At 64.8% G+C, this 57,671-nt stretch carries 46 protein-coding genes and 7 tRNA genes (2 of these 53 cut by a window edge); 21 read left to right on the top strand and 32 right to left on the bottom strand.

The features are described 5' to 3' along the window. The 3 genes from urtB to ACZ92H_RS06715 form a co-directional block, all read right to left on the bottom strand. Nucleotides 1-379: the beginning of an urea ABC transporter permease subunit UrtB gene (gene urtB, locus ACZ92H_RS06705; protein ID WP_465048765.1), read on the bottom strand. Its footprint begins 1,223 nt before the window's first position; the window shows 379 of its 1,602 coding nt (coding positions 1-379); its start codon is at nt 377-379; the stop codon falls past the left edge of the window. A 128-nt stretch (nt 380-507) separates the two neighbouring features. Continuing rightward, nucleotides 508-1,761, bottom strand: coding sequence for an urea ABC transporter substrate-binding protein (gene urtA / locus ACZ92H_RS06710; RefSeq protein WP_131372990.1), 1,254 nt, complete (start codon nt 1,759-1,761; stop codon nt 508-510). Between the two features lie 224 nt (nt 1,762-1,985). Next, the gene (locus ACZ92H_RS06715; protein ID WP_465048766.1) at nt 1,986-2,792 is read right to left on the bottom strand and encodes a DUF4349 domain-containing protein; all 807 of its coding nucleotides are present in this window, start codon (nt 2,790-2,792) and stop codon (nt 1,986-1,988) included. A 312-nt stretch (nt 2,793-3,104) separates the two neighbouring features. Here ACZ92H_RS06715 and ACZ92H_RS06720 point away from each other — a divergent pair, with 312 nt between their 5' ends. The 3 genes from ACZ92H_RS06720 to ACZ92H_RS06730 are packed head-to-tail and all read left to right on the top strand — an operon-like array spanning nt 3,105 to nt 8,367. Next, complete coding sequence (locus ACZ92H_RS06720; protein ID WP_465048767.1) at nt 3,105-3,686, top strand: DUF2760 domain-containing protein; 582 nt, start codon at nt 3,105-3,107, stop codon at nt 3,684-3,686. A gap of 5 nt (nt 3,687-3,691) precedes the next feature. Beyond that, complete coding sequence (locus ACZ92H_RS06725) at nt 3,692-5,563, top strand: Hsp70 family protein (RefSeq protein ID WP_465048768.1); 1,872 nt, start codon at nt 3,692-3,694, stop codon at nt 5,561-5,563. Between the two features lie 2 nt (nt 5,564-5,565). Further along, a complete protein-coding gene (locus ACZ92H_RS06730; RefSeq protein ID WP_465048769.1) occupies nt 5,566-8,367 on the top strand; it encodes an Hsp70 family protein in 2,802 nt (933 codons plus the stop codon). A 1-nt stretch (nt 8,368) separates the two neighbouring features. Here ACZ92H_RS06730 and ACZ92H_RS06735 read toward each other — a convergent pair whose 3' ends face one another. From ACZ92H_RS06735 to ACZ92H_RS06755, 5 genes are all read right to left on the bottom strand, one after another. Next, entirely contained in the window at nt 8,369-9,157 is a 789-nt protein-coding gene (locus tag ACZ92H_RS06735) for a PEP-CTERM sorting domain-containing protein (RefSeq protein ID WP_465048770.1), read from the bottom strand. A gap of 182 nt (nt 9,158-9,339) precedes the next feature. After that, nucleotides 9,340-10,881: a CHASE2 domain-containing protein gene (locus ACZ92H_RS06740; RefSeq protein WP_465048771.1), complete on the bottom strand. Its 1,542-nt coding sequence runs from the start codon at nt 10,879-10,881 to the stop codon at nt 9,340-9,342. Nucleotides 10,882-10,963: 82 nt separating this feature from the next. Beyond that, nucleotides 10,964-12,568, bottom strand: a complete 1,605-nt coding sequence (locus ACZ92H_RS06745) for an EAL domain-containing protein (protein WP_465048772.1) — start codon at nt 12,566-12,568, stop codon at nt 10,964-10,966. Nucleotides 12,569-12,633: 65 nt separating this feature from the next. After that, entirely contained in the window at nt 12,634-13,965 is a 1,332-nt protein-coding gene (locus ACZ92H_RS06750; RefSeq protein WP_465048861.1) for a serine hydrolase domain-containing protein, read from the bottom strand. Nucleotides 13,966-14,032: 67 nt separating this feature from the next. Further along, on the bottom strand, nt 14,033-15,529 hold the full coding sequence (locus ACZ92H_RS06755) for an alginate export family protein (protein ID WP_465048773.1): 1,497 nt from the start codon (nt 15,527-15,529) through the stop codon (nt 14,033-14,035). A 255-nt stretch (nt 15,530-15,784) separates the two neighbouring features. Between ACZ92H_RS06755 and ACZ92H_RS06760 the strand changes: the two genes are divergently transcribed. Beyond that, the gene (locus tag ACZ92H_RS06760) at nt 15,785-16,936 is read left to right on the top strand and encodes a sigma-54-dependent Fis family transcriptional regulator (protein ID WP_465048774.1); all 1,152 of its coding nucleotides are present in this window, start codon (nt 15,785-15,787) and stop codon (nt 16,934-16,936) included. A gap of 154 nt (nt 16,937-17,090) precedes the next feature. After that, complete coding sequence (locus ACZ92H_RS06765; protein ID WP_465048775.1) at nt 17,091-18,899, top strand: NAD(P)-binding domain-containing protein; 1,809 nt, start codon at nt 17,091-17,093, stop codon at nt 18,897-18,899. A 174-nt stretch (nt 18,900-19,073) separates the two neighbouring features. On the opposite strand, the gene ACZ92H_RS06770 is transcribed toward ACZ92H_RS06765, so the two are convergent. After that, a complete protein-coding gene (locus tag ACZ92H_RS06770; protein ID WP_131372981.1) occupies nt 19,074-19,640 on the bottom strand; it encodes a YceI family protein in 567 nt (188 codons plus the stop codon). A gap of 330 nt (nt 19,641-19,970) precedes the next feature. Here ACZ92H_RS06770 and ACZ92H_RS06775 point away from each other — a divergent pair, with 330 nt between their 5' ends. From ACZ92H_RS06775 to ACZ92H_RS06810, 8 genes are all read left to right on the top strand, one after another. Next, nucleotides 19,971-20,498, top strand: coding sequence for an RNA polymerase sigma factor (locus ACZ92H_RS06775; protein WP_131372980.1), 528 nt, complete (start codon nt 19,971-19,973; stop codon nt 20,496-20,498). Continuing rightward, nucleotides 20,495-21,505: a FecR family protein gene (locus ACZ92H_RS06780; protein ID WP_465048776.1), complete on the top strand. Its 1,011-nt coding sequence runs from the start codon at nt 20,495-20,497 to the stop codon at nt 21,503-21,505. The genes ACZ92H_RS06775 and ACZ92H_RS06780 overlap by 4 nt, the downstream gene beginning before the upstream one ends. A gap of 101 nt (nt 21,506-21,606) precedes the next feature. Continuing rightward, the gene (locus tag ACZ92H_RS06785; protein ID WP_465048777.1) at nt 21,607-24,531 is read left to right on the top strand and encodes a TonB-dependent receptor; all 2,925 of its coding nucleotides are present in this window, start codon (nt 21,607-21,609) and stop codon (nt 24,529-24,531) included. Between the two features lie 40 nt (nt 24,532-24,571). Further along, a complete protein-coding gene (locus tag ACZ92H_RS06790) occupies nt 24,572-25,192 on the top strand; it encodes a biliverdin-producing heme oxygenase (RefSeq protein WP_465048778.1) in 621 nt (206 codons plus the stop codon). Then, nucleotides 25,192-26,343 carry a TonB family protein gene (locus ACZ92H_RS06795; RefSeq protein ID WP_465048779.1) on the top strand — a complete coding sequence of 384 codons (1,152 nt, stop codon included), beginning with the start codon at nt 25,192-25,194 and terminating at the stop codon, nt 26,341-26,343. The genes ACZ92H_RS06790 and ACZ92H_RS06795 overlap by 1 nt, the downstream gene beginning before the upstream one ends. 195 nt (nt 26,344-26,538) lie before the next feature. After that, a complete protein-coding gene (locus tag ACZ92H_RS06800; protein ID WP_465048780.1) occupies nt 26,539-27,348 on the top strand; it encodes a methionine ABC transporter ATP-binding protein in 810 nt (269 codons plus the stop codon). After that, entirely contained in the window at nt 27,341-28,015 is a 675-nt protein-coding gene (locus ACZ92H_RS06805; RefSeq protein ID WP_035820173.1) for a methionine ABC transporter permease, read from the top strand. The genes ACZ92H_RS06800 and ACZ92H_RS06805 overlap by 8 nt, the downstream gene beginning before the upstream one ends. Nucleotides 28,016-28,039: 24 nt before the next feature. Beyond that, nucleotides 28,040-28,867 carry a MetQ/NlpA family ABC transporter substrate-binding protein gene (locus ACZ92H_RS06810; protein ID WP_131372973.1) on the top strand — a complete coding sequence of 276 codons (828 nt, stop codon included), beginning with the start codon at nt 28,040-28,042 and terminating at the stop codon, nt 28,865-28,867. 88 nt (nt 28,868-28,955) lie between these two features. Here the strand turns inward: ACZ92H_RS06810 and ACZ92H_RS06815 are convergent, their stop codons facing one another. Further along, nucleotides 28,956-29,573 carry an OmpW/AlkL family protein gene (locus ACZ92H_RS06815; protein WP_131372972.1) on the bottom strand — a complete coding sequence of 206 codons (618 nt, stop codon included), beginning with the start codon at nt 29,571-29,573 and terminating at the stop codon, nt 28,956-28,958. A 178-nt stretch (nt 29,574-29,751) separates the two neighbouring features. Next, nucleotides 29,752-30,648, bottom strand: a complete 897-nt coding sequence (locus ACZ92H_RS06820; protein ID WP_465048781.1) for a LysR family transcriptional regulator — start codon at nt 30,646-30,648, stop codon at nt 29,752-29,754. Between the two features lie 292 nt (nt 30,649-30,940). Here ACZ92H_RS06820 and fur point away from each other — a divergent pair, with 292 nt between their 5' ends. The 7 genes from fur to ACZ92H_RS06855 all read left to right on the top strand — a co-directional run bounded on the left by fur (nt 30,941) and on the right by ACZ92H_RS06855 (nt 35,674). Further along, nucleotides 30,941-31,381, top strand: a complete 441-nt coding sequence (gene fur / locus ACZ92H_RS06825) for a ferric iron uptake transcriptional regulator (protein WP_131372970.1) — start codon at nt 30,941-30,943, stop codon at nt 31,379-31,381. A gap of 75 nt (nt 31,382-31,456) precedes the next feature. Continuing rightward, nucleotides 31,457-31,819, top strand: coding sequence for a MerR family transcriptional regulator (locus ACZ92H_RS06830; RefSeq protein ID WP_465048782.1), 363 nt, complete (start codon nt 31,457-31,459; stop codon nt 31,817-31,819). 73 nt (nt 31,820-31,892) lie between these two features. Beyond that, nucleotides 31,893-32,483: an NAD(P)H-dependent oxidoreductase gene (locus ACZ92H_RS06835; RefSeq protein ID WP_465048783.1), complete on the top strand. Its 591-nt coding sequence runs from the start codon at nt 31,893-31,895 to the stop codon at nt 32,481-32,483. 173 nt (nt 32,484-32,656) lie between these two features. Then, complete coding sequence (locus tag ACZ92H_RS06840; RefSeq protein ID WP_465048784.1) at nt 32,657-33,874, top strand: SpoIIE family protein phosphatase; 1,218 nt, start codon at nt 32,657-32,659, stop codon at nt 33,872-33,874. A gap of 77 nt (nt 33,875-33,951) precedes the next feature. Then, a complete protein-coding gene (locus tag ACZ92H_RS06845) occupies nt 33,952-34,509 on the top strand; it encodes a SiaB family protein kinase (RefSeq protein WP_131372967.1) in 558 nt (185 codons plus the stop codon). Between the two features lie 22 nt (nt 34,510-34,531). Then, on the top strand, nt 34,532-34,930 hold the full coding sequence (locus ACZ92H_RS06850; protein WP_465048785.1) for a DUF1987 domain-containing protein: 399 nt from the start codon (nt 34,532-34,534) through the stop codon (nt 34,928-34,930). A 3-nt stretch (nt 34,931-34,933) separates the two neighbouring features. Further along, nucleotides 34,934-35,674 carry a GGDEF domain-containing protein gene (locus ACZ92H_RS06855; RefSeq protein ID WP_131372965.1) on the top strand — a complete coding sequence of 247 codons (741 nt, stop codon included), beginning with the start codon at nt 34,934-34,936 and terminating at the stop codon, nt 35,672-35,674. Nucleotides 35,675-35,678: 4 nt separating this feature from the next. Here the strand turns inward: ACZ92H_RS06855 and ACZ92H_RS06860 are convergent, their stop codons facing one another. From ACZ92H_RS06860 to ACZ92H_RS06900, 9 genes are all read right to left on the bottom strand, one after another. Then, nucleotides 35,679-36,392 (bottom strand): substrate-binding periplasmic protein, encoded by a 714-nt coding sequence (locus ACZ92H_RS06860; RefSeq protein WP_131372964.1) that lies wholly within the window; start codon nt 36,390-36,392, stop codon nt 35,679-35,681. Between the two features lie 164 nt (nt 36,393-36,556). Then, a tRNA-Sec gene (locus tag ACZ92H_RS06865) sits at nt 36,557-36,652 on the bottom strand. A 134-nt stretch (nt 36,653-36,786) separates the two neighbouring features. Further along, nucleotides 36,787-38,742: a selenocysteine-specific translation elongation factor gene (gene selB, locus ACZ92H_RS06870; protein WP_465048786.1), complete on the bottom strand. Its 1,956-nt coding sequence runs from the start codon at nt 38,740-38,742 to the stop codon at nt 36,787-36,789. After that, nucleotides 38,739-40,160, bottom strand: coding sequence for an L-seryl-tRNA(Sec) selenium transferase (gene selA / locus ACZ92H_RS06875; RefSeq protein ID WP_465048787.1), 1,422 nt, complete (start codon nt 40,158-40,160; stop codon nt 38,739-38,741). Before selA ends, selB begins: the two co-directional genes overlap by 4 nt. After that, entirely contained in the window at nt 40,157-41,212 is a 1,056-nt protein-coding gene (gene fdhE / locus ACZ92H_RS06880; protein ID WP_465048788.1) for a formate dehydrogenase accessory protein FdhE, read from the bottom strand. The genes selA and fdhE overlap by 4 nt, the downstream gene beginning before the upstream one ends. A 185-nt stretch (nt 41,213-41,397) precedes the next feature. Then, the gene (locus ACZ92H_RS06885; protein WP_131372960.1) at nt 41,398-42,081 is read right to left on the bottom strand and encodes a formate dehydrogenase subunit gamma; all 684 of its coding nucleotides are present in this window, start codon (nt 42,079-42,081) and stop codon (nt 41,398-41,400) included. Then, the gene (gene fdxH, locus ACZ92H_RS06890) at nt 42,068-42,991 is read right to left on the bottom strand and encodes a formate dehydrogenase subunit beta (RefSeq protein ID WP_131372959.1); all 924 of its coding nucleotides are present in this window, start codon (nt 42,989-42,991) and stop codon (nt 42,068-42,070) included. The genes ACZ92H_RS06885 and fdxH overlap by 14 nt, the downstream gene beginning before the upstream one ends. Before the next feature lie 13 nt (nt 42,992-43,004). Continuing rightward, the gene (gene fdnG, locus ACZ92H_RS06895; RefSeq protein ID WP_465048789.1) at nt 43,005-46,076 is read right to left on the bottom strand and encodes a formate dehydrogenase-N subunit alpha; all 3,072 of its coding nucleotides are present in this window, start codon (nt 46,074-46,076) and stop codon (nt 43,005-43,007) included. A 331-nt stretch (nt 46,077-46,407) separates the two neighbouring features. Further along, complete coding sequence (locus ACZ92H_RS06900; RefSeq protein WP_465048790.1) at nt 46,408-48,558, bottom strand: TonB-dependent receptor; 2,151 nt, start codon at nt 48,556-48,558, stop codon at nt 46,408-46,410. Nucleotides 48,559-48,937: 379 nt separating this feature from the next. Here ACZ92H_RS06900 and ACZ92H_RS06905 point away from each other — a divergent pair, with 379 nt between their 5' ends. Beyond that, entirely contained in the window at nt 48,938-50,647 is a 1,710-nt protein-coding gene (locus ACZ92H_RS06905; RefSeq protein ID WP_465048791.1) for a methyl-accepting chemotaxis protein, read from the top strand. Between the two features lie 54 nt (nt 50,648-50,701). On the opposite strand, the gene ACZ92H_RS06910 is transcribed toward ACZ92H_RS06905, so the two are convergent. The 12 genes from ACZ92H_RS06910 to pdxJ form a co-directional block, all read right to left on the bottom strand. Further along, nucleotides 50,702-51,154: a hypothetical protein gene (locus tag ACZ92H_RS06910; protein WP_465048792.1), complete on the bottom strand. Its 453-nt coding sequence runs from the start codon at nt 51,152-51,154 to the stop codon at nt 50,702-50,704. Nucleotides 51,155-51,222: 68 nt separating this feature from the next. Next, entirely contained in the window at nt 51,223-52,710 is a 1,488-nt protein-coding gene (locus tag ACZ92H_RS06915) for a SulP family inorganic anion transporter (RefSeq protein ID WP_465048793.1), read from the bottom strand. Between the two features lie 266 nt (nt 52,711-52,976). Next, nucleotides 52,977-53,050: transfer RNA gene (locus ACZ92H_RS06920), tRNA-Cys, on the bottom strand. Between the two features lie 42 nt (nt 53,051-53,092). After that, nucleotides 53,093-53,168 (bottom strand) — tRNA-Gly (locus tag ACZ92H_RS06925). A gap of 90 nt (nt 53,169-53,258) precedes the next feature. Continuing rightward, nucleotides 53,259-53,334, bottom strand: a tRNA-Gly gene (locus ACZ92H_RS06930). 59 nt (nt 53,335-53,393) lie between these two features. Continuing rightward, a tRNA-Gly gene (locus tag ACZ92H_RS06935) sits at nt 53,394-53,469 on the bottom strand. Nucleotides 53,470-53,540: 71 nt separating this feature from the next. Further along, nucleotides 53,541-53,616: transfer RNA gene (locus ACZ92H_RS06940), tRNA-Gly, on the bottom strand. 92 nt (nt 53,617-53,708) lie between these two features. Continuing rightward, a tRNA-Gly gene (locus tag ACZ92H_RS06945) sits at nt 53,709-53,784 on the bottom strand. Nucleotides 53,785-53,960: 176 nt separating this feature from the next. Further along, entirely contained in the window at nt 53,961-54,545 is a 585-nt protein-coding gene (gene pgsA / locus ACZ92H_RS06950; RefSeq protein ID WP_034749601.1) for a CDP-diacylglycerol--glycerol-3-phosphate 3-phosphatidyltransferase, read from the bottom strand. 275 nt (nt 54,546-54,820) lie between these two features. Next, on the bottom strand, nt 54,821-56,701 hold the full coding sequence (uvrC, locus tag ACZ92H_RS06955) for an excinuclease ABC subunit UvrC (RefSeq protein WP_131372952.1): 1,881 nt from the start codon (nt 56,699-56,701) through the stop codon (nt 54,821-54,823). Nucleotides 56,702-56,792: 91 nt separating this feature from the next. Further along, entirely contained in the window at nt 56,793-57,188 is a 396-nt protein-coding gene (acpS, locus tag ACZ92H_RS06960) for a holo-ACP synthase (protein WP_131372951.1), read from the bottom strand. A 22-nt stretch (nt 57,189-57,210) separates the two neighbouring features. Beyond that, nucleotides 57,211-57,671: the 3' portion of a pyridoxine 5'-phosphate synthase gene (gene pdxJ / locus ACZ92H_RS06965; protein WP_465048794.1), read on the bottom strand. The gene runs 301 nt beyond the window's last position; 461 of the gene's 762 nt are visible here — the last part of the coding sequence; the start codon falls outside the window, past its right edge; the stop codon is at nt 57,211-57,213.

Consider the following 57,671-nt stretch of genomic DNA (forward strand, 5'->3'; position numbering starts at 1 on the left):
GTTCGGCCCGTTGTGGCGCCAGCAGTTTCAGCCCCGACAAGGCACCGGCCACGGCCGAGCGCAAGCGGTTATTGACCATCACGCCATCGATGCCGTCCGGCAGCAGCACGTCCTTGCCGCTGGCCGGGTCATGCGCCCGCTCGCCATCGACGATATACACCTTGCCGTCGGGCGTGGCATATAAATTATCGTCCTGCAAGGCTTGCAGCACCGTGGCGGCTTCGGGCGTGGCCAGGGCGGCGATCTGCGCCACGGCGGCCACGCGGGCATCGGGGTCGTCGCCGGCCAGGGGCTTGAGCACGTCGGTGGGGATGGCCGCCTGCGCCATCGACGCTAACAACAGGCAGGCGAAAACCAGCAGTTTGGGAAAGAGCTGCATTTGCGTTCCAAAGAATGAATGCACAAGGATGTATGCTTGCCCAATGGCTGCGACCGGGGGGGCATACGCGGCGGGTCTGCCCCCGGCATTTTGCCTGGGGCTACAGTGATGATGCGGCGCGCATGCGTCTACAGCTTCTGCTTGCCCTCGTTGCCCTTGATGTAAGGGCTCCAAGGCTGGGCGCGGATCGGTTCCTTGGTTTTCCACACGACATTGAATTGCCCGTCCGCCTTGATCTCGCCGATCATCACGGGCTTGTGCAAGTGGTGGTTGGTCGGGTCCATGGTCAGGGTAAAGCCGGACGGCGCCTTCACGCTCTGGCCCGCCATCGCGGCGATCACCTTGTCCGTATCCGTCGACTTGGCTTTTTCCACGGCCTGCGCCCACATGTGGATGCCCACATAGGTGGCTTCCATCGGGTCATTCGTCACCACCGAACCCGCGTTCGGCAGCTTTTGCGCCACGGCATACGCCTTCCACTGCTTGATGAACGCCGCGTTGACGGGATTCTTGACGGATTCAAAGTAGTTCCACGCCGCCAGGTGCCCCAGCAGGGGCTTGGTGTCGATGCCGCGCAGTTCTTCCTCGCCCACGGAAAACGCGACGACGGGCACGTCCGTGGCCTTCAAGCCCGCATTGCCCAGTTCCTTGTAGAAGGGCACGTTCGAATCGCCATTGATGGTGGAAATGACGGCCGTCTTGCCGCCCGTGGAAAATTTCTTGATATTGGCAACGATGGTTTGATAGTCGGCGTGGCCGAACGGCGTGTAGACCTCGCTGATATCGCTATCTTTCACACCCTTGCTTGTCAAGAAGGCGCGCAATATCTTGTTGGTGGTGCGCGGATACACGTAATCCGTGCCCAGCAGCACGAAGCGTTTGGCGCCGCCGCCATCCTTGCTCATCAGGTATTCCACGGCCGGGATCGCCTGCTGGTTCGGCGCCGCGCCCGTATAAAACACGTTCTTTTCCAGTTCCTCGCCCTCGTATTGCACGGGGTAGAACAGCAGGCTGTTGAGTTCCTTGAACACCGGCAAGACCGACTTGCGCGACACGGACGTCCAGCAGCCGAACACGACGGCCACCTTGTCCTGCGCCACCAGCTGGCGCGCCTTTTCCGCGAACAGGGGCCAGTTCGACGCCGGGTCGACGACGACGGGTTCCAGCTTCCTGCCCAGCACGCCGCCCTTGGCATTGATCTCGGCGATCGTCATCAGTGCCACGTCTTTCAGCGAGGTTTCGGAAATGGCCATGGTGCCGGACAAGGAGTGCAGGATGCCCACCTTGATCGTGTCGGCGGCCCAGGCCGCCTGCATGGTGGTGGACGTGGCCAAGGCCAGCGCGCCTGCGGCTGCCGCTTTCAAGATGATGCGTCGTGACATGTGGACTCCTGAGTGAAGAACTGCATGAGTATCAATGGATGGGCATACGATGTTGTTAAAGCAGAATGCATGCCAGCACCAGCAGAGCAACCCCATGGTGCGCTTGCCATGCCGTGGTGCAAGCGAGAGCCGGCTGCACGCCCCGGCTGCACGAAAAAAAACCTGGCTGCACAAGGACTGTGCAGCCAGGTTTCAACTTGCCGTAAAACGGTGCGCCGGGCGCGTCACTCCTTGCGCGGCGCGCCCCGCAGGCGGCGCCAGCCCTTGCGCCCCAGCGGGAACAGCAGTACGAAAGCAAGGAGCCACGGCAGGATGTAGGCCATGGCCGTGATGGCGTTGGCCACGCCTTCCGACAGGTTGTCCGTGAAATTGCCCAACGCCCGCTTGACGGGCGTCCAGAACGATTGCCTGCCTTCCGCGCTGATGGCCACGTTCAGCAAATCCGTATCGATGCGCTGCATCAACAAAGCGTTGGCCGCCGTGGCCTGCTCCAGTTCCACCTGCACGGTGGCCAGTTCCTTGGTCACCTTGATCAGGGCATCGACATTCGTGCCCGAGCGCTTTTCCAGGTCCTGCAATTGCGCCTGGTACTGTTTCAGCATCTCCAGGCGCTTCTTGCTGTCGAGCACGGGGCGGCCCAGGTCTTCCACCTTCGTGCCCTGGCTGGTGACGTCGCCTCCGGCAGCGACCAGCGCGACGAGCTTCTTGATGCCGGCCGGCTTGGCGCGCATGCTGATGCGCGCGTGCACGTAGCGGCCGCTGTCGAGGCTGGAATCGAGCAGCAGGCAGCCGTTCTCCGTATCGGCCTTGCAGGCGGCCACGACTTTTTCGTACAGGGGCCGCACTTGCGCCTCATGCGTATCGACGCTGACGCTGTGCTCATAGGCCAAAAATTCACTGCCCTTTTCCTTGCCGTCGAGGCGCGCGGCGCTGGACTGGCCGCCGCTCTCGCCCTTGCTCCCGCAACCGGCCAGGACGATCATGCCGGCCACTGCCAGCCGCCGCATGCCTTGGGATAAACGCTTGTTCATGGATTCCTCTTGTTAATTAAGCGTGAAGCGTGCCCTTGCTTGCACCAAGTTTATTGCCACATGAAAATCATGAGGAAAAAACAAGGGGCGATTTTAGTCGAAAGACAGGCCTATTCGCTGTTCTTCTGCGCCAGCGCAATAAAAATGCGGCCCGTTCCCCGCAGTGAGCGGCCGCTGCGGCTTTGGCGCCGGCGCCGTAGCTGGTATCATGCGGGCAAACGCCAGCCGGCCATACTGGCCCGGCCCATGCAATACCCTGCGAAGCGGCCCGCGCCGCCGACGCCTCCCTACAGATCAGAGAAACGAGTTCCTATGAGCACATCATCGTCCCACCCATCGTTCTGGCGCCGAGTCCCGCTGGCCTTCGGCGCCTTCTTCAGCACCCTGTCGGATGCCGCCTATGCGGCCCGCGTGGAAAAGCTGGCCTTGCCGGAAGCCGCGCCCGTCGCACCGGCGGCCCCTGCGCCCGCACCCGTGCCGGCGCCGGCCGCCGCGCCCGTCATCTTGAAGGAAGCCACGCCCGATGCGGCCCTGCAATTGCTGGCCCTGCTGCAACGCGAAGCGCGATTGATCGACTTTACCCAGGAAAACCTGGGCAGCCATGCCGACGCCGACATCGGCGCGGCGGCCCGCGTGGTGCACGAAGGCTGCGCCAAGGTCATGCGCGAATATTTCACCATCGACCCCGTGCGCCAGGAAGCGGAAGGCAGCCGCATCGTGCTGCAGGAAGGGTTTGACTCTGCGCAAGTGCGCCTGACGGGCAACGTGGTCGGCTCGGCGCCGTTCACGGGCACCCTCAGCCACCGCGGCTGGCGCGCCTCCAGCGTGCGCCTGCCGAAACTGAGCGAACAGCACGATGCGGCCATCCTGGCGCCAGCCGAGGTGGAACTGTGAACGACGTGAGCAACCACACCCCGGACAGCCCGCGCTACGCCATCGGCATCGACCTGGGCACCACCCACAGCGCCCTGTCGTATGTGAACCTGGATGAAAGCGACGGAGAAAAATCCAGCCACGGCGTGCTGCAAGTGCCGCAGCTGTCGGCGCCGGGCACCGTCGAAGAACTTTCGCTGCTGCCGTCCTTCGTCTACCTGCCCCACGCCGACGAAGTGGCGGCGGGCGACCTGGCCCTGCCCTGGGTCACCGAGGAAGCCGAAGCGCCCTTCGTCGTCGGCGAAATGGCCCGCAGCCGCGGCGCCACCACGCCCATCCGTTTAGTGTCCAGCGCGAAAAGCTGGCTGTGCCACCCTGGCGTGGACCGCCGCGCGGCCATCCTGCCGAACGACGCGCCGGCCGAAGTGGCGCGCATCTCGCCCATCACGGCGGCCACGCGCTACCTGACGCATTTGCGCCAGGCCTGGGACCACGCCCACCCGCAAGCGCCGTTCGCGCAGCAGGAAATCACCGTCACCATTCCCGCCTCCTTCGACCCGGCCGCGCGCGAGCTGACGATGGAAGCGGCGCAGGCGGCCGGCTACACCTCGCTGACCCTGCTGGAAGAGCCGCAGGCGGCCTTGTACAGCTGGATCCAGACCAGCGAAGGCCGCTGGCGCAAGGAAGTCAAGCCGGGCGACATCATCCTGGTCGTCGACGTGGGCGGCGGCACCAGCGACTTTTCGCTGATCGCCGTGCTGGAACGCGATGGCGTGCTGGAACCGCACCGCGTGGCCGTCGGCGAACACATCCTGCTGGGCGGCGACAATATGGACCTGGCGCTGGCCCACCTGGTGGCCCGCAAGCTGGCCGCCAACGGCACCCAGCTGGATGCCTGGCAGATGCGCGCGCTCACCTACGGCTGCCGCAGCGCCAAGGAAAGCCTGCTGGCCGACAGCGGCCTGGAAGTGGCGCCCATCGTCGTGCCGAGCCGCGGCTCAAAGCTGATCGGCGGTTCCATCCGCACGGAACTGACGCGCGCGGAAGTGTCCACCTTCATCCTCGACGGTTTCTTCCCGCAGGTGGAAGCCTCGAGCCGCCCTGCCGTGCGCACGCGCGCCGGCCTGACGCAACTGGGCTTGCCGTATGCGCAGGACGCAGCCATCACGCGCCACCTGGCCGCCTTCCTGGGCCGCCAAGTGGAGGCCACCAGCGAACTGGAAGGCTTTGCCGGCCGCCAGTCGGCCGAGGCCAGCTTCCTGCATCCGACGGCCGTGCTGTTCAACGGCGGCGTCTTCAAGTCCGACCTGCTGGTGCAGCGCATCATGGCCACCGTCAACGACTGGCTGTACATGGAAGGCGCGGAACCGGCGCGCATGCTGGCCGGGGCCGACCTGGACCTGGCCGTCGCGCGCGGCGCGGCCTACTACAGCTACGTGCGGCGCGGCCATGGCGTGCGCATCCGCGGCGGCACGGCCAGTTCCTTCTACGTGGCCATCGAATCGGCCATGCCGGCCATCCCCGGCATGGAACCGCCGATCCAGGCCCTGTGCGTGGCGCCGTTCGGCATGGAAGAAGGCAGCGAACTGGAACTGCCGGGCCAGCAATTCGGCCTGGTGGTGGGCGAACCCGTGCACTTCCGCTTCTTCGCCTCGTCCACCCGACGCAATGACCAGATCGGCGACTTGCTCGATTTCTGGGGTCCCGATGAATTGCAGGAACTGAGCGAAATCCAGGCGACGCTGTCCGCCGAAGGCCGGTCGGCCGGCGACGTGGTGCAGGTCAAGCTGCACGCCAGAGTCACGGAAGCGGGCACCCTGGAGCTGCTGGCCGTGTCCGCGGATGGCGCCGAGCGCTGGAAAGTGGAATTCGACGTGCGCGGCACGCCGCAGCAATAAGCATGGCGGGCACGGCGGGCAAGCCGGCCTTCCTGGTCGGCATCGACCTGGGCACCACCAACACGGTGGTCGCCTATGCCAATGCGGCCGATGCCGGCGATGCGCAGGCGGCCATCGAACTGTTCGCCATCGAGCAGTTGGTCGCTCCCGGCGAAGTGGGCGCACGCCCCCTGCTGCCGTCATTGCGCTACCACCCCGCCCCCGGTGAGCTGGCGGCGGGCGATGTACAACTGCCATGGCAGCAGGATGATGTGGCCGGCGTGGCGCTGCCCGTGCTGGGCGCCCTGGCGCGCCAGCTGGGCGCGCAGGTGCCGGGACGCCTCGTGGCCAGCGCGAAGAGCTGGCTCTCGCATGCCAGCGTCGACCGCCAGGCGCCCATCCTGCCATGGGGCGCGGACGCCGATGTCGCCAAGGTATCCCCGGTGGCGGCCAGCGCCAGCTATCTGGCCCACGTGCGCGCGGCGTGGAACCAGCGCTTCCCCGACGCCCCCCTGGAAGAGCAGGAACTGGTGCTGACCATTCCCGCCTCGTTCGACGAGGGTGCGCGCGCACTCACCCTGCAAGCGGCGCGCATGGCCGGCTTGCCGGCGCTGCGGCTGGTGGAAGAGCCGCAGGCGGCCTTTTATGATTACCTGCAGCGCCATCGCGCCACCCTGCGCGACGACCTGGCACAGACGCGGCGCATCCTGGTGTGCGACGTGGGCGGCGGCACCACCGATTTCAGCCTGATCGACGTCGCCTTCGACGCGGATGGCGAGGCCCGGCTGGAACGCAGCAGCGTGGGCAATCACTTGATCCTCGGCGGCGACAATATGGACCTGGCGCTGGCGCACCTGGTGGAATCGCGCATGGCCGCCGGCACCGAGGGCGGCCTGAAGCTGTCGGCCGCGCGCCTGTCGCAGCTGATGGAACGCTGCCGCGCCGCCAAGGAATTGCTGCTGTCCGCCGACGCGCCGGAAAGAACCACCGTCACCCTGCTGGGCGCGGGCTCGCGCCTGATCGGCGGCAGCCGTTCCGCCGATGTCACGCGCGAGGAAGTGGCGGCCTTGGTGGTCGACGGCTTCTTCCCGAAGGGGGAACTGGGCGACACGGCGAAAAAAGGCCGCGCCGGCATCGTCGCATTCGGCCTGCCCTACGCCCAGGATGCGGCCATCACGCGCCACCTGGCCAGCTTTTTGCAGCATGCGGGCGCACTGCCCGATACCTTGCTGCTCAATGGCGGCGTGTTCCGCGCCGACGCGCTGGCGCGCCGCCTGGCCGGCACCCTGGCCCGCTGGCGCGGCGCGCCGCTGACCATCCTGCACAACGACAATCCCGACGTGGCCGTCGCGCGCGGCGCCGTCGCCTACGCGCTGGCCCGGCGCGGCCAGGCGCCGCGCATCGGCGGCGGTTCGCCGCGCAGCTATTTCCTCGTGCTGGGCGAGGCGGGCAAGGAGCAACGCGCCGTGTGCATCCTGCCGCGCGGCAGCGCCAGTGGCGAAGAAATCCGCCTGGCGCAGCGCCTGTTCGCGCTGCGCCTGGGCCGCCCCGTGCGCTTTCACCTGGCCTCCTCCATCGCGGAAACGGGCACGCCGCCCAAGCTGGGCGACATCGTCGACCTGGACGCGGGCGACTACCAGCGCCTGCCGCCCCTGGCCAGCGTGCTGCACGACAAACAGGACGCCGGCGACAAGCGCGAAATCACCGTGCAGCTGGCCACCGTCATGACGGAAGTGGGCACCCTGGAAGTGCACTGCGTGGCGGCACAGGATGCGAGCCAGCGCTGGCTGCTGGAATTCCAGTTGCGCGGCAGCGAGGAAGAGCAAGGCGCCAACGGCAGCGACGGCGACGCTCCCGCCGTCTCGCCACGCGTGAAGGAAGCGGTGGAGAAGATCGAGCGCATCTTCGGCGGCAAGGCGCAAAAGGTGGAAGCCAAGGAAGTGCGCCAGCTGCGCCAGCACCTGGAACGGGGGCTGGGCGGGCGTGAAAGCTGGGACACGCCGCTGCTGCGCCAGCTCTTCGACGCCCTCCTGCTGCGCGCCCGCGGGCGGCGCCGCTCCGCCGAGCATGAGCGGGTCTGGCTGAACCTGGCCGGCTACTGCCTGCGTCCCGGCTATGGCGACGCGCTCGACCCGTGGCGCATCGAGCAGCTGTGGGCCATGTTCGAGCCAGGCGTGCAATTCCACAAGGACAGCCAGGTGTGCGCCGAATGGTGGACCCTGTGGCGCAGAGTGGCCGGCGGCTTGAGCACGGAGCAGCAATTGCGCCTGCTCGACGACTTCGCCTTCAACCTGCAAGCCGATGCGGCGCAGCGCGGCAGTCGCCCCGTCACCCTGGTCAACGGCAGCGACGACGACATGCTGCGCCTGGGCGCCTCGCTGGAGCGCATTCCCGGCGCCTACAAGGCGGAAGTGGGCGCCTGGCTGCTGCAGCGCCTGGACAAGGCCGGCAGGAAGGGGGAGCCGGCGGACACGAACACGCTGTGGGCGCTGGCCCGGGTCGGCGCGCGCCAGCCCTTCCACGGCAGCGCGCACGAAGCGGTCGACAGCGCCACCGTGGCCGAATGGCTGCACGTGCTGCTGGCGCTGGACTGGAAAAAAATCGAACCGGCCGCCTTTGCCGCCACCCACCTGGCGCGCATGACGGGCGACCGCTCGCGCGACGTCGCCGACGACCTGCGCGCCACCATCCTCGCGCGCCTGAAGGCCGTGGGCGCCCCGCCCCTGTGGCTGTCCATGGTCAGCGAAGTGACGCAGCTCGACGAAGCAGTCACCCGGCGCATGCTGGGCGAAGCGCTGCCGCCGGGCTTGAAGCTGATTCGCTGAATCAGGCCGGGGCGCCGCTGCGCGCCCCATGGCGGCGGCGCAAGCCGGCGACGCCGCACAAGCCCAAGCCGGCCAGCAGCATCGCGTAGGTGCCGGGCTCCGGGACGGGGGAGGTGAAAATGGTCAGGGTCGGATTGACGATGCGGTAACTCGCGTAAGCAGGAAGGCTCACGTCATGGCCGTTCACACGGTACTCACCCAACTGTGCGCTAACGTAGCTCATGCCGCTGATAAACAGCGTGAATGGATCCGTCAACGACAGGCCCATTCCTTGCAACAATATATTTTGCGTGCCATCCAGGCTTTGCTGACTGAATGACTCTCCCGCGATGCGCAGCCCATTCGGCTCGGTCAAGGCGCTGACTTCCATCGATCCGCTGTTCATGGCGTTGCCAGGCTGAACCGAGCTGGTGGTGCCAGGCGGCGCCTCGCTCACCTGCAGCACGCCCACCAGCGTGGCAGCAAAGGAAAAGCCCGTCACGCGATACCCGTCACGCACGCTGATATCGAACACGCCTGTGTACAGGTCGCCATTCGACGTGCTCTGTCCTGCGGTATCCATGCTGAGGCTGGTTCCCAGGCTCGTCATGCCAAGTTTCGTGATGCCCCCGGCATCGGATAGGACGGCTACCTTCTGTGCTTGGGTATTGCCATAGTACTCAGGATACTCCGTCATCAAAAAATTGCTGGTTTGCAAAGGTGGCATCGTCAGCTGGGCCTGCGCAGTGTGCATGGACGCAGCGGCCAGCATCACGGTCAAAAAACACAACTGTTTTCGTATCAGATTCATTCGTCGGCTTTCACGGGAAGGGGGAGTGCGAGTACCTGCGGCGCAGGTGATGTCTCACATCAAATTATCAAAAAATTATTTTAAATTAGTAAATAAATAAAAACAACAGTGTTTTTAATTTACTTTCAGATAATTTTGCCTTCCAGCCAGACCTGCCCGGTCCGCGCCCCTTTCCGGGGAATTTACAGCAGCGCCACCGCGAACAGCACCACCGCCAGCGGCGCCTGCACCAGCACGATGCCGGGATGCGTGCGGCGCAGCTGGGCCCAGACGTTCAGGCCCGGCACTTCCTCGTGCGGATGATGGGCTTCGTCGCGCAGCGACATCGCGTGCAGGAACATGCCGGCGATCAGGGGGCCGGGATTGACCCACCAGCCCTGCTCCAGCAAGCCGCGCGACAGGTAGATCGCCACGGCGCCGATGACGAATGGCGACGCCCATACCAGCACCAGCATCAGCCGGATGCCATAGAACTCGGCCAGGGTGCCCATGCGGTGCAGGCGCCCGAAGTCGTGGTCTTCCATGCGCTTGTCGATGGCCAGTTCGGCGCGGCCGTACAAGGTCCACAGGCCGCCGAACAGGCAGCCCAGCAGCACGCCGATGACGATATCGGCCACGAAGACCACGTATTTGTTCACGTCGGCCGTGCCGATCCCCAGCGAAGTATAGGCTGCCGCATGCAGGTGCAGGCCCGCCTGCTCGCCTTCGGCCGTCGTGTAGCGGTCGCGCACGTCGTAGGTGGCGCCCACGAACAGCACTTTCTTGCGCGGCGCATCGGCCGCCACGCCCGCCTTGCCATCGACCAGCCGCACGCCCGTGCGCGTGGGATCGAGAAACGCGGGCGCCACGGCGGCCGGATGGAATGGCGCCGTGACGGCGTTCTGCTCCGCCGCATCCTTGGCGTCGCCGTGGATCACGGGTTCGAAGGCCCAGCGCGCCAACTCCTTTTCGCTGCGCGCGCGCCGCGCCAGCTGGCAGACCCTGTCGGCCAGGCGGTAGCCTTCCTTTTGCTCGGACAGCGCGGCCGGCAAGGGCTGCGCGTCTTCCTGCTGCCGGGCGCCGTGCGCCAGCTCGAACGCCACGGCGGCCAGCACGGGGCTTTTCAGCTCGATGCGCGTGACGGCGCCCATGCGCTCGCGGATGCGCGGGCTGGCGAAATGCACGCCGGCCGCGCAGCGCGCGCGCAGCCACGGCAGGTTCGCGTTCTGGTCCGACTGTTCGGGCAGGATCAGTACCAGCTGTTGGCCAGCGGCGGCCAGCCGGTCGAGCAGCTGGTCCAGCGGCCGTGCATCCGGCGCATGCTGTTCGTAGACGGCCGGCGCCAGGTCCAGGTCGATGGCCAGCACTTGCGCATCGCGCCGCGCCACGTCGGCCAGCAGCTGCTGCAGGCGCGCCCGCTCCAGCGGTTCGCGCTCGTCAAACACCCGCTCGAACGCGGGCTGGTCGATCTCGATGATGCCGGGCCGGTAGGCGGCGCCCGGGTCCTTGCCCCGGTTCAGCAGCTGGCCCTGTTCCGCGCTGGCGCGCAGCATGGCCGCATCGAGCCATTCGAGCACGTGGAACCCTTCCAGCGCCAGCATCAGCGAAGCGATCAGGCTGGCGCCGATCACGTGGTGCAGCAGATGCGTGCCCGTCAGCTTGAATGCCGATCCGACCTGGACGACCGGCCACAGCAGGCGCCGCCACAACGGCGGGGGCGCGGATTCAGCCTGGCTGGTATTCAATATGGATTCCCCTTGACGTCACCACATGATTATTCGTAAAGCAACAATCAATAACAAAAGGAATATGGTATTGCAATTATGCTCAGGCCGCCGCACGGCTGGCATCGGCTGGCGTCACGGGATGCTGGCGGCAATACGCGATGAACTGCGCTGGCGGCAAGGCCCTGGAAAACAGCCAGCCCTGGCCATATTCGACGTCGCGCGCGCGCAGGTAGTCGGCCTGCAGCTGGGTCTCGACGCCTTCGGCGATGATGGCCAGCTGCAGGGTTTGCGCCATGGCGATGATGTGCGAGGTCACGCTGCTCGTCACCGTGTCGCCGCCGATGGTGTCGACGAAGGATTTGTCGATCTTCAGCGCATCGACGGGCAGGTTCTGCAGATACGCCAGGCTGGAATAACCCGTGCCGAAATCGTCGATGGCGACGGAAAAGCCCATGGCCCGCGCCCGCGCCAGCGCATTGCGCGCCGCCGCCACGTCGATGAAGCCCCGTTCCGTCGCTTCCAGCCAGATCTGCCCCGCCGCGATGCCGCTGCCATCGAGCGCCCTGGCCAGCACGTCGAGCAGGCGTCCCGTCTGGATATCGGCAGCGCAGACGTTGATGGCGATGTGCAGCTGGGGCTGAGCCAGCAGCAGCGCGCGCATTTCGCGCACGACGATCTCCACCAGCTGGTCGGTGATCGCTTCGATCAAGCCGCTCTCCTCGGCCTGCGGAATGAAATAATCGGGACGCATCATCGTGCCATCGGGCCGCGGCCAGCGTATCAGCGCTTCGGCGCCCACGCAGGCGCCATCCTTCAAGCGCACCAGCGGCTGGTAATGCACGATGAATTCGCGGTCTTTCAGCGCCTGCGCCATTTCTCCCAGCAGCGACAGGCGGCTGCGCGTCAGCCACACCAGCAGGCTGATGGCCACGGCGGCCAGCAGGAAGCCGAAGGGCAAAATGTACAGCTGTTCGTTGCGCAGCTGCCTGTGCATGCTGCTCTCGGGCGCCAGGCCGACGGTGGCCAGTTCCCCCTTGCGCGCCACGGCTGCCTGCATCCGGTCCGCGCTGGCGATGGCGGGGTCATTGCCCTTGTCGCGCACCAGCTTGCCCACCAGTGCCGCGTCCGGCGCATTTTGGCTGCCCAGCAGCGCGCCGCCCGACGTGGCGACGGCGACCTGCACGTCGGGATCGGCGATGATATCGGCCAGCTGGGCTGGATCGACCAGCACGCGGTGCCGGTCCTTGAACAGGCCGAGCATCGGCTTGCCCATGCCCTTGCCAGCTGCCGGCGGCGTGCGCGTATGCACATCCACGCCGTCTTGCGTGGTGAAGTCGGGCTTGTCGAGGGCGATGGCATTCCCCTTCTCGGCCATGCCCCAGGACGAGCATTTCAGCTTGCCGTCCTCGAAGTAATCGATCTCCTGGACGCTGCGGGCCGCCAGGGTGGACTGGCGCATCAGCGCGATATGCTCGTCGGAACAGGGGCGCATCGTCAGGTTGGCCACGGACGCCAGGGCCGTGCCGATCTCGTCAAACGACTTGCTGGCGCGCGTCATGGCATTGTCGGCCACGCGCTGCAGGCGTATCTGTTCCACTTCCCGTGCCCGCATGCCGGAAAAATGCAGGCTGCCCCAGAAGGACAGCAGCACCACGGCGCTGGCGCAAGCGACTGCCACGGCGACGACTTTTTGACGACGATTCAATGCATCTCTCCTGTTCCATGTGCAAATGGCCCGCACGCGCGGGCCATTCGGCGTTGCTGCGGCGCTTACTTCGGCTTGGCCAGCAGCAGCTTGCCCAGCGCTTCAAACGCGGGCGTGGTGGTCGGGTCGTTGGCCGAGTTGGCCGCCGTCGGCGTGGAGGCAAAGCGCACGATCACCATTTCCGCCTTCGGATCGACGTAGATGCGCTGGCCGTACACGCCGCGCGCCATGTAGGCGCCATGGTCGTTATGCGTGACCCACCACATGTCGCGGTAGCTCCAGCCCTTCAGCAAATCGTAGCCGCCCTTGGCAAACAGCTGCTTGTCGCCGCCGCCGCGGATGTCCGCCACCGCCGCCTTCGGGATGATTTGCTGGCCGTTGTAGCGGCCATCGTTGCGCAGCATCTCGCCAAAGCGCGCCAGGTCGCGCAGGCCGGCGCTCAAGCCGCCGCCGGCAAACGGCGTGCCCGTCGAATCATCCGACATGTAGGCGTCCTGTTCGGCGCCCAGCTTTTTCCAGACATGCTCGGACAGGTAGTCGTTGACGTTCTGTCCCGTGACCCGGGCGATGAGCCAGCCCAGCACGTCGGCATTGACGGTGCGGTAGCCGAATCCCTCGCCATGCTTGCCCTGGTGCTGCACCGTCTGCAAATACTCGAAATAGCTGCGCGGCCCCGCGTAATCCTTGGGTTTGGGCAGCGGATTGCCGGCCGCAGCGTGCTGCCATATCTCGGCGTTCGGATCGGCATAGTCCTCGCTGAATTTCAGGCCGGTGGTCATGTCGAGCACCTGGCGCACGGTGGCATCGCCAAACGCCGACTTGGCCAGCTCGGGAATATAGTCGGCCACCAGCTTGTTCGGATCGAGCCGGCCTTCGGCCACCAGCGCCGCGCCCAGGGTACCCATCACGGATTTGGTCACCGACATGGCGCCATGCTGGCCGCTGTCCTTCAACACGCCAAAGTAACGCTCATACACGATGCGTCCCCGGTGCAGCACCACGATGCCGTCCGTGTAGTTGGCGCCCAGCGACTGCTCCCAGGTCATGCTGTCCTTGCTGCCCAGCGGCGTGAAGCGCAGGCTGTCGATATCCTTGCGCAGCGCGCGCTGCAGGGGCAGCGGCGCTCCCAGGCCGCGCGACACGTTCACCGTCGGCATCAGCTGGCGGAAGTGCGACACGCTCCAGCGCAGCTGCGGGAAATTGAAATAGCTGCCATCGTCGAAGCGGATGATCTTGTCGGCCGGCGGCGGCGAACCCACCATCCATTTCAATGCGGCCGGGTCGCTTGCCGCCGCCGACAGCGGCGCGGCATTCGGTGCGGCAGCCGCTTCGGCGGCGTGCGCGCCGGCAGGCATGCCGCCCGCTGCGAGGGCCATGCAGCCGGCCGCCAGGGCCATGCGTTTGATCTTGGGCAGTACGTTCATGCGGTGCTCTCCTGTAATTAGCAATTCAATACAAATATCTTCAATAAATCCAGACCACATTCGCCAGCCAGCCCGTCCAGGTCCTGGCTTGCCCCCCTACCAACTGGTTGACGCCGGACTGCGCGAACGAGGCGCTCGCACTCAGGGTCAGATAAGTATTCGGATTGACGACGCGCACGTACTTGACCAGGAGATCGTTCGCCAGCATCGGGCGCAGCACGCCCGAGATCACCACCGGCGTATCGCCAGGCACGTCGAGGCGCGTGGCCTGGCCGAACTGCAGCGGGCTGCCCATCTGGTTGGCGCGCACCTGCGCCAAGTAGGCGATCACGGTATCTTTTGGCGAAGGGTGCAGTTCGATCGTGGCCTGCAGTGCATTCACGTTGGCGTTGACGAAGACCCAGGTGGCCTTGCTGCCCGACGCCCAGGCGCCCGGCGTGCCCTCGTAGAACAGCGGGTCGAAACGTTCATTGCGCGCCGTGCGCGGATCGTCGCCCGAAAAGCTCTGGTAGCCCAGGGTGAACTTCGGCGTCCACGCCACGTCGGGCAGCGTAAAGCCCCCTTCCGTGCGCCAGCCCCAGGCCCGCATCGGCTCGCGCGTATTCCATTCGCGCGCGGCATCAAAGCCGAACCAGCCTTTGGGCAGCATCGCGGGCAAAAGCGGAACGCGCGCATAGCCATACACGAACTGCAAATCCTTGCGGCCATCGGCGATCGCCAGCGGCGCGCCGATGCCGCCCGGCGCCGCCTGCGGATAGGCGGCGCGCGAACGGGGCACCTTGCCATAGGCAATGCCTGCCTTGCGGTCATCGGCCAGCGTGTAGCTGGCATCGACGCCCACCAGGCGCGTGCCGCTATCATTGTCGGGGTTTTCATTCGGGTCCAGGTAGAACGCCTGGGCGCTGAAGGCATCGTGGCTGACCTTGGCCACCACGGAATTCTGGAAGGCCTTGCGTGGCCCCAGTTTCAGCGCGCCGCGGTCAAAACCGTTCGCGCCGCCATTGGCGATCAGCATGCCCGTGCCCAGCGTGAAATTCTGCGCGCCGGCCGACAGGTCCAGGCGCGTGCCGGCGCCACCCAGCGGCATGCGGATGCCGGCGACGAATTCCTCGATCGAGATGCGGCCCGTATCGCCCGCGCCGAACGGATCGTGACGCACCGTGCCCGAGGCCACGGCGGACACGCGCGCATACAGCTGCTTTCCATCGGCGAGATTGCGCTTGAAACCGAGCCCCGGCTTGACGTAGAACTCGTACCAATAGGGATGGAAATCAAAGTCTGGATCGCGCACGGGAGTACTCGACAACTTCCAGAACAGATTGCGTTCGCCGGCGATCTGCACGCCCGCCTCCATGGAGCGCAGCGCTTGCCAGTCCGCGCCGACGGCCGGTTCGGCAGCGGCGCGCCGGGCCACTTCCTTTTCCACCGCGCCCTGGCCATCCGGGTCCAGCTGGCCGGCGGCGCCGCAGGCGGCGCTCCACCCCAGCAGGGCCAGCACGGCCGAGCGGCGCACGAGGAACATCGCTTGCGTTGCCATAGGTATCCCTTGCGATCGGCCTTCAGATGTGAGCGAATGTTATCAGAGATACTTTTTTTTATTGTTGTAAAGCATCCTATTGTGCGGAGCCGCCGCGCTTGCCCTCGCGGGGCGACATCCGCCGCGCTTGCCAAGCTTCCGGGCTGAGACGAACGTCTCATGGCCGGCCCATGCTGCGGCGCGCCATGCACGGAACAGCACTTCGTGCTACAAACGGGAATCCGCAAAAAAACACCAGAGCCACGGGAGCGCGCCATGCCATACGTTCGCCAGACCAGCCATCTCGACCGCGTGCGCGACCTGATCGCCGGCAGGGTCGTCAATCCGGGCATCGATGCGGCCCGGCTGGCCTCGTCCTACCGGCGCGCGCTGGACGATTACCGGCTCGATCCCGCCTCGACGACGGGACCGCGCATCCTGACGGGCGCCGAACTGCGCGCCGTGCAGCAGTCGGAGGAAAACTTCCTGCGCTCCACGGGCCAGTGCCTGCCACGCCTGCACGCCATGGTGCGCGAGGCGGGCTACTGCGTCATCCTGGCCAACGCGCATGGCGTGACGATCGATTACGCGGTCGACACGGACCAGCGCAAGGATTTCAAGAAGGCGGGCCTGTACCCGGGTTCGTGCTGGTCGGAAGACGAGGAAGGCACGTGCGGCATCGCTTCCGTGCTGCTCGACCACGAAGCCATCACCGTGCACAAGACCGACCACTTCCGCGCCGCCTTCACGGGCCTCACCTGCAGCGCGGCGCCCATCTTTTCGCCGCACGGCGAGTTGATCGGCGTGCTCGACGCGTCGGCATTGAGTTCGCCCGACGCGCGCGACAGCCAGCGCCTGGTGAACCAGCTGGTGCGGCAAAGCGCCACCCTCATCGAGGATGGTTTTTTCCTCAAGTCCTACGGCCATTGCAGCATCCTGCTGGCGCACCGCAACCGCCATTTCGTCGAAGTGCAGCCGGAGATGCTGATCGCCATCGATGAACATGGCAGCATCGTCGCCGCCAACCGCTGCGCGCGCGACGTCATCGCGGGCCTGGGCGCCCTGCCCCGTGCCGTCGGCGAGGTGCTGGAAGTGCGCACGGAGCGGCTGTTCGATGCGCGCGCCGGACGCAATCTGCTGTCGCTGCGCCTGGCCGGCGGCGGCAGCTGGCTGCATGCGCGCCTGCGCGCGCCGCTGCGCCAGGCCAGCATGCCTGCGCGTAGCGGCAGCGCGGCCCCGGCGCCGCCGGAGGTGGCCGCTGTGCCGGAATACACGTCGCTGGAACTGGCCGAACGCACGCGCATCGTCCAGGCCATGAACGCGGCCAAGTGGCGCCCGCTGCAGGCGGCGGCCATGCTGGGCCTGTCGCGCGCCACCCTGTACCGGCGCATCAAGCACCTGAAAATCGTGCCGCCGCACCGGCAATGAGCGCGCGCTGAAGCAATCGGCGCACTGAGACTTCCGTCTCAATCGCCGCCATGCTGCGCTGCAGGATGCGGCGCCAAAACGCCGGTGTTACAACATCGTCAGCGGCAGCACAGCCGCATCCCATCATAAAGTCATCAGACTTGGAGGAGACACGATGCATACCGATACCAACCCGCACGACCTGGCCGTGGCCGGCGTCCTGGAGCAGCTCGAAGGCGCCTTGCGCGCCAACGACGGCACGGGCGCCGCGCACCTGTTTGAAAGCGACGGCTACTGGCGCGACCTGGTGCTGTTTACCTGGAACCTGAAAACCCTGGAGGGGCGCGAGCAGATCGCCGCCATGCTGGCCGCGCAGCTGGGCGCCGTGCAGCCGGTCGCCATCCGCATCGCCGACGGCGAACATGCCAGCGAAGCCGGCGGCGTGCTGCAATGCTGGATCAACGTGGAGACCCGTGCCGGACGCGGCGCGGGCTTCATCCGCATCCGCGACGGCCGGATCTGGACCCTGCTCACCACCATGGGAGAATTGAAGGGTTTCGAGGAAGCCAGGGGCGTGCGCCGGCCCATGGGCGCCGAACATGGCGCGCGCACGGACCGCCGCAGCTGGCTGGAGCACCGCGAGCACGATGCAAAGGAGCTGGGCTACGCGCGCCAGCCCTACTGCGTCATCATCGGCGGGGGCCAGGGCGGCATCGCGCTGGGCGCGCGCCTGCGGCAATTGAACGTCCCCACCATCATCATCGAGAAGAACGCGCGCCCCGGCGACAGCTGGCGCAAGCGCTACAAGTCGCTGTGCCTGCACGACCCCGTCTGGTACGACCACATGCCCTACATCCCCTTCCCGGACAACTGGCCCGTCTTCACGCCGAAGGACAAGGTCGGCGACTGGCTGGAAATGTACACCAAGGTGATGGAACTGAACTACTGGGGTTCGACCTCCTGTGAATCGGCCAGCTTCGACGAGGCCACGGGCGAGTGGACGGTGCAGGTGCTGCGCGAGGGCCAGCCCGTCACCCTGAAGCCGCAGCAGCTGGTGCTGGCGACAGGCATGTCGGGCAAGGCCAGCATGCCGAAGTTCAAGGGCATGGATGTGTTCCAGGGCGAGCAGCAGCACTCGTCGCAGCATCCGGGACCGGACGCCTATGCCGGCAAGAAGGTGGTGGTCATCGGCGCGAACAATTCGGCGCACGACATCTGCGCCGCCCTGTGGGAAGCGGGCGTGGACGTGACCATGGTGCAGCGCTCGTCGACGCATATCGTCAAGTCCGATTCCTTGATGGACCTGGCCCTGGGCGACCTGTATTCGGAACGGGCGCTGGCGGCCGGCATGACGACGGCGAAGGCCGACCTGACGTTCGCCTCGATCCCGTACAAGATCCTGGCCGACTTCCAGAAGCCCGTCTTCCAGGCCATCCGCGAGCGCGACGCGGCCTTTTATGCGCGCCTGCAGGAACGGGGCTTCATGCTGGACTTTGGCGACGACGATTCGGGCCTGTTCATGAAATACCTGCGGCGCGGCTCCGGCTACTACATCGACGTGGGCGCTTCCGAGCTGGTCGCCGACGGCAAGATCAAGCTGAAAAGCGGCGTCGGCGTGCAGGAGCTGAAAGCCCATTCCATCGTGCTGTCCGACGGCACCGAACTGCCGGCCGACCTGGTGGTGTACGCCACCGGCTATGGCTCCATGAACGGCTGGGCGGCCGACCTGATCTCGCCGGAAGTGGCGAACAAGGTGGGCAAGGTGTGGGGGCTGGGATCAAGCACGACAAAGGACCCGGGCCCGTGGGAAGGCGAGCAGCGCAACATGTGGAAACCCACGCAGCAGCAAGCCTTGTGGTTCCACGGCGGTAACCTGCACCAGTCGCGCCACTACTCGCAGTACCTGTCGCTGCAGCTGAAGGCGCGCATGGAAGGCTTGCCTACCCCCGTGTACGGGCAGCAGGAGGTGCACCACCTGGCGTGATCGTAACCAGCAACCCGTGCAGGTCGGATTAGCGCGGGAAGCGCGTAATCCGACACATTGCTGGCGGCTCATGCCGGATTACGTGCGGCTTTGCCGCGCTAATCCGACCTACCAATGAAAAAAAAATGGCGACGGACCGAAGTCCGCCGCCATTTTGCATCATGCAGCCAACAATTACTGCTTGATCGCTTCGATCGCGAACGTCAGGGTCACGTCATCGCTGACGGCTGGCGCATATTTGCCGGCGTTGAATTCCGAGCGCTTGATCTTGGCCGTGGCGTTGGCGCCGCAAGCGTCTTTTTTCAGCATCGGGTGCGGTGCGCAGGTGAACGAGGTGACGGTCAGGGTCACTGGCTTGGTCACGCCTTTCAGGGTCAGGTTGCCTTCCACGGACGCCAGCTTGTCGCCGTCAAAATTGAACTTGGTCGATTTGTAGGTGGCGACAGGGTATTTGGCCGTGTCGAGGAAGTCTTCGCCCTGGATGTGCGAGTTGAACAGGGTCGAACCCGTGTCGACGGACTTGGTGTCGATCAGGACTTCGACGGCGCCCGTCTTGGCGGCGCGGTCCAGGGTGATCTTGCCGGTGGTGTTATTGAAACGGCTTTGCTGCGTCGAGAAACCCATGTGGGTGTACTCGAAACGGGGGAAGGTGTGGCTGCCATCGATGACATAGACTTCAGGCGCGGCGACGGCGGACAGCGAGATGCCGGCGGCGGCGATAAAAGCGAGCAGTTTTTTCATTGTGGGTTCCTGATAGGGAGTGGAGGATGTCAAAACCGCAACCGGCTGCAGGCGAACGATGCATGCGGACGATTGTCTGGCTTCAGTTGCAACAATTATGCATGGCATGAAGATCGATGTAAAACGGAAAATATACCTAGTTAGCATCGAAAAAATCGATAATAACGGGGATTGTGTCCGCGACAGCGCCTTCTGCTGCCGATTATTGTCCGCATCGGCAAAAATATCCAGCGATATCCAGCGGTATCCCCTCTCGCGGATGAGAATGATTCTTGTTATTATTTGATGGTCTTGCTATCATGGCGGGCTTTGATAACGGGGAAACGCGCGGTGCTTGAACGCTATTACCAGGAATTGCTGCGCCTGATTTCGCGCTCCACCGGCTGCCGCGACAAGGCGCAGGACGTGGTGCAGGAAGCCTACGCCCGCATCCTGGCGCGCAAGCCGCAAGGCGGCGCCCCCGCCCTGCGCGGCGACGCGGCGCCCGACAGCGGCCAGCGCGCACTGCTTTACGTGACGGCGAAAAACATCGCCATCGACGAACAGCGATTGCACCAGCGCCGGCCGCACGACGATATCGACATGCCCGCTTTCCAGCTGCGCGCGCCGCGCGCGGACGAACCGGAACAGCGCCTGCACGACCGGCAAACCTTGGAGCGCCTGCTGGCCATCATCGAAGCCTTGCCGCCGCGCTGCCGCCAGGCCTTCGCGCTGTACAAATTCGATGGCCTGAGCCAGATCGAGATCGCCGCGCAGATGGGCATCTCCATCAACATGGTGGAAAAACATATCATCAATGGCATGCTGGCCTGCAAAAAAGGCTTGCCCGAACGCGACACTGGAAAGCACAGCGCATGAAACCCCACCCGATTCCGGCAGACGACATCGACTTCCAGGCCGCGCAATGGCTGCTGCGCCACGATGCGGGACTGGCCGCGCCGGACCTGGCGGCGCTGCACGCCTGGCTGGCCGCCGATCCCCGCCACCAGCACGCCTGGGATGCGCTGGCCCGCACGGACGCGCTGCTGGCCAGCCTGCCCGCCCAGCGCGTGGCCGCCTTCAGCCAGCCAGTCCTCTTGGCAGCGATGCCGGCGCCGGCATCGCTGCTGCGGCGCCTGGCGAATGCGCACCTGGCCGCCCGCCGCCTGCCGCGCGGCGCGCTGGCCGGCGGCTGCCTGCTGCTGTGCGGCCTGCTGGCCTGGCCGCTGGCCGGCCACCTGCGCCAGCCCGGCTTCCAGCACGATTACAGCACGGCACGCGGCCAGTTCGCCACGCAGATCCTGCCCGATGGCAGCCGCATCGAACTAGATAGCGGCAGCGCCGTCGACGTGGCCCTGTACCGCGACCGGCGCAGCGTGCGCCTGCTGCGCGGCCAGGCCATGTTCCACGTGCACGCCGACCCGGCGCGTCCGTTCCAGGTACAGGCGGGAGCGGCCACGGCCACGGTACTGGGCACGCATTTTGCCGTGCGCCACGTGGGCAGCGCCACCCAGGTCAGCGTGGCGCAGGGCACGGTGCGCGTGGACGGCGAAGACGGCGCACCCGGCGCCGTGCTGCGGGCGGGCGACGCCGTCACCGTCACGCCGCAGGGCGTGCAAGCGCTGGCGAAGGTGAATGCGCAAGCGGTGGGCAACTGGCGCACAGGGCGCCTCGATTTCGAGGATGCCACCCTGGCCGAGGCGCTGGCCGAGTTCGAGCGCTATGGCGATTCGGGCCTGGCGCTCGACGATCCGGCCCTGGCCGGCCTGCGCCTGAATGGCAGCTTCGACGCACAGCTGCCGGCGCAATTTGCCGCCGCCCTGCCGCTGGCCCTGCCCGTGCGCCTCGTGCGCCAGGGCGGCAAGCTGCATATCCTCGCCCGCTGATTGATTGCGCATGCTGCGAAATAAAATCACTGCGCACGTCAGGGTAAATGATACTCATTCGTTTTAACTATGAATGATCACCACATCACCATAGGAAAAACATGCACACGTCTCCCTCGCGCCCTCCCTTGCACGCCCGCCTCTCGCCCCTGTTCCTGGCCATCGGCCTGGCCTTCGCCACGCCCGCCCTGCATGCCGCCGCGCCGGCGGCGCAGGTGGAATGGCGCATCCCCGCCCAGCCCCTGAACCGCGCCCTGAATGAACTGGCGCGCCAGGCCGGCATGGTGCTGCTGGCCGACGCGCGCCTGACGGAAGGCCGCCACAGCACGCCGCTGCAGGGCCGCCATTCGCTGCCCGACGCGCTGCGCCAGCTGCTGGCCGGCAGCGGCCTGCAGGCGCAGCTGCAGGGCGGCACGACCATCATCATCAGCGCACCGGCACCCGCCACGGCCGGCGCCGGCGCCGTGCAGATCGGCACCCTGCGCGTGAATGGCCAGGGTGGCAGCGCCACGTTCGAGGCGGAGGACACGGACCCGGCCGACCTGCCCTACCTCACGCCGGCCGCTTCCGTGCATATCGGGCGCGAACAGATCGAGCGCTTCCGCGGCACGTCGCCCGCCGACATCTTCAAGGGCGTGGCCGGCGTGCAGGTGGGCGACAGCCGCAACAGCGGCGCCGTCGACGTCAACGTGCGCGGCATGCAGGGACAGGGCCGCGTGCCCGTGCTGATCGACGGCAGCCTGCAATCGTCGACCGTCTACCGCGGCTACGCGGGCATCGCCGACCGCAGCTACATCGACCCGGACCTGATCAGTTCCATCCGCATCGACAAGGGCCCCAACCTGTCGGCGCAGGGCGCCGGCGCCATCGGCGGCATGGTCAGCATGCAGACACTGCGCCCCGAAGACATCCTGCTGGCGGGCCAGCGCACGGGCGCGCGCCTGCGCGGCGGCATCCAGGACAACAGCGTCACGGCGCCCGATGATTTCGGCAGCGCGCCGCGCACGCACCGCAACAAGCTGGGCGACCCGCGCAGCGGCTTTGGCAGCATCGCCGTGGCCACGCGCCAGGACGACTACGATCTGCTGGCAGCCATCAGCCACCGCAGCATCGGCAATTATTTTTCCGGCACGCGCGGTTTCGAGCGCTACCAGCTGCCCAATGCATGGGGCGGCGACGATGGCGTGACGCAGTTCTTCAAGAAGGGCGATGAAGTGCTCAACACGGCCAACCGCACCACTTCGGCCCTGTTGAAGGCCAACCTGCGCCTGCCGCGCGAGCAGAAGCTGGAGCTGGGCTACCGCTATTTCGACAGCAGCTACGGCGAAATCATGCCGTCGCAAATCTACCGCAACAGCACCGGCAGCATCCCCCAATGGGAACCGAGCCAGGTGCGCACCAACGCGCTGACGGCGCGCTACGAGTGGCAGCCGGCAGGCCAGAACCTCATCGATCTGAAGGCCAACCTGTGGCTGACGGACATGCAGAGCAAGTCGCGCAATGGCGATATCTTCAGCAATCCGCTGGAAGGCAAGCCCAATCCGGGCGACCACGAATGCAAGGAATGCGTGGAAGTGCTGTACCTGGCGAAGAACCAGGCGCGCCGCGTCGGCGCCGACCTGGCGAACACCTCGCGCGTCGCCACCGGCCTGGGCGCGCTCAAGCTGGACTACGGCCTGTCGCTGCAAAATGAAGATATCGGCCCGGCCGACAGCGTGCGCATCCTCGATGAAGACTTGAACGCCAATCACACGCTGCGCAACGGCAAGCGCCACGAGCAAAGCGTGTTCGCCTCGCTGCAGTGGCAGGCCCGCGACTGGCTGACCGTCGACGCGGGCGGGCGCTTCCAGCGTTTCGACACGCGCGACCGCAACCGCCGCGCGGAGCAGCAGTACCATCCGCAGGGCTGGCAATGGGTCACCATGTGGGACAAGGACGGCGAGCAGATCGGCGCGGCGAAGTGGTACCAGGATGCCCAGGGCCAGTTCACGCCCGCCACCAATCCCGCGCTGGTGGGCGGCATGGTGGAAAACTATGGCGCCGAGCCGGCGCCGCTGGACGTCTCGCGCGTCGATGACTGGAGCGGCAACGGCTATGTCTTCCGCGATGCCATCCCCGGCCTGTTCAAGTACAGCACGCCGATCCGCCGCAAGGACCACGGCTTTTCGCCCACCTTCGCCCTGACGGCGCGCCTGTCCGACGGCGTCAGCCTGTTCCTGCGCGACGCGCGCGGCTTGCGCATGCCCAGCCTGTACGAATCGACGATGGGCTTTTCGGCCACGTACTCGTCGCCGCTCAAGCCCGAGCGCAGCCATAACCGCGAAGTGGGAGTGAGCCTGGTGCAGGATGGCGTGTGGAGCGCCGCCGACAAGCTGCGCCTGCGCCTGTCGTACTTCGACAACGTCACGCATGGCTACATCACGCGCCGCCCGATACCCGACCTGCCGGCCTACGCGCAGAATTTCTCGATGGCGAACACGGACAAATACAGCGTTTCGGGCATCGAGCTGCAGTCGGCGTATGACCGCGGCGCGGTGTTCGCCGATTTTTCCGGCACCTGGAACCGCAAGACGCTGATCTGCGACGCGGCCACGGCGGCCTACCTGCGCAAGGCCAGCAGCTGGAAATCCGACATTTGGAACACGCCCGACTGCTCGCCCGTCGGCTTTACCAGTTCCTACGTGAGCAATCATATCCAGCCCAAGCTGAGCGCCAACCTGACCCTGGGCACGCGCTGGCTGCAGGAAAAGCTCACGGTCGGCACGCGCCTGACGCACGTGGGCCATCCGCTGGCGCGCCAGGACGACAAGGCCGTGTGGCAGACATGGACGGGCACCTCGCCGCAGGTGCTGACACAGGCCTACACCCTGGCCGACCTGTTCGCCAGCTACAAGATCACCCCCAGCGCCACCCTCGACGTGGCGCTGGACAACCTGACGGACCGCTACTACCTCGATCCGCTGACCCTGAGCCTGATGCCGGGACCGGGCCGCACGGCACGCGTCACCCTCGGCATGCGATTTTAATGTGATTCATCCTTATAATAGAAAGCAGAAACGACCCATCATGAATGCAGCAAGCGATACCACCAGCACCCTGAACGCCGTCCCGACCAACCCCGCGCCGACCCGCAGCCAGCGCCTGAAAGCCGACACCATGGCCACCCACGACTTGCTGGACCAGCGCATCATGGCCAGCGCGCCGTTCTCCAGCCGCGAGAATTACGCGCGCTTCCTGCAGGCGCAGTACGCGTTTCTGCGCGACGTCGACGCGCTGTACGACAACGCCCAGCTGGCCGCGCTGCTGCCCGACCTGGAACAGCGCCGCCGCTACGACAGCATCGCCGCCGACCTGCGCGACCTGGCCGCCGACCTGCCGGCCGACGCGGCCACGCCGCCATTCGACGCGCAGCTGGACCTGGCCACGGCGCTGGGCTGGCTGTATGTCAGCGAAGGCTCGAAGCTGGGCGCCGCCATCCTGTACAAACTGGCGGGCAAGATCGGCCTGGACGAACACCATGGCGCGCGCCACCTGGCCGGCCATCCGGACGGACGCGCGCGCCACTGGCGCGACTTCACGTCCGTGCTCGATACGGCCATCCTCGACGACGCGGGCGAAGCGCGCGTGATCGACGGCGCGCGCGCCGCGTTCCTGCGCATGCACGGCCACGTGGAGGCTTGCGCCTGATGGAGGAGCCAGTCATCCAGGCCCGCGCGGAAGCGCACACGGCACGCCTGCGCCGCTGGGCGTGGACGGCCGCCGGCATGCTGATGGTGGCGCTGGGCGTGATCGGCGCCATGCTGCCCGTCATGCCGACGACGATCTTCCTGATCCTGGCGCTGGCCTGCTTCAGCCGCGCCTCGCCGCGCCTGGAGCACTGGCTGCTGCACCATCCGCGCTTCGGCGCGCCCCTGCGGCAATGGCGCGAACACCGCGCCGTGTCGCGCCGCGGCAAGGCCATGGCTTGCCTGGGCATGGCCATCGGCTTTGTCGCCATGTGCCTGGGCCACCCGCCCTGGTGGGTCATCGCCATGGTCGGCGCGATGGAAATCGCCGTCATCATCTATCTGCTGCGCCGGCCGAATGGACCGCCACCGGCGGCCAGCGAGCATCCGGCGGCGCCCACGGACTGGCGCCGCCCCCTGACGATCGCCACCGTCTTCGCCATGCATGGCGCCCTGCTGGGCTGGGCCCTGTACCAGCGCGCGCCCGCCGCTCCCGTGCTGGCCATGGTGCCCGCTGCCACGCAGCCGGCCATGCTGCTGTTCCTGCCCGCCGCCGCCCCGCCCCGTCCTGTGGAGCAGAATCTTGCTGAACAGGTCAGCGCGGCCGCCGCGCCATCCGCCGCCATGGCCAAAAAGGCAGCGCCGGCCATCCGCCAATTCGTCCTGCCGCAGCCCGAGGCGGCCCCCATGCCGCCGCAGGCCGAGAGCATCACGGCCATCGCCGAGGTGCGCCATGCGCCCGTCACTCCCGCGCCGGCAGCGGCGCCTTCCGTCGCGGCGGCGCCGCCCTCGCCCGCCCTGCCGCCGGCGCCGCAGGAGCTGCGCAGCGGCGCTTCGAGCTGGGAAGGCAAGGTGCTGGCGCGCATGGAACGCTTCCGCCGCTATCCGACGGCGTCGCGCGCCAGGCAGGAAACAGGCGTGGTGTATCTGCGCTGCCGCATCGACCGCGACGGCCAGGTGCTGGCCGCCGCCGTGGAGCACAGTTCCGGTTCGCCCGCGCTGGACCAGGCCGCGCTGGACACTTTGCAACGCGCCGCGCCGCTGCCGCGCATCCCCAAGGAACGGCCGGATCCGCTCGAATTGTCGATTCCCGTCGAATTTTCTATCGGCTGACGGCCAAACAGCCACTTTTGCTCTTGCAAAACATCCATATAGACATTATTTGCATATTCAAAGCAAGATTCTGTCGTAGGAGTAATAACACGATCGGAGGTATACTACGCAACCGACGTTACAGGCCGGGCGATTTGGCCCGATTTCGCTTCATGTCAACTGCCTGCAACGGTCCAATAAAAAAGGAAACACTGCATGACCACACCACACCGTACGCCGGTGATTCGCATTGATGGCGCGAACAAGACCTTCGCGCTGACCAAGGGCGAACAATTCCACGCGGTCAAATCGGTCACGCTGGAAGTCTATCCCGGTGATATTTTCGGCCTGATCGGCAAGAGCGGCGCCGGCAAATCGACTTTGCTGCGCCTGATTAACCTGCTCGAGCGCCCTGACAGCGGCACCATTACCGTGGCCGGCCGCGAGCTGACCAGCCTTGGCAAGCGCGACTTGCGCGACGCGCGCCAGAATATCGGCATGATTTTCCAGCAATTCAATTTGCTGCAAAACGCCAGCGTCTTCGACAACGTCGCCTTCCCGCTGAAAATCCATGGCACGGCCAAGGGCGAGCAGATCGCCGCGCGGGTCGAGGAATGCCTGGCGCTGGTGGGCCTGTCCGACAAGCTGCACAGCTATCCGGCGCAGCTGTCGGGCGGCCAGAAACAGCGCGTGGCGATCGCCCGCGCCCTGGCCAGCCACCCGGACGTGCTGCTGTGCGATGAGCCGACGTCCGCGCTGGACGCGGAAACCACGCGCGCCCTGCTCGACACCCTGCGCGACATCAATGCGCGCCTGGGCGTGACCATCGTCATCGTCAGCCATGAGCTGTCGGTGCTGGGCGCCATCTGCAACCGCGTGGCCGTCGTGGAAAACGGCGCCATCGCGGAACAATTCGATTTGAGCGACACGGCCACCCCGCGCAAGACGGCGCTGGGACGCGAGCTGGCTTACTACGGCACCGAGGCGTTTGAAGCCACCGCCTGGAAGGATGCAACACATGTTTGAAGAATCGATCAATAACGTCATCAACCTGCTGCCGGAAATCTGGGTGGCGCTGGGCCAGACCATGACGATGCTGGGCATTGGGCTCACTGCCGCCATCCTGATCGGCGGGCCGCTGGGCATCCTGCTGTTCCTCGTCTCGGAAGGCCAGTCGCTGGAAAACCGCCCGCTGTCGATGATCCTCGGCTGGCTGGTGAACACCGTGCGCAGCTTCCCCTTCATCATCCTGCTGGTGGCCCTGACGCCGTTTACGCGCATCATCGCCGGCACCTCGATCGGCCCGCTGGCCGCTGCCGTGCCTTTGTCATTCGCCGCCATTCCCTACCTGGCGCGCCTGGTGGAACAGAACCTGCGCGAAGTGCCGCGCGGCGTGATCGAGGCGGCGCATGCCATGGGCGCCTCGGAAATGCAGATCATCTTCCGCGTGCTGCTGGTGGAGGCGCGCTCCGGCCTGGTGCTGGCCCTGACCGTGCTGTCGATCAGCTTCCTGTCGTATTCGGCCGTGGCCGGCGTGGTGGGCGGCGGCGGCATCGGCGACCTGGCCATCCGCTACGGCTACTACCGCTTCGAGACGGACATCATGGTCGCCACCGTGGCCATCCTGATCGTGCTGGTGCAAACCATCCAGTTCGCCGGCACGCGCATCGCCAAGCGCCTCGACAAACGTTAATCCATATTCAGAACAAGGAAACACATGAACCATATCCGCCGCAACCTGCTCCTGGCCGCCGCCAGCCTGGCCTTCGCCGCCGCTGCCCACGCCAAGGACCCGAAAGAAATCGTTATCGGCACCAGCTCCGGCCCGTATTCGGACCAGCTGAAGCTGGGCATCAAGCCTATCCTGGAAAAACAGGGCTACAAGGTCAAGATCGTGGAATTCAACGACTACGTGCAGCCGAACTACGCGCTGGCCGAAGGCTCGCTGGACGCCAACGTGTTCCAGCACATCGTGTACCTGACCAAGTTCGCCACCGATAACAAGCTGCCATTGAGCCCCCTGATCACCGTGCCGACCACGCCGATCGCCCTGTACAGCAGCAAGCACAAGTCGCTGGCCGAGGTAAAGAACGGCGCCACCATCACCATGCCGAACGACCCGACCAACCAGGCGCGCGCGCTGGTGGTGCTGGCCAAGATGGGCTGGATCAAGCTCAAACCCAACGTCGACCCGCTGCGCGCGTCCGAACGCGACGTGCTGGAAAACCCGAAGAAGCTGAAACTGGTGCCGCTGGAAGCGGCGCAGCTGCCACGCTCGCTGGCCGACGCCGACTACGCTTTCGTCAACGGTAATTTCGCCCTGGCCGCCGGCATGAAACTGACCACCGCCCTGGCCGTGGAAAAGATCTCGGACAGCTACATCAACCTGGTGGCCATCCGCACGGCCGACAAGGGCAAGCCATGGGTCAAGGACCTGGAAGCGGCCTACCGCTCGCGCGCCTTCCTCGACGCGACCAACAAATACCTGGCCGGCTATGAAAAGACGGACTACCAGCTGGCGCTGGAAAAGACGCTGAAAAAATAAGCGCTGCCTGACATATAAAAAAGGACGGCCGGGTTTGCACCTGGCCGTCCTTTTTTTTTCGCCCGCGCTATGCGGGCATCTTCACCACTTAGAAACGGTAGCCCACGCCCACGCCGATCAGCAGCGGATCAACCTTGACTTCGCTGGCCTTGGCGCCGCTGATGAAGACGTCGCTGCGGATCTGCACTTTCTTGATGTCGAAGTTCAGCGACCAGTTCTTGTCGAGCTTGTAGTCGACGCCCGCTTGCAGGGCGAAGCCCCAGCTGTCGTGTTCCAGGCGGCCGGCGCCGTTCAGCAATTTGACGTCGGAAATATTCGTGTAGTTCACGCCGGCACCCACGTAAGGGCTGAACTGTTTTTCCGGCATGAAGTGATATTGCAGCGACAGGGTCGGCGGCAAGTGCTTGAAGGTACCGATATTGTTACCATCGAGCTTGACGTCATGCTTTTGCGGATATGTCAGGATCAGCTCGGCAGCGATATTGGGCGTAAAGAAATACGAGATATCGATTTCAGGAATCGTCTTGCTGCTGACATGCAAACGGTCGGATGCGCCGACGCCGCCGATCGGAGCAGACTTGTCGGCCGGGTCGATGTGCACGGCACGGGCACGGACCAGCCATGGGCCTTCCTGTGCCATGGCGTTACCGGCGAATGCGCCGATGGCGGCCAAGACGATTGCTGCTGCAGTTGCGGACTTTTTCATTCTGGTTCCCTCTTTTTGTCGTTAAGTAACGCTGCGAAGTCTAAGAGTGCAGCGCAACAAAAACTTTGATCCACATCAAATAGGGCCAGATGGCATGAAAGCAGGGATTTTTTCCTTTGCCCAAGTCAAGAAATGCCGCACTGCAAAACTACGCATTGCAGAACTACGCATTGCAGGCCTAACTTAGTGAGGCGAACAAGCCGGCGACCCAGTCGGCAAATACGCGCACGCGCGGCGACAGTTGCCGGTGATGGGGGTACAGCACCGACACGGGCAACGGATCGGGGCGCAGGGGCGCCAGCACTTCGACCAGTTCGCCCGTCGCCAGCGCCTGCTCCAGGTGATAGCGGGGCGCCTGGATCAAACCCATGCCGGCGCGGCAGCAGGCGTGGTACGCATCGGCATTGTTGACGGAAACCGTGCCCGGCAAGGACACGCTGTGGCGCTGGCCGTCCAGCTTGAAATCGAAGGGCCAGACCTTGCCCGTCTGGGCGGAAAAGAAATTCACGGCGCGGTGGCCATCCAGTTCGGCCAGGGTGCGCGGCGTGCCATGCGCGGCCAGGTAGGCGGGACTGGCGCACGTCAGCTGCTCCAGCCGCGCCACGCGGCGCGCCACCATGGACGAATCGCCCAGTTCGCCCACGCGCAGCACGCAGTCGACGCCTTCGCGCACCAGGTCGACGAGGCGGTCGCCCATGCCGATTTCCAGCTCGATCAGCGGATGGCGGGCGCAGAACTGGCCCAGCACGGGCATGACGAAATGCATGGCCAGGGTCGCGTGCAGGTCGACGCGCAGCTTGCCGGCCGGCTGCTGCGCGGCCGATGTAAACACGGATTCCGTTTCTTCCAGGTCGGCCAGCAGGCGCACGCAGCGCTGGTAGTACGCCTCGCCGTCGAGCGTGGGCGTGACTTGCCGCGTGGTCCGCTGCAGCAGGCGCACGCGCAGGCGCGCCTCGAGCTGCTTGATCGCATGCGTGACGGTCGCCTTCGGATAACCGAGGTCATGCGCCGCCTGGGTAAAACTGCGCAACTCGACGATGCGGGTAAAGATGCGCATCGCATCAAACCGGTCCATGCAGCCTCCATTGTTAATACATGCTGCACAGTGTAGCGATCCTGGGCCGGATTTTCCATGCTGTTGCATGATCGGTGAGCAAGTTGCGGGCGACGCAATCATGCACTGCGCCGATATCGCTGCCTGACGGCTTGGTCGCGCGGCATAACATTTCCACTTCGCACAATACAAATGAGAATAGTAATGATTATCATTTGCGATATAATGCAGGATCACATAGCGCATACCTAGGCGCACGGACAGGCATGCGCCCAGGCGTACGCTCGGGCGCTCACAAAAAGGAAGGGGAGACATGGATATATTGAGGGAACTGCGTGAATCGGGATTGAAGGTGACCATCCCCCGCTTGCGGATTCTGCAGCTGTTTCAAGAAGGCACGATCAAGCACCTGAGCGCGGACGATGTGTACAAACTCTTGCTCGCCGAAAAGATCGACGTGGGCCTGGCCACCATTTACCGCGTGCTGATGCAGTTCGCCGAAGCGGGCATTCTGTTTCGCCGGCATTTCGAATCGGGCCACGCCGTCTTCGAGCTGAACGAAGGCCAGCACCACGACCACCTGGTCTGCACGGGCTGCGGCAAGGTCGATGAATTCGTCGATGAAGGCATCGAACTGCGCCAGAACGAAATCGCCGCCGAACGCGGCTTCGTGCTGCACGAGCACGCATTATCGCTGTACGGCACCTGCGCCGACTGCACGGCGAAAAAAGTGCCGCCGCGCAAGGCCTCCTGAGCCGGCACGCAGCGTAGCGCCGGGCGGCCCGCCTGCGCTACACTGCGTGCGCCGCCGCTCGATAAAAGGAAAGCCATGTACATCGGAGAAATCGCCCGCCTGGCGGGCACCTCGCCCAAGGCCTTGCGCCACTATGAAACGCTGGGCCTGCTGGGCGACGTGCGCCGTTCCGGCGCCTACCGCGTCTACACGCAGCAAGACCTGGCGCAGGTAAAACTGATCCGCCAGGCGCAGACGCTGGGTTTTCGGCTGGCCGAACTGCTGCCCATCCTGGCCGGCGACGATACGGACTGGGCCGCCCTGTCGCAGCACATCGCCGCCAAGCGCGCGCAAGTGCAGGACGACATCGCCCGCCTGCGCCAGCTCGACGCGGAATTGGGCGGGATCGACGCGGAAATCCACGACTGCCTGGCGCGCCAGCGCCTGCAAGCGGCGTGACACGGCGCGCTTGACTCTGCCCCCAGGGGCAGGCTTTAGCATGCAGGCTCTTCTTTAGCGGAAAGCCTGCACCATGACCAAGACACCTTCCAAGCGCATATTGATACTCCTCGGCCACCCGTCCGGCGACAGCTTCTGCAGTGCGCTGGCCGACGCCTATGCCGAAGCGGCCCGCGCCCAGGGCCACGCCGTGCGCGAACTGCGCCTGGGCCAGCTGGACTTCGACCCCGTCCTGCATGAAGGCTACCGCCAGGTGCAGCCGCTGGAAGCGGACTTGCTGGCGGCACAGGAAGCCATCCGCTGGGCCGAACACCTGGTCTTCGCCTACCCCATCTGGTGGGGCGGCGCGCCGGCCCTGCTGAAGGGTTTTGTCGACCGCGTCTTCCTGCCCGGCTATGCCTTCAAGTACCGTCCCGGCAAGGCCTTTCCGGCCCAGTTGCTGAAGGGACGCACGGCCCAGCTGCTGGTGACGATGGACACGCCGCCGTGGTATTTCCGCTGGGTTTACCGCATGCCCGGCATCCACCAGCTGCGCAAGACGACCCTGGAATTTTGCGGCATCAAGCCCGTCAGGGTGGCCAGCTTCGGCCCCATGCTCGATTCCACCGAACAGCAGCGCGCGCGCTGGCTGGCGCAGGCCCAGGCGCTGGCACGGCACGTCTGAACAGCTTGCCATGCAGCCATCTTGCATACGGTTTTGACAAGCTGGTAATCAAGCCGTCACATTCGGCGGCTACCATGATGATATTGCCTGTTTGCCAGCCGCCTTGCCGTGGCGACAACAAAGGCGCCGCTCGTCATGTAAAGGTAGCCGCTGTGGAGTTCAACGCTTCTCGATTGCATCTTCCCCGTTATCGCTCGTCCGTGGCGTTTGATCTGTGCATTCCCACGGAATCCGTGCAGGCCGACGCCAGCAACTTCGCCGTGCTGGAACTGTTTACGGAACGCCGCGACATGATGAGCCTGCCCGTCACGGAACAGCAGCGGCCGATCGGCCTGATCAGCCGCAACATCTTCATGTCGCAAATGTCGAAACCCTTCTACCACGAGGTGTATGGGAAGAAGAGCTGCATCGCCTTCATGGACAAGGAACCGCTGATCGTCGATGGGGCCATGAGCATCGAGGACCTCACCTTCCGCGCCGTGGAAGCGGGAGAAAAGGCGCTGGCCGACGGCTTCATCATCACCGAGGATGGCGCGCTGGCCGGCGTCGGATTCGGTTTGCAGCTGATGAATGTGGTGGCCACCATGCAGGCCGAGAAAAACCGGCAGATCATGCACAGCATCGATTACGCCAGCGTGATCCAGCGCGCCCTGCTGCGCACTTCCGATGCGGAGCTGCGCGCCACCCTGCCCGACGCCCACCTGGAGTGGCAGCCGCGCGACGTGGTCGGCGGCGACTTCTACTTTTTCGAACGCCATGCGGGCGGCTGGTTCGCCGCCATCGCCGACTGCACGGGCCACGGCGTGCCAGGCGCCTTCATGACCCTGATCGCCTCGTCGGCCCTGAGCCAGGCGCTGCGCGAACGGGGGCCGCACGACCCAGCCGCCCTGATCGGCGCCGTCAGCCGCGCCATCAAGACCTTGCTGGGGCAGGATGGCAACGCCGACGGCGAAGCGGCGGGCCACGCCGGCTCGAACGACGGCATGGATTGCGCCTTTTTATGCTACGACGAGGCCAGCGCCAGCCTGCGTTTCGCGGGGGCGAAACTGGCCCTGCACGTGGTCGCGCCGGATGCGGACGGCGTGCGCGCCATCGACGGCGCGCGCATGGGCGTGGGCTATGTCGACACGCCGGCCGGCTACTGCTGGCACAACGAGACGCTCGATGCACCAGCCGGCAGCCTGCTGTTCATCACCACCGACGGCCTGCTCGACCAGATCGGCGGCGCGCGCGACATCGCCTACGGCAAGCGGCGCATGCGCGAGCAGCTGCTGGCGCAGCGCGATGCGCCGGCCGGCGCCGTCGCGGCGGCGCTGCTGCTGGACAGCGCCGCGTGGCAAGGCAAGCAGCCGCGCCGCGACGACCTGACCTTTTTCTGTTTCCGCCTGTAGCTGGCGCCTGCAGTTGAACACCACAGCATCCCCTTATCAACAAGAATCCGGTTCACCGGCTAGCCAGGAGCACTGACGTGCTGTACGAAGAATTCAACGAGTTTTGGGACGTGGCGCGCAAGCGCAACATCATCTTTTTTTACGTGGGCTATTTCTCGCAGCACGTGGTCAGCGCCATTTCCGAGACCATCAAGGCGCGCCTCGACACAGCCGGCGCGGCCGGTCCCACGCGGCGGCGCATCTTTTCCTCGTTCATCGAGATGTCGCAAAACATCATGCATTATTCGGCCGACAGCCTGACGCCCGATGCGCAACTGGACCAGCAGATGCGGCGCGGCTCGTTCTGCATCGGCACGCGCGGCGACAGCTTCTTCCTGCTGTGCGCGAACCCCGTCTCGACGGACAACGTGGCGCAGATCCGCGCCCGCCTGGAACCGCTGCACACGATGACGATGGACGAGATCCGCCTGGCCTACAAGAAGGCCCTGCGCGAAGAGGCGCCCGCCGACAGCAAGGGCGCGGGACTGGGTTTCCTCACCATGGCGCGCGACGCCAGCGAACCGCTGGAATTCGAATTCGTCCAGGACCCGCAGGAGCCTGGCCATACCATCTTCTGCATCAAAGCCATCATTTAAAAGAGCCGACTCAGGAAAGCATATGCAATTACCGCCACCACTGTTCATCGCCGCGACCCCCAGCTCGCCCGAAATCGACTTCCGTTTCGAACAGCACGCGCTGTCGATCAAGGGCGAATCGTATCCGGAAAACGCGGCCGCCTTCTACGGCCCGCTGATCGCCGCCGTGCGCGCCTATCTGGAAGGCTGCCGCGACGCCGCCATCACCGTGAATGTCTCGCTGGCCTACTTCAACAGCTCCAGCACGAAGATGCTGTTCACCCTGTTCGATACCCTGAACCAGGCGGCCATTGACGGTAACCAGGTGCGCCTGAACTGGTACCACGACGAGGACGACGACACCATCCTGGAGTTCGGCCAGGAACTGCAGCAGGACTTCACGGCGCTGGATTTCCAGGATCACGCCGTGAGCGGCAATTAAGACATGCGCGCCGCACTCTCCGAAGCCGAACTGGAGCCGGACCTGTTCACCGTGGAAGCGGCGGCGCTGGCTGCCGCGCGCCGCATGCACGCCGACGCCGGCGCAACGGGCGAGGAGCAGCGCCGCGTGCTCGGCGAACTGATCAATCACTATGAACGGCTGATGCGCGAGACGCGGCGCCTGATCGGCCGCAGCGACCGCGCCGAGCGCGACATGCATCTGCTGAACCGGCAACTGCAAACCCTGGCCGGCCAGCTCGAATACCGCGCCACGCACGATCCGCTGACGGGCGCGCTGAACCGGGGCGCCGTGATCGACCACGCCTCGCGCTGCCTGGAGCAGGGCGACATGGCGCTGATCGTGCTCGATATCGACCTGTTCAAGCAAGTCAACGACGATTTCGGCCACCCGGCCGGCGACGGCGTGATCCAGGCCGTGGTCGACTGCCTGAAGGGCTTACTGGGGCAGGAAACGGCCATCGGCCGGGTCGGCGGCGAAGAGTTTTCCGTGGTCTGGCCCACCAGTTCGCGCGACGACGCGGCGAAGGTGGCGCAGCGCATCTGCGACACGGTGGGCCGCCAGCGCCATGCGGCGCCCATCACGCGCGCCATCACCGTCAGCGTGGGCCTGAGCTGGAACCGCGCCGGCACGGCGTTCGAGACGGCCTACAGCCATGCCGACCAGGCCCTGTACCAGGCCAAGCGCGAAGGACGCAATTGCGTGCGCCAATGGCTGGAAAGCTGAAGCCCTAGCGCAGCTGCTCGCGCGCCATGCTGCCATCGCGCCGCATGGCCGCCGCCGCGCGCTGCATGGCCAGCGCCTGCGCTTCAGGAACCTGCCTGTTGCAGGCGAGGTAAGTCTGCACGCGGTTGAAGGTCAGCAGCGGGACCACCTTGTTTTCCCACTCCTTGCCGGCGAACGGCTTGCTGCCCACGGCCATGCCGACGGCCCACAGGTCGATACGCCCCAGCAGCAGCTTTTGCGGATTGAGCCACTCCTGCGTCACGGGCGCCACGCTCATGCCCTGCTGGCGCAGATAGTCGTCGCGCGCATCGCCCAGCACCGTGCCGATGACCAGGCCGCGCGCATCGGCCAGCGTGTGCAGCGCCAGGTGCCGCTCGGCCAGGCCGTACAGCACCCATTCCGCTTCGTTGAGGGGACCGATCCAGCGGAACCGCCCCTCGCGCTCCGGCGTGCGCGAGGTGGAAAAAATGCAGGTATCCGCCTCGCGCAGCGCCTGCGCATACGCGCGCTTCCACGGCAGCAGCTCGATGCTATAGCTGATGCCGGCGCGCGCCATGATCTCGCGCACCTTGCGCGTCTCGCGCCCGACGACAACCTCCCCGTCCATCATGCTCGATGGCGGCAGGTGTTCGCCGACGATGCGCAGGCCCGCCGCCACTGCCGCTGGCGGCACCAGCAACGCCGCTGCCAGCAGCCATGCCATCCCTCGTTGTTTCATGCTTGCTTTCATCTGCCACAGGGTACGGAGTCCGATGTTACCACCGGCCTTGGTTTGCTCATGCCAAATATTGCCAATTAAACCATTGTTTTTCAGCAACGTGGCAACAGGCCAACGCCGGCTGGCGCGCCATGCGGCAGGGAGAGGGGCGGGAAGAAAATAACTGGCGGAAAACAGTAGGAGTCGAACCTACGGGAGAACGTCTGACGCCCTCCACCGGGTTTGAAGCCCGGCCACATCACCGGATGAGTGTGCTTTCCGCGGTGCCTGAGTTAAGTAATCCTCAGAAAAATATTGTGAATCCATGACAGGCAGAACCGGATGCGATGCAAGGCGCCTGCTGCACAGCGCCGGTTATGAAAGTCAGAAAACACAAGCATTTATTGGGGGTTACTTAGCTGCTGGGCAAGGCTGCCGTGTAGGACCACAGCGCTTGCGGGCGTAACAAATGCCCATTGCCAACACGACGAGTATAACCGACGCGGTCAAAAAATTCCAAGATCTGGATTGCCCGCTTGCGCCCCAGGCCGCTTGCGTCGCGGAACGCGGCCGCGCCGACGGCGCCGGAACCGGGCGGCAAGCCCGTTTCCTCTTCCGCCTTGCGCGCCAGGTCACGCACCAGCTGCGCCAGGTCGGCCAGCGCCGCGGGATGGTAAAACAGGTCGTGCACCACCTGACTGATCTGCCCTGCCTTGGCCAGCTTGCGCAGCAGCCGGCGCGCTTCCTCCTCGGCCAGGCCGAAGTCGCGCGCCAGGTCGCGCGTCCACGGCGGATCGAAACGCCCCTGTTCCAGAGCCGCCAGCATGGGCGCGGCCACGGCCTGCTCCTGCGGCGTCAGTTCCACGCTGTGGCTCGGCAAATGCAGGCTGGCGCCGCGCGCCTGCACTGCCCCCTGCGCCAGCAGCCCGTCCAGCAGATGGCTCCACAGGGCGTCTTCCATCTCGGCGTCGACGATGCGTTTCAGGCGCCACAGTTCCGGCCCCGCCTCGTCGGGCGCGCGCGCATGGAAAGCTTCCAGCGCGGCCAGCACTCTTTCTTCCAGGGCGGCCAGCGCGGATGGCGCCAGCAGCAAGGCGTCGTCGCCGCGCAGGGCGATGCGCCGCGTCTCGGGCGGCAGCGCGATGGCGTGCGCCGGCAGCAGCGACAGGCGCACCAGCAAGGACTCGCGCAGACCCAGCGGACTTTGCGCCAGCAGGGCCGCATAGTCGCTCTGCGACACAAACGCGGCCAGCGCGTCGAGCCAGGCCAGCCTTGCAGGACTGCGGCGCTTGCGCGCAGGGCCGAACGGGTCGAGCACCATGCCGCCGCCCACCGTCTGTGTGGCTTGCGCATTGCGCACGACGAAGCGGTCGCCCGGCACCCCGTGCATGGGCGCGTCGAACACCAGCTGCACCCTGCCCGTCTGTCCCGGTTCCAGGGTGTCGCCATCGAGCATGACGGCGCGCGCCAGCTGGTGCGCCGCGCCCAGGTGCACGTGCAGCGGCGACCAGGCTTTCAGCCGCACGCCCGCGTCGGGCAGCAGGGTCAGTTCCACGTCGAGGCGCTCGGAACACTGCGCCAGTGCGGGCGCGACGATCCAGTTGCCCCGTTCGATGCGCTCGCGGGCGATGCCGGCCAGGTTCAGCGCCAGGCGCTGGCCCGCCATGCCCGTATCGGCCGCGCGGTTTTGCGCATGGATGCTGCGCACGCGCGCCTGCGCATCGCCGGGCACCAGCTGCAGGCTGTCGCCCACCCTGGCCGCGCCCGCCAGCGCCGTGCCGGTGACCACCGTGCCCTGCCCCGACAAGGTAAACACGCGGTCCACGCCGAGGCGGAACAGGCGCCGCTCATCGCGCCGCGGCAGGCTGCGCGCCACCTGCGTCAGGTGCGCCAGCAGGGCCGCCACGCCGGGATCGTTGTCCACGCTGGCCGCCGTCGGGAAGATGGGGCTGCCGGCCAGCGGCGTGCCTTGCAGCAGCGCCTCGATATCGGCTTCCACCTGCGCCACGCGGGCCGCGTCGGCGCGGTCGATCTTGGTCAGCGCCACGGCGCCGCGCGTCACGCCCAGCAGCTGCAAGATGGCCAGGTGCTCGTGCGTCTGCGGCATGATGCCATCGTCGGCCGCCACCACCAGCAGGGCGAAGTCGATGCCCGTCACGCCGGAAGCCATGGTGCGGATGAATTTTTCGTGGCCGGGCACGTCGATCACGCCCAGCACCGTGCCGTCAAGCAGCGGCAGGTAGGCGTAGCCCAGTTCGATGGAAATGCCGCGCGCCTGCTCTTCCTTCAGGCGGTCCGTGTGCACGCCCGTCAGCGCGCGCGTGAGGGTCGTCTTGCCATGGTCGATATGGCCTGCGGTACCGACGATCATGCGTTCAGCGCGGCGAGCTGCGCGATGAATGCCGGCTCGTGCGCCGCTTCCAGGCAGCGCAGGTCGAGCCACAGGGCGTCCTGGCCGATGCGTCCGATCACGGGGCACGGCAAGGCGCGCAGGCGCTGTTCCAGCACGCCCAGCGGGTTGCTCAGGCGCGCGCCTGGCGCGCTGCGGATGGCCAGGCCAAAGCTGGGCAGCTGATCGACGGGCAAGGCGCCGCTGCCGATCTGGCTTTTCATGGCTTCGGCCGTCACGGCATACGCTGTGCCCAGCGCCCGCTGCAGCTGCGGCAGCAATGCCTCGGCCTGCGCGCGCATGGCCGCCGCCGGGCGCGTCAGCAGGCGCAGGGTGGTCAGCCGCTCGGCCAGCAAGTCCGGCGCGCGGTACAGCTGCAGCACCGGTTCCAGGGCCGCCAGGGTCAGCTTGCCCACGCGCAGTGCGCGCTTCAGGGGATTGCGCTTGATCTTGGCGATCAGGTCGGCGCGCCCGACGATGACGCCGCACTGCGGGCCGCCCAGCAGTTTATCGCCGCTGAAGGTCACCAGGTCGGCGCCCGCCTCGATGGTTTCGCGCACCGTGGTTTCATGCGGCAAGCCATACCGGGCCAGGTCGACCAGGGTCCCGCTGCCCAGGTCCACGGCCGTGGGAATCGCGTGCTGCGCCGCCAGCGGCACCAGCCCGTCCAGTTCCACGCTCTTGGTAAAACCCGTGATGGCGTAATTGCTGCAGTGGACCTTCATCAGCAAGGCCGTGTATTCGTTGATGCCGTTGGCGTAATCGGCCAGGTGCGTGCGGTTGGTGCTGCCCACTTCGCGCAGCACGGCGCCGGCGCGCGTCATGACATCGGGGATGCGGAAGGCGCCGCCGATTTCCACCAGTTCCCCGCGCGAGACGATCACCTCTTTTCCCTGCGCCAGGGTATTCAACATCAGCAGCACGGCGGCCGCGTTGTTGTTGACGATGGTGGCCGCCTCGGCCCCCGTCAGCTCGCGCAGCAATTCTTCGACCAGGTCGTCGCGGTCGCCCCGCTTGCCCGTTTCCAGGTCGAATTCCAGGTTCATCGGCCACTGCAGGGATTCCACCACGGCTTGCACGGCGGCGTCAGGCAGCAGGGCCCGGCCCAGGTTGGTGTGCAGCACGGTGCCCGTCAGGTTGAAGACGGCGCGCAAATGCGAGCGCGACTGTTCCTGCAGGCGCCCGCCCGCTTGCGCGACGATGGCGGCGATCGATGCGCCCTCCTCGCCGAATTTGGCAAGATCCGCGCCGGCCAGCATGGCGGCGCGCAGTTCGGCCAGCACGGCGCGCGCGCAGGCCAGGGTCTGCACGCGGCCGTATTGCGCGATCAGTTCCAGGCAAGCCGCGTCGCCCAGGATGCGGTCCACCGATGGCAGGCGCACGGTTTGCCCCGTCGTCATGACTGCGGACCCTCGCTATTGTCGCTTTTCCCCAGCCACAGCAGCGGATTGCCGCTGGCGCGCTGGTAGCCCGCCTCGCCCACCAGCAAGTCGAGCATCAGGCTGGCCAGATCGTCGGCCAGCGGTTCCACGTTGTAATCGTGTTCCTGGTTGAAGACCTTGCGGTAGGTGTGGCAATCATCGCAGGTTTCCGCGCGCGCCACCTTCTTGGGATCGTTCGCCTTGTTCGGCAATTTGTCGTCCTTCGCCGTCACCGGGTCGAACGGCTTTGCTCCGGCCGCGTCGAGGCCCTGGTAGGCGATCTTGCCATTCTGTTCGCACGTCGAGCACTTCACGCGCACCATGTGCCATTCGCTTTCGCAGATGCCGCAGTGCAGGTAGCGGTAGCCCTGCGACTGGCCGCCGATGCGGATCACGCTGGCGACGGGGTGCGAGCCGCAGACGGGACACAGGGTGCCCGTTTCCAGGTCCGGCACGCGCGTGGCGCGCAGCTGGCTGGCCGACGTCGACCACAGCACTTGCAGGGCGGCGGCGACGAACGGCGCATGCATGGGATTGAGGTTATCGCCGTTCTCGTCGAGCACGGCATCGGCGCAGGCATCGAGCGCCGCCGCATCAAGCGCGCGCAGCTGCGCCAGCACCTGCGTCAGGCCGCCGGATAGGGCCGGCTGGCTGGCCGCCGTGGCGGCCAGTTCATCGAGCAGGCTGTTGAAAATGTCGCGCCACACGGGCGGACGGGCGCCGTTGACGGGCAGCACCGGCATGCGGTGCGCCATGGCGCGGCGCAGCACTTCGGCGTCGGCCACGGGCACGGCGCCCGGCGCCAGCTTGGCGACGACGGCCGCCTGCGCATCGGCCAGCGCGGCCATCAGCACCAGATAGCCCTGCATGCCCGCATCGACGGGGATGCCCTTGATCTTGCCCTGCGCCAGTTCGCGCAAGCGCAAGGCGCGCGCCGTAAACAGGCTGTCAGGCTGCGGCAGCAGCAGGCGCGGAATCGCGTTATGGTCCAGGCCTTCGATTTCGCCTGGCTGGAGTATGCGTTGTACCAATGGAGTTTTCCCATCAAAAAAAGCACAGCAGGGCCAGCGGGTGTGGCCATGCTGTCAAAGTATTCTAAACGATAAAGAGAAAGGGGCCGATCCTGCGGACCGGCCCCGGCTGTCGCTGGCATGCAAAAAAATTCACCGGCGAAGCATGTCGGCTTACGCAAAACTAAGCCGACCTACCCTGCGGCCTACTTTTCCGTATTGCGCACCACGGCTTCAAACCACTTCGGATGGTGCTTGCGCGCCCAGCCGTAGGTGACGGTGCCGCGCACCATGGCGCCGATCGAGCCCTTGACCCACAGGGCCGCATAGATGTGCACGATGATGGCGCAGATGATGCCGAAGGCACACACGGCATGCAGCAAGGCGGCCGCGCGGATGACGGGGATCGGGAAATAGAACGCGAAATACGCGCGCCAGATCACGATGCCCGACAACAGCAGGCCCAGCATGCATGCCAGCAATGCGAAGAACAGCAGCTTCTGGCCGGCATTGTACTTGCCGATTTTCGGCAGCTTTTCTTCACGGTTGTTGAGCACGTCGTCCATCTGTTTCAGCCACTGCTTGTCGGCGTCCTCGAACTTGTTGTGGTGCCAGAAGCGCACCACGAGGATCGCGAACGAGACAAACATCACCAGGCCGGCAAACGGATGCAAAATACGCGTCCATTGGCCGCCGCCGAACAGGTTGGCCAGCCACGCCATCGAGGGATGGAACATGGCCAGGCCGGACAAGGCCAGCATGACGAAGGTGATGGCGGTAACCCAGTGATTCGTGCGCTCGTTGGGGTTGTAGCGCTGGATCAGCGGATTGCCATCCTTGTCGTACAGCTTGCCATCGTGGAGATCACTGTGCTGTTCATGATGATTCATGCTGATCCTCCTTGATGCGCTTGGCCTCGTCCAGGGCTTCGCGTTCTTCATCCTTGCTCACTTCGTTCGGACCGACACGCGTGTAGTGGAACAGGCCCGCCAGCGCCGTGGCCGCCATGCCGGCGACGGCCAGCGGCTTGGCCCAGCCCTTCCAGAAGCCCACCATCAAGCTGATGCTCGGCTTGTCCGGCAGGTTGGAATACAGGCGCGGCTTGTCGGCATGGTGCAGCACGTACATCACGTGCGTGCCGCCCACGCCCAGCGGATCGTACAGGCCGGCGTTTTCAAAACCGCGCGACTTCAGGTCGACGATGCGTTCTTCCGCATGCACCTTCATGTCTTCCTTGGTGCCGAAGACGATGGCGCCCGTCGGGCAGGTCTTCACGCAGGCAGGTTCCTGGCCCACGGCCACGCGGTCCGAGCAGAGCGTGCACTTGTAGGCGCGGTCGTCCTTTTTCGAAATGCGCGGCACGTCGAAAGGACAGCCGGCGATACAGTAGCCGCAGCCGATGCAGTTTTCCTGGTGGAAATCCACGATGCCGTTCGTGTATTGCACGATGGCACCCGGCGCCGGGCAGGCTTTCAGGCAGCCCGGGTCCTCGCAGTGCATGCAGCCATCCTTGCGGATCAGCCACTCGAGGTTGCCGTCGTTGCTTTCGTGTTCGGCAAAACGCATCACCGTCCACGATTGCGGCGTCAGGTCCGTCGGATTATCGTAGGTGCCATGGTTTTCGCCGACCTCGTCACGCAGGTCGTTCCATTCCATGCACGCCGTCTGGCAAGCCTTGCAGCCGATGCATTTCGATACATCGATCAGCTTGGCCACTGTGCCCGTCACCGGGCTGCGCGCCTGCGGCGGCGTGACCGTGGTGGCGGACAGGCGCCGGATATCTAAGGATTGCAGTGCCATTATCGATCTCCCATCATGCTTTTTCCACCTTCACGAGGAAGGACTTGAATTCCGGTGTCTGCGAATTCGCATCCCCCACGCCCGGTGTCAGGGAGTTGATCAGATACCCCGGCTTGGCCACCCCCGTAAAGCCCCAGTGCAGCGGCAGGCCCACTGTATGCACCTGCTTGCCTTCGATCTTCAAGGCCTTGATGCGCTTGGTGACGACGGCCTTGGCGATGATGTGGCCCCGCTTGGAACTGACCCTGACCTTGCCGCCCGCCACCACGCCGATGCTGGCCGCCAGCTCTTCGCCGATTTCCACGAATTGCTCCGGCTGGATGATGGCATTCAGGCGCGCATGCTTGGTCCAGTAATGGAAGTGCTCGGTCAAGCGGTAGCTGGTGGCCACATGCGGATACTCCTCATGCGTGCCGAACTGCTTGCGGTCGTCGGCGAACACGCGCGCGCCCGGATTGCTGGTCGCCTGCGGGTTTTTCGGATGCATCGGGTTGTAGCCCAGCGGGTTCTCGAACGGCTCGTAATGCTCGGGGAACGGCCCTTCGGCCATGGCGCCACGGGCAAAGAAGCGCGCCACGCCTTCGCCTAGCATGATGAACGGACCCATGCCGTTTTCCGGCGGTTCGTCGACCTTGAAGTCGGGAATGTCGGCGCCCGTCCAGTTCGTGCCATTCCATTCGATGAGCTTGCGGGTCGGATCGAAAGGCTTGCCCTTCACGTCGCACGAGGCGCGGTTGTACAGCACGCGGCGGTTGGCCGGCCATGCCCAGGCCCAGCCCAGGGTCTGGCCGATGCCCGTCGGGTCGCTGTTGTCGCGGCGGCCCATCTGGTTGCCCGCCTGCGTCCAGCTGCCGGCGAAGATCCAGCAGCCGCTGGTGGTCGTGCCATCGTCGCGCAATTGCGCGAACGACGCCAGCTGTTCACCCTTTTTCACCAGCAGCTTGGTCGGATCCTTCGGATCGTACAAGTCGGCCAGCGCCTTGCCGTTGAATTCGCGGGCGATCTCTTCCGGCTGCGGATTATGCGGCTGCGCATAATTCCACGTCAGGTTGACGATCGGGTCCGGGAACTTGCCGCCCTCTTTCTGGTACATGCTGCGCATGCGCAGGAACAGGCCCGACATGATCTCCAGGTCGCTGCGCGCCTGGCCCGGCGGTTCTGCCGCTTGCCAGTGCCACTGCAAGACGCGCGAGGAACTCACCAGCGAACCGCGCTCTTCGGCGAAGCAGCTGGTCGGCAGGCGGAACACTTCCGTCATGATCTTGGTGGGATCGACTTCGTGGAACTCGCCATGCGGACGCCAGAATTCGCCCGTTTCCACGGCCAGCGGGTCCATGATGACGAGGAACTTCAGCTTAGACAGCGCTTCCGTCACCTTCTGCTTGTTCGGCGCGGAAGCGATGACGTTGAAGCCCTGGCAGATATAGCCTGTCATCTTGCCTTGGTGCATGTTCTCGATGGCTTGCATCAAGTCATACGGCTTGTCCAGCTTGGGCAGGTAGTCGTAGGCGTAGTTGTTCTCGGCCGTCGCGGCATTGCCCCACCACGTCTTCATGAAGCTGACGTGGAACTTGCGGTAATTGCTCCAGTAGCTGAGCTGGTTCGGCCGCAGCGGCTTGGTGGCGCGCGCGGCGATATAGGCATCGAAGTCCTGCTCGCCCTCGTTCGGCAGGGTCATATAACCCGGCAACAGGTTCGACATCAGGCCCAGGTCCGTCAAGCCCTGGATGTTCGAGTGGCCGCGCAAGGCGTTCATGCCGCCGCCCGCGATACCCATATTGCCCAGCAACAGCTGCACCATGGCGCCCGTGCGGATGGTTTGCGCACCCGTCGAGTGGTGCGTCCAGCCCAGTGCGTACAGGATGGTGCCGGCGCGTCCCGGCACGGCGGTCGAGGCCAGCGCCTCCGCCACCTTGTGGAACTTGTCGGGCGACACGCCGCACGTGCGCTCGACCATCTCGGTCGTGTAGCGCGCGTAGTGCTTCTTCATCATCTGATAGACGCAGCGCGGGTGCTCCATGGTCGGATCGATCTTGGCATAGCCATCGTCGCCGATCTCGTAATCCCAGGTGGCCTTGTCGGTGTACTTGCCTTTTTCCTTGTCGAAACCCGAGAACAGTCCATCCTCGAACGCATAGTCTTCGCGCACGATGAAGGGCATGTCCGTGTAGTTGCGCACGTACTCATGCTGGATCTTGTCGTTCGTCAGCAGATAATTGATGATCGCGCCGAGGAAGACGATGTCCGTGCCGGTACGCGTGGCGCAGTAGTAATCTGCCACGGATGCGGTACGGGTAAAACGCGGATCGACAACGATCAGCTTGGCCTTGTTATGCGCCTTCGCTTCCGTTACCCATTTGAATCCGCAAGGATGTGCTTCTGCTGCATTGCCGCCCATGACCAAAATCACATCGGCATTCTTGATATCGACCCAATGATTCGTCATCGCGCCACGGCCAAACGTCGGGGCAAGACCTGCCACCGTCGGTCCGTGTCATACACGCGCCTGATTATCAAAGGTCAGCATCCCCATGCTGCGCACTGTCTTGTGGGTCAAATACCCCACCTCGTTGCTGCCGGCGGACGCGGCCAGCATGCCGGTGGAGAGCCAGCGGTTGACGGTCTTGCCGTCGGCATTCTTTTCGATCAGGTTGGCGTCGCGGTCATCCTTCATCAGGCGCGCGATCTTGTCGAGCGCCACATCCCAGGAAATCGGCTGCCATTCCGTGCCGCCCGGTGCGCGGTACTCGGGCACCTTGAGACGGTTCGGGCTGTGGATGAAGTCGACCAGGCTGGCGCCTTTCGGGCACAGGGTGCCGCGGTTCACCGGATGATCGGCATCGCCTTCCACGTGGATGATGCTGGAGACGGCATTTTTCGCTCCATCGCCCAGGCCATACAGCAGGACGCCGCAGCCAACGGAACAGTAAGGACAGGTATTGCGGGTCTCGGTCGTGCGAGCCAGCTTGTATTGCCGTACCTCGGCCATCGCCTGTCCCGGTGCGAAACCGAGCAAGGCGAGGCTGGAGCCAGCAATCGTGGCGCCCGTTACCCGAAGGAACTGGCGCCTGGATATCTGAACCATATCAGACCTCTATGATGTGAGTAAATAAAAAGTCATACAACGTCATGGCGGTGTCATATGCATCACGCATAAACACCATGTCTGCGCCATATGAGACGTATTTTACCCCTCAAACACAGTCAAGGCTCAGTCCGCCGGAATAAATTGCACATAGTCAACATTAATTTAACGATACCGAAGGCTTACTCTAAATGGCAGGGCCGGCTTTCCCGCCCCGCCCCGCTTCGCTGCGGCTGGCAGGCCGGGAGGGCGGCCAGGATGGCAACAGCGACTAGCATGAAAAAACCCGCTCGCAAGCGGGTTCGGATGTCTGCCGAACCGGCAGCGGCATTTACAGGCTGTAGCGCAAGGTCAGCGCCACGTTGCGGGGCGCGCCTGGCAAGCTCAGGTTCGGGCTGGAACCGTGGCCGGAAACGATGTAGCGCGTGTCGCCGATATTATTGACGTTCAGCTGCACTTCATAGCGGCCCGCGCGGTACGCGGCCATGGCGTCGGCCGTCACATAGCCGGGCAGCACCACCGTGTTGCCCGGATTGGCGAAGCGGCTGCCGACGGCATTCGCGCCGCCGCCCACCGTGAAGCCGTGGCCCAGATCTTTCGTCAGCCACAGGTTGGCCGTATTGCGTGACGTCAGGGTGGCGCGCTTGCCTTTCACGGCAACGACACTGGGCGTCGTCGTGCCCGGCGCGTTGACGCTCTTGTCGACGGCGATGGAGTCGGTGATGGTGGCATCCAGATACGCGTAGCCGGCCATCATTTTCCAGCCATCGCGCAAGTCCGCATTGAAAGTCAGTTCCAGGCCGTCCGTGCGCTGCGTGCCGACGGGCACGATGAAGTTGGTGATCGGGTCAATGGTCTTGATATTGTCGCGCTCCAGGCGGAACAGCGACACGGTGGCATTCGCGCGGCCGCCCCACAGGTCGTACTTGGCGCCCACTTCCGTGTTGCGCGTGGTTTCCGGCGCCAGGTCGGCATTGTTGGCGGCCAGGGCGAAGTTTTCGCCGCTGGGCTGGAACGAGCGGCTCCACGACGCGTAATACGATTGCGCCGCGCCCGGTTGCCAGACGAGGCCAGCGCGGGGGCTGTAGGCGGAATCCGTGCGCGACAGGTTGGCGGTGGTGACGCCGGCCGCATTGGCCAGGCGCGACTGCTGCTTGTAGCTGTCATAGCGCAGGCCGGCGAGCGCCTTCCACTCGTCGCTGAAGCTGATGGCATCCTGCACATAGCCGGCAGCCGTGTCATAGGTACCAAAAGTATCGCTGCGCGCGCCCAGCTTGCTGCGATCGACTAACGGCAGCACGGGCTGAAAGATCGATATGGGTTTCTGGAGCAAATTGGCGGCCCAGCTGTTGGCATCCTTGTTCTGCTTGCCGAATTCGGCGCCGTACAGCACTTCGTGGCGCACGGCACCCGTGAGCAGCTTTTGCGTCAGTTCCGTCTGGTTGAACCAGCCGCTTTCGTCGCGGTTGAGCTTGGCGTGGCCCAGCTTCATCGTGCCACTGACCTCGTCGACGTTGCCGGAAATATTCGTGTTGTTGCGGTCCAGGTGGTAGTCGTAATAGCGGAAGGCATTGCGCAGCGACAAGGTATCGCTGAACTTGTGCGTCAGGGTGGCGGCCGTGGAGACCACGCGCGACTGGCTGAAGTCCGCATCGCGGGCATTCGCCGCGCCGTAATACGTGCGCGCGTCGACGGCCACCGGGCGGCCCTGGTAGGACGGGATGCCGAAGTCCGTCAGGCGGCGGTCTTCCAGGTATTCGCCCTGCAGCAGCAGTGTCGTCGCGCCCGACAGGCGGATGCCCACGGAAGGCGCCAGCGCCGTGCGGTTGATGAATTGCTGGTCGCGGTAGCTGTCCGACAATTCGCGCGCGCCCGTGAAGCGCCAGTCCACCGTCTCGCCCACCCTGCCCACGTCCACTTCGCCGCGGCGGCCCGCCGTGTTCGTCAAGCTCAGCGCCACGTCAGTGATATCGATGCCCGGCTTCTTGGTGATGCGGTTCACCAGGCCGCCCGAGGAGCCGCGGCCGTACAGCACGGCGGCCGGACCCTTGATGACTTCCAGGCGCTCGACGTTCGACAGGTCGCGGAAGTACAGGGCATCGTCGCGGAAGCCGTCGACGAACTGGTCGCCGATGGCCGTGAAGCCGCGGATGAAGACCTGGTCGCGCTGGCCGTCGCCCGTGGACAGGCCCACGCCGGGGATGTTTTTCATGACGTCCTGGATCGACATGGCGTGCTGGTCGCGGATGACGGCGGCCGGCACCACGTTGATCGTCTGCGGCACGTCGCGCAGGGCCATTTCCGTCTTGGTGCCGCTGGCGGACGAGCCGGCGACGTAACCATCCTTGTCCTTCGATGCCGTGACGGTCACGGCAGGCAAGCTTTCCTGCGCCCAGGCCGCCAGCGGCATGGCGCCGGCAGTGAGGGCGCCGAGCACGGCGAGTGTTATTGGTGTCAATCCTGGCGTGCGGCGTGGCGGCATACGGTTCCCTGGTGGTTATTAAATACGAATGATTATCATTAGTATTTTATCAGGGCGGCAGGCGAAAAGTAAGGCGGCATGTAAGTGATAGTACTTATCGGCACTCGACTTGATGTAAAAATGCAACAGGAAACCGATGCTAAAAAATACTTAAAATTGCTTTGAAAAACTATTTCCGTACGTCAATGCTATACTTCCGGTTTGCTGGTCAGCGGCACTCCGCGCCGCCACACCCCAGGCTTGACCTCCATCGCCGCGTCCTGCGCGGCGCGCCGCGATGCACTCTGCGGCACCCGAAGACCCCGATCCCCTGCGCCTTGCGGCGCCTGTCCGCCCCTGCTGGCGGCGGCGATCATGACTATTAATTGTTAGGAAATACATGAAAAACCTGAACATCGGCAGCCGCCTTGGCGTCGGCTTTGCTGTCGTATTGCTGTTGCTGGCGACCTTGACCATCACCGCCATCGTGCGCATGCAAACGGCCAGCGACCTGACCTACCGTCTCATCAATACCAGCATCAAGAACCAGCGCATGGTGGCCGAATGGTCGAAGATCATTGAGGTCAACAGCGTGCGCGGCGTGGCCTCGTTCGAAATTGCCGACCCGGCCGTGCGGGCGAAGATCGAGGACGACCTGAAGGTCGATGCCGAGCGCTCCAGCAAGCTGCAGGACGACATCGTTGCTTCCCTGCGCAACCCCGGCGTGATCGAACAGTTCAAGGTGGTGCGCAAGGTGCGCACCGACTACGTGACGACGCGCGGCCGCGCCTTCAAGATGAAGGCCGACGGCGACGTGGCGGGCGCCAAGGAAGTGTTCGAGAAGGAAGTCACGCCCATCACCTCGGCTTACCTGGCTGAGGTGAAACGTTTTGCCGACATGCAGATCAAGGCGGCCGACGGCGTCGGCGCCAGCATCATCGATGCCTACAGCAGCACGCGCATCTTCCTCATCATCATGGGCGTGGCTGCCGTGCTGATGGGCATAGGCTTCGCCTGGTGGATCACGCGTTCGATCACCGGCCCCATCCGCGATGCCGTGAAAGTGGCAGAAACCGTGGCAGCTGGCGACCTCAGCAGCAACATCCGCGTGCAAAGCCGCGATGAAACGGGCCAGCTGATGCATGCCCTGAAAACCATGAACGACAGCCTGGTGACCATCGTCGGCCAGGTGCGCAGCGGCACCGACACCATCGCCACGGCGTCCGCCGAAATTGCCGCCGGCAACCAGGACCTGTCGTCGCGCACGGAGCAGCAAGCCAGTTCGCTGGAAGAGACGGCCTCGTCGATGGAAGAACTGACCAGCACCGTGAAACAGAATGCGGACAATGCGCGCCAGGCCAACAAGCTGGCCGGCGACGCGGCCGGCATCGCCAGCCGCGGCGGCGCCGTGGTGGCCGAAGTGGTCGCCACCATGGGCGACATCAACACGTCCTCGAAGAAAATCGTCGACATCATTTCCGTCATCGACGGCATCGCCTTCCAGACGAATATCCTGGCCCTGAACGCGGCCGTGGAAGCGGCTCGCGCGGGCGAACAGGGCCGCGGCTTCGCCGTGGTGGCCACGGAAGTGCGCAACCTGGCGCAGCGCTCGGCGGCGGCGGCCAAGGAAATCAAGGGCTTGATCGACGACTCCGTGCAGAAGGTCGACGTGGGCACGGACCTGGTCGACAAGGCGGGCAAGACGATGGAAGAAATCGTGCAAAGCATCGGCTTCGTCACCTCCATCATGAGCGAGATCAGCAATGCCAGCGAAGAGCAAAGCGCGGGCATCGAGCAAGTCAACCAGGCCATTTCCGAAATGGACCAGGTAACCCAGCAGAATGCAGCCCTGGTGGAAGAAGCGTCGGCAGCAGCCGAGGCGATGCAGGAGCAGGCCAGCGAACTGGCGCAGGTGGTCAGCGTGTTCCGTCTCGACGCGAACGCGGCCTCAAGCGACCGCTTCAGCGTGAAAGCGGCGCCGCGCAGCGCGCCGGCGGACGCGCCCGCCGCACCGGCACGCAAAGCCACGGCCCCTGCCCTGCGCCTGCCGGTGACGCGCAAGAGCGCCAAAGTGGCGAGCCCCGCCGAAGGCGAGTGGGAAGAGTTTTAATCCACCTTGTAAGCAGGGTTCCGCCAGCCGTGCGGCCATCGTTGCCGCGCGGCGTCAAGCCAGCCTGGCTGGCGCGGCCTCGATCAGTTGTGCCAGTTCGCGCGGCACGGATTGGCCCAGGAATTCCAGCGCCAGCGCGTCCGGATCGATGGCGGCATCGGCCGGCAAGCCATGCTCGAAGCCGCCCACCATGGTGCGGCAGAAATGCGGCGATGCGGGCCGCGTTTCCACGTACCAGCATCCCGCATGGCCTTGCACGAAGTATTCGCCGATAAAATAGCCGAGCATGGTTTTCACCCATTGCCAGCTTTCATCGCGGATGACGATGGTGCGCATGGCCGCATCGATGTACGGCAGGTATTCGGCCGCATGGGTCAGCACTTCATGCGCGGGCTGGATGCCCAGGCGCTCGACAAAATTCACCAGCGACGCGCCCAGCGCGTCATAGTAGGCATCGAAAGCCGCCTGGCTTTGTTGCAGCAATTGCTCTTGTTCGTTCGACAGCATTCACACTCCACAGACATTCAACAATTCCGTCCACTTCAAGAAATGGCGCGGAACAACGAGCGCATATTTTACGCCACGCGCACGTCCACGCCCGCGCGCTGCAGCAGCGCCTGGCTGCGGCCGGAGAGGTGCGTTACGTGCAGATGCTTGCCCGCCTTTGCGTAGCGCTCATATAAAGCCTCGATGGCGGCAATGGCCGAGTGGTCGGCCATGTGCAGGTGGCGGCAGTCGAGAATGACGCGCGCGGGGTCGGATGCGGGCTGGAACAGTTCCTGGAAATGCGTGGTCGAGGCGAAAAACAGGGTGCCGTGCGGCAGGTATACGCGCACGCCCGGCGTGTTGTCGTCCGTCTCGGCGCGCATCTCGCGCGCATGTTGCCAGGCGAAATTCAAGGCGGCGATGACGATGCCGCACAGCACGGCCGTCGCCAGGTCCGTCAGCACCGTGATCACCGTCACGGCGACGATCACCAGCGCATCCTGCTTCGGCACCTTGCCCAGCACGCGCAGCGAACCCCAGGCAAACGTCTGCTGCGCCACGACGAACATCACGCCCACCAGGGCGGCCAGGGGAATGCGCTCGATCAGCGGCGACAGGAACAGGATGAACAATAAAATCATCACGCCGGCCACCACGCCCGACAGGCGCGTACGCCCGCCCGAACTGAGGTTGATCATGGTCTGGCCGATCATGGCGCAGCCGCCCATGCCGCCAAACAGGCCCGACACCACGTTCGACGCGCCCAGGGCGATGCATTCGCGGTTCGGCTGCCCCCGCGTTTCCGTGATCTCATCGGTGAGATTGAAAGTAAGCAAGGTTTCCAGCAAGCCCACCATCGCCATCAGCGCCGCATACGGGAAAATGATGTGCAAGGTGGCCATGTCCAGCGGCACGGTGGGCCAATGCAGCGACGGCAAGCCGCCCGCGATGTGCGCGAGGTCGCCCAGGGTACGCGTGGGCAGATGCAGGAAATGGCTGAGCACGCCCACGCCGAGGATGGCCACCAGCGCCGGCGGCACGGCCCGCGTGATGCGCGGCAGCACGTAGACGATGGCCATGGTGAGGGCCACCAGCGCGCCCATCACGTACAAGGGCGTGCCCTGCAGCCAGGTTTCGCCTTGTGGCGTGGCTTGCCGAAAGTGTTCCAGCTGGGCCATGGCGATGATGATGGCCAAACCATTCACGAAGCCCAACATCACGGGATGCGGCACCATGCGGATCAGCTTACCCAGGCGCAAGATGCCGAACAGCGCCATCAGGATGCCGCTCAGCACCACGGTCGCCAGCAGATATTGCACGCCGTGCTGGGCCACCAGCGCGACGATAACGACGGCCATGGAACCGGCGGCGCCGGAAATCATGCCGGGACGTCCGCCAAAGATGGCCGTCAGCGCACAGATGATGAAGGCGCCATACAAGCCCATCAGGGGATTCAATTGCGCCACCAGGGCAAAGGCGATGCACTCGGGCACCAGGGCGAACGAGGTGGTCAAGCCGGCGAGGACATTTTTTTGCAGGTTCGGGAACCACTCATGCCGAAAAGTTGGGTTGATCATTGAGTCACATCCAGGGTTGGAACAGGGAAATGCCCGCGCGATGCAGAGTCATCGGGCGCAGCCATGCCAGCGTGCTTCACAAGGAAGCCGTGCCGGGGTCGAACGGCGAGGAAAATCGTCAGTGACTACATGGGTATGGCGGAAAGGGGAGATTCATCAGCGCACCAGGCGGTGCAGCCGAGCCTGCTGGCATTATACAAGATGCGCCGCGGGCAAAAAGCCGGGCAAAAAAATAGCCCGCTCGAAAGCGGGCTATCTTTTTCATCTGGAGGCGAGGACGGGAATCGAACCCGTCTAAACGGCTTTGCAGGCCGCTGCATAACCTCTTTGCTACCTCGCCAGAGGAACTGCTTGGATGCGCCTTGCGGCCCACCTTGAAAACTGGAGCGGGAGAAGAGTCTCGAACTCTCGACCTCAACCTTGGCAAGGTTGCGCTCTACCAACTGAGCTACTCCCGCATTGGAGCTTGGTGACTGCTTAATCTCGCCGTGCCAACTGCGTTACGGCGGATAAAAAAAGGAAGCCAGCTTAGCTTCCCTTTAGAATTCTGGAGCGGGAGAAGAGTCTCGAACTCTCGACCTCAACCTTGGCAAGGTTGCGCTCTACCAACTGAGCTACTCCCGCATTGGAGCTTCTATTTTCTGCCTGCTACTACCATCTTGCTGTACTGCTTCAGCTATCGCTGGAGCGGGAGAAGAGTCTCGAACTCTCGACCTCAACCTTGGCAAGGTTGCGCTCTACCAACTGAGCTACTCCCGCATACGAACCGCTATTTTACTGCTTTTTGCTACCGTTTACCAGTGCTGCTTTACTGCTGATCCAGTCTTCACTGGAGCGGGAGAAGAGTCTCGAACTCTCGACCTCAACCTTGGCAAGGTTGCGCTCTACCAACTGAGCTACTCCCGCAGTGGACAACATTGTATCAGAAGCTCTACTACATCGCCAGTACTACTTTTTACTACAGTCGCTGTTTTTACCTATGACACGATCCAGAAAACTGGAGCGGGAGAAGAGTCTCGAACTCTCGACCTCAACCTTGGCAAGGTTGCGCTCTACCAACTGAGCTACTCCCGCGTCATCAACAACAGGCCAGCATTATAGAGGGATTACAGGGGCTGTCAACGGGCAATATCTGGTCTTTTGCAAAATATTTGGGTCAGACGGGGACGCCGAGTCCCTTGGGGTCTGACCCCAGCTCTTGCGTTTGGGTTAAAAAGACGCCGGACCAATGCTATCGGCGTCCACCCACATCAATGCAGGTTGCCCGCTTTTTCCTTGATCAGCGGCCATGCCAGGCGCAAATAATAAAACATCGACCATACCGTCAGCACGCAGGCGATCCACAGCAGCTTCTCGCCCCACACGTGGGTGTCGATCGCGCCGAAGATGACTTCGTGATACAGCAGCAAGGGAATGGCCGTCATTTGCGCGGCCGTCTTGATCTTGCCGATCGAACTGACGGCCACCGATTTCGACGCGCCGATCTGCGCCATCCATTCACGCAGCGCGGAAATCGTGATTTCGCGGCCGATGATGATAAAGGCCAGCACGGCATTGACCCGGTCCAGCTGCACCAGCACCAGCAGGGCGCCCGCCACCATCAGCTTGTCGGCCACCGGATCGAGGAAGGCGCCGAAGGCCGACGTCTGGTTCCAGCGCCGCGCAAGGAAGCCGTCGAACCAGTCGGTCACGGCGGCAACGATGAAGACCAGGGTGGCGACGAGGTTCTGGTCGCCGTGCAGGAGCATCGACGGCGGCAGGTAAAACACGCCGACGACGAGCGGGATCAGGGCCACGCGCAGCCAGGTCAGGAGGATGGGAATATTAAAAGGCATAAGGAAGCAATCGGCCGACGGGTAAATTGAACATGAAGAAAGCGTGAAGAAAGCGCCACTAGTCTACATGGCCCGGGGGTATTAGCCTAGTCCAGTTGCGGCTGCGCCGGACCAGGCCTTCATGGAAGCTGCACGAAACCGCAGCGAGCGTCAGCGCGGCGCGGCGCGGCGCCCCCGCCGGCCCGAGAAGCGCAACCGTACCGGACGCGGAAGCGCCGCGCCAGCGAGCACCGCAGGCCGCACATTGCGATGCGCAGCAGGTTTGGCGAGGCATTCTAATGCAACTGCCTGTAAATCTCTTCTGCCAGCTGCGTGGAAATCCCCTCCACCGACATCAGGTCCTCGACGCTGGCGTCGACCACGCCGCGCAAGCCGCCAAAGCGCGACAGCAGTTTCTGCCGGCGCTTGGCGCCGATGCCCTCTATCTCTTCCAGGCGCGACGTCTGGCGCGTCTTGGCGCGCTTGGCGCGCATGCCGGTGATGGCAAAGCGGTGCGCCTCGTCGCGGATCTGCGCGATCAGCATCAGGGCCGCCGATTCCTTGCCCAGTTCCTGCGGCGGACGGCCATCGACGAACAGCAGGGTTTCCAGGCCCACCTTGCGCCCCTCCCCCTTGGCCACGCCGACAATCAGGCTGATATCGAGTCCCAGCTCGGCGAACACCTGGCGCGCCATTTCGATCTGTCCCTTGCCGCCGTCGATCAGCACCACGTCGGGCATCACGCCGTCGCCATTCGCCACTTTTTCGTAGCGGCGCATCAAGACCTGGCGCATGGCCGCGTAATCATCGCCGGGGGTGATGTCGTTGATGTTGTAGCGGCGGTATTCGCCGTTCTGCATGGCGTGGTGGTGGAACACCACGCACGACGCCTGCGTCGCCTCGCCCTGCGTGTGGCTGATGTCGAAACACTCCACGCGCAGGCTGTCGAGGTCTTCCGTTTCCAGGCGCAGCGCTTCGGCCAGCGCGCGCGTGCGCGACTGCTGCGACCCCTGTTCGGACAGCAAGCGGGCCAGCGAAATCTCGGCGCCCTTCTGCGCCATTTCCAGCCACTGGCGGCGCTGCCCCTGAGGCTGGAAGATCAGGTTGATGCGGTGGCCGCACTGCTCCATCAGGGCCACCATCAGGGCCGGCTGGTCGAATTCAATGTTCAGGATCAGGGTGCCGGGAATGAATTTTTCCGTGTAGTGCTGGGCCAGGAAGGCGGCAAGCACTTCCACCTCGATGGGCTCTTCGGCAATCGCCGCCGCATCGCTGAGCTGGCTGGGGAAATACGCGCGGTCGCCCAGGTGGCGCCCGCCGCGCACCATGGCCAGGTTGACGCAGGCGCGCCCGCCCTGCACCAGCACGGCGATGATGTCGACGTCGGCGTCGCCCGTCGTTTCCATGCTTTGCTGGTGCAGCACGCGCGACAGCGAAGCGATCTGGTTGCGCACCACCACGGCCTGCTCGAATTTCAGTTCGGCGGCAAAGGCATGCATCTTCTTTTCCAGGTCGGCCATCACTTCGCTCTGTCGCCCGCGCAGGAAGCGCGCCGCGTTTTCCACGTCGTTCTTGTAGTCTTCCTTGCTGATCAGGTCCACGCACGGCGCGCTGCAGCGGCCGATCTGGTGCAGCAGGCACGGCCGCGTTCGGTTGGCGTACACGCTGTCCTCGCAGGTGCGGATCAGGAACACCTTCTGCAGGATCTGCATCGATTCCTTGACGGCCCAGGAACTGGGGAACGGCCCGAAATACTGGTTTTTCTTGTCCACCGCGCCACGGTAATACACCATGCGCGGCGCATCGCCATTGGTAATCTTCAGGTAGGGATACGACTTGTCGTCGCGGAACAGGATGTTGTAGCGCGGCTGCAGCGCCTTGATCAGGTTGTTTTCCAGGATCAAGGCTTCCGCCTCGCTGTGCGTGACGGTGGTTTCCAGGCGGGCGATGCGCTCGACCATCATGGCGATGCGGGGGCTGGCCAGGTTTTTCTGGAAATAGCTGGACACGCGCTTTTTCAGGTCGCGCGCCTTGCCGACGTACAGCACCTTGTCGGCGGCGTCGAAATAACGGTACACGCCGGGCAGGTTCGGCAGCTTGGCGACGGTGGCCAGCACCTGCGCGCGCGGGTCGGCTGGCGTTTCCGCCAAGGAAGATTCTGGGCTTGCTTCGGTCATTGCTGGCTCTTAAATGGGGTCGGACCCGCCGGGGAAACACGTCCCGGTGGCACGCATTCCGATCGAAAAGACTGGCCCCGGCATCTCATTGCTACTCCGCCTGTTCCACGATCACGAATGCGACCGCGTACTCTTCTTCATCGCTGATGGTCACTTGCGCGCTCAGGCGGTGCTGTTCCATGAACGCCGCCAGCACGCCGCTGCAGACGATCATCGGCTTGCCGCTGGGATGGTTCAGCATCTGCGCGGCGGGCCACGTCATCGGCATGCGCAAGCCCAGGCCGATGGCCTTGGAAAACGCTTCCTTGGCGGCAAAGCGCGTGGCCAGGAAGCGCACGCCGCGCACGGCGTTCTTGGCGCTGCGGGCGCGGAATTTTTCCATCTCCTGCGGTCCCAGTATCTTCATGGCGAAACGCTCGCCATGCCGGGCCAGGGCCGCCTCGATGCGGGGGATCTTGCAGATATCGGTGCCGATGCCGTAGATCATGCTGCCTCCTTGCTATCCGTGGTCAAGCCCGGTGGCCGAGGCGCGTGGCTACCATGATGGCCTTCATTTCGCGCACGGCGTTTTCCCAGCCGACAAACACGGCGTGCGCGACGATGGCGTGGCCGATGTTCAGCTCGGCAATATCGGGAATGGCGGCAATCGCCTGCACATTGGTGTAATGCAAGCCGTGGCCCGCATTGACCTTCAAGCCGCGGCCCACGCCGAACAGCACGCCCGCCTTGATGCGTTCCAGCTCCGCCAATTGCCCGGCGCCTTCGGTGTCCGCGTAGCGGCCCGTGTGCAGCTCGATCACGGGTGCGCCGAGTTCGGCGGCGGCGGCGATCTGCTGCTCGTCGGCATCGATAAACAGGCTGACGCGGATGCCCTCGCCTTGCAGCTGCCGCACGGCCGCCTGCACTTCCTTGAAATAGCGCACCACGTCGAGACCGCCTTCGGTTGTCACTTCCGTGCGCTTTTCCGGTA

It is taken from the genome of Janthinobacterium foliorum, from assembly GCF_978021625.1.

Excerpts from the sequence above, each read along its gene's own strand:
- urtA (WP_131372990.1), bottom strand. The coding sequence starts at position 1,761 with ATGTCACGACGCATCATCTTGAAAGCGGCAGCCGCAGGCGCGCTGGCC.
- ACZ92H_RS06715 (WP_465048766.1), bottom strand. The coding sequence starts at position 2,792 with ATGAACAAGCGTTTATCCCAAGGCATGCGGCGGCTGGCAGTGGCCGGC.
- ACZ92H_RS06720 (WP_465048767.1), top strand. The coding sequence starts at position 3,105 with ATGAGCACATCATCGTCCCACCCATCGTTCTGGCGCCGAGTCCCGCTG.
- ACZ92H_RS06730 (WP_465048769.1), top strand. The coding sequence starts at position 5,566 with ATGGCGGGCACGGCGGGCAAGCCGGCCTTCCTGGTCGGCATCGACCTG.
- ACZ92H_RS06735 (WP_465048770.1), bottom strand. The coding sequence starts at position 9,157 with ATGAATCTGATACGAAAACAGTTGTGTTTTTTGACCGTGATGCTGGCC.
- ACZ92H_RS06750 (WP_465048861.1), bottom strand. The coding sequence starts at position 13,965 with ATGGCCCTGGCGGCCGGCTGCATGGCCCTCGCAGCGGGCGGCATGCCT.
- ACZ92H_RS06755 (WP_465048773.1), bottom strand. The coding sequence starts at position 15,529 with ATGGCAACGCAAGCGATGTTCCTCGTGCGCCGCTCGGCCGTGCTGGCC.
- ACZ92H_RS06760 (WP_465048774.1), top strand. The coding sequence starts at position 15,785 with ATGCCATACGTTCGCCAGACCAGCCATCTCGACCGCGTGCGCGACCTG.
- ACZ92H_RS06765 (WP_465048775.1), top strand. The coding sequence starts at position 17,091 with ATGCATACCGATACCAACCCGCACGACCTGGCCGTGGCCGGCGTCCTG.
- ACZ92H_RS06770 (WP_131372981.1), bottom strand. The coding sequence starts at position 19,640 with ATGAAAAAACTGCTCGCTTTTATCGCCGCCGCCGGCATCTCGCTGTCC.
- ACZ92H_RS06780 (WP_465048776.1), top strand. The coding sequence starts at position 20,495 with ATGAAACCCCACCCGATTCCGGCAGACGACATCGACTTCCAGGCCGCG.
- ACZ92H_RS06785 (WP_465048777.1), top strand. The coding sequence starts at position 21,607 with ATGCACACGTCTCCCTCGCGCCCTCCCTTGCACGCCCGCCTCTCGCCC.
- ACZ92H_RS06790 (WP_465048778.1), top strand. The coding sequence starts at position 24,572 with ATGAATGCAGCAAGCGATACCACCAGCACCCTGAACGCCGTCCCGACC.
- ACZ92H_RS06795 (WP_465048779.1), top strand. The coding sequence starts at position 25,192 with ATGGAGGAGCCAGTCATCCAGGCCCGCGCGGAAGCGCACACGGCACGC.
- ACZ92H_RS06800 (WP_465048780.1), top strand. The coding sequence starts at position 26,539 with ATGACCACACCACACCGTACGCCGGTGATTCGCATTGATGGCGCGAAC.
- ACZ92H_RS06805 (WP_035820173.1), top strand. The coding sequence starts at position 27,341 with ATGTTTGAAGAATCGATCAATAACGTCATCAACCTGCTGCCGGAAATC.
- ACZ92H_RS06810 (WP_131372973.1), top strand. The coding sequence starts at position 28,040 with ATGAACCATATCCGCCGCAACCTGCTCCTGGCCGCCGCCAGCCTGGCC.
- ACZ92H_RS06815 (WP_131372972.1), bottom strand. The coding sequence starts at position 29,573 with ATGAAAAAGTCCGCAACTGCAGCAGCAATCGTCTTGGCCGCCATCGGC.
- ACZ92H_RS06820 (WP_465048781.1), bottom strand. The coding sequence starts at position 30,648 with ATGGACCGGTTTGATGCGATGCGCATCTTTACCCGCATCGTCGAGTTG.
- fur (WP_131372970.1), top strand. The coding sequence starts at position 30,941 with ATGGATATATTGAGGGAACTGCGTGAATCGGGATTGAAGGTGACCATC.
- ACZ92H_RS06830 (WP_465048782.1), top strand. The coding sequence starts at position 31,457 with ATGTACATCGGAGAAATCGCCCGCCTGGCGGGCACCTCGCCCAAGGCC.
- ACZ92H_RS06835 (WP_465048783.1), top strand. The coding sequence starts at position 31,893 with ATGACCAAGACACCTTCCAAGCGCATATTGATACTCCTCGGCCACCCG.
- ACZ92H_RS06850 (WP_465048785.1), top strand. The coding sequence starts at position 34,532 with ATGCAATTACCGCCACCACTGTTCATCGCCGCGACCCCCAGCTCGCCC.
- ACZ92H_RS06855 (WP_131372965.1), top strand. The coding sequence starts at position 34,934 with ATGCGCGCCGCACTCTCCGAAGCCGAACTGGAGCCGGACCTGTTCACC.
- ACZ92H_RS06860 (WP_131372964.1), bottom strand. The coding sequence starts at position 36,392 with ATGAAACAACGAGGGATGGCATGGCTGCTGGCAGCGGCGTTGCTGGTG.
- selB (WP_465048786.1), bottom strand. The coding sequence starts at position 38,742 with ATGATCGTCGGTACCGCAGGCCATATCGACCATGGCAAGACGACCCTC.
- selA (WP_465048787.1), bottom strand. The coding sequence starts at position 40,160 with ATGACGACGGGGCAAACCGTGCGCCTGCCATCGGTGGACCGCATCCTG.
- ACZ92H_RS06885 (WP_131372960.1), bottom strand. The coding sequence starts at position 42,081 with ATGAATCATCATGAACAGCACAGTGATCTCCACGATGGCAAGCTGTAC.
- fdxH (WP_131372959.1), bottom strand. The coding sequence starts at position 42,991 with ATGGCACTGCAATCCTTAGATATCCGGCGCCTGTCCGCCACCACGGTC.
- ACZ92H_RS06900 (WP_465048790.1), bottom strand. The coding sequence starts at position 48,558 with ATGCCGCCACGCCGCACGCCAGGATTGACACCAATAACACTCGCCGTG.
- ACZ92H_RS06905 (WP_465048791.1), top strand. The coding sequence starts at position 48,938 with ATGAAAAACCTGAACATCGGCAGCCGCCTTGGCGTCGGCTTTGCTGTC.
- ACZ92H_RS06910 (WP_465048792.1), bottom strand. The coding sequence starts at position 51,154 with ATGCTGTCGAACGAACAAGAGCAATTGCTGCAACAAAGCCAGGCGGCT.
- ACZ92H_RS06915 (WP_465048793.1), bottom strand. The coding sequence starts at position 52,710 with ATGATCAACCCAACTTTTCGGCATGAGTGGTTCCCGAACCTGCAAAAA.
- pgsA (WP_034749601.1), bottom strand. The coding sequence starts at position 54,545 with ATGCCTTTTAATATTCCCATCCTCCTGACCTGGCTGCGCGTGGCCCTG.
- uvrC (WP_131372952.1), bottom strand. The coding sequence starts at position 56,701 with ATGACCGAAGCAAGCCCAGAATCTTCCTTGGCGGAAACGCCAGCCGAC.
- acpS (WP_131372951.1), bottom strand. The coding sequence starts at position 57,188 with ATGATCTACGGCATCGGCACCGATATCTGCAAGATCCCCCGCATCGAG.